Source organism: Pandoraea aquatica, assembly GCF_902459565.1.
GTDB classification, from domain to species: Bacteria; Pseudomonadota; Gammaproteobacteria; order Burkholderiales; family Burkholderiaceae; genus Pandoraea; species Pandoraea aquatica.
This window is the reverse complement of the sequence record NZ_CABPSN010000002.1, coordinates 515,069-571,449: the sequence shown is the minus strand read 5'-3', so window position 1 is coordinate 571,449 and position 56,381 is coordinate 515,069. Positions and strand designations below refer to the sequence as shown.

The window sequence follows — 56,381 nt, the reverse complement described above, 5'->3', positions numbered from 1 at the left end:
TGTTTCTGGATTTCCAGAAAATCCGGTGAAATTGGGAGATTTCACGCGATATAGCTAGGTGCGCACGCGGCTCGATGCGTCACAACGGACCGTTGAAATAAACAAAACCTCCCTTGAAAGCACCTGCCGGTGGCGGCAGGGCCTTCGATGGGAGGTTCGGATTCCGCTAGGGGGGGCAACGTCACCGGTTGCCCCTCCTACCGGCTACGCTCAGCGCACTTAGGCAGACAGTGCTTCCGGGACCGGCGTGTGATAGCCCAGTGCGGCCGAAATCTCTGCGGCACAGGCCGACAGACGCGACGAGATATCGGGCAGCAACGCGCGCGTCATGCGCGACGACGGACCCGAGGCCGACAACGAGGCGATGACTTCGCCCGATGCGTCGCGCACCGGCACCGCGACCGAGACAGCTTCCGGCGCGAGTTCGCCAAAGCTCACGGCGCAATCCTGACGGCGCACATTCAGCAGCTCGGCCGCAAGTTCGTCGCGCTCGATCAACGTGCCCGCCGTGAAGCGCTTGCGCGGACGTCCGAGCACTTGCGCACGGACATCGTCCGACGCGAAGGCCAGCAGCACGCGGCCCGACGCGCCGACGTACAGCGGGCGACGGTTACCGACTACGCCATGTACGCGCAGTTCGTGCGTCGATTCCACGCGGGCGACGCACAGCGATTCGAGACCGTCGCGCACGCGCAACTGGATGTTCTCGTTGAGCGCGCGGTTGAGCGCCTGAAGGTGACGATGGGCGACCTTCACAAGATTGACCTGTTCATGGCCAGCGACGCCGAGCACCAGTGCCTGCGCACCCAGCACGTACGTCACCGGGCTGCCCTCGCGAACCACCCAGCGATGCTGTTCGAGCGTGGCCAGCAGACGAAACGCCCGCGACTTGTTCAGGCCGGCGCGCTGCGCCAGTTCCGTCACACCCAGGCCGGGGCACTCCCCGACCAGCGACAGCAGCGAAAGCGCCGTGTCGACCGAAGCGACTGTGTAGTCCATCTCAAACTTCCTCGCTATGTTGTTCGGCATAGGCGGCAAGCGCCGCCGCAAATTGGCCAAGTTGCGATTGCAGCGTCGAAAAGCCGTCATGCTTTTCGCCACTAGATTCATTCAGATAAAGCGCCTGATTCAGTTCGATCTGCACGCTGTGACGCCGCTCGGCGGGACGTCCGAAGTGACGCACCAGATCCCCACCTCGATAGGGCACGTTGTAGGCCGTGCGAAATCCGAGACGCGTGAATTCGGCCATCACCCAGCGTGAAAACGCGGGGTCCGCGGTGGTGCCGTCTCCGTCGCTCACCAGGACATCGGGGCGCGCCATGCCCGCGTCGGGATCGAGCGCCCCGCCGCGCGAGCGCATCGAATGGCAGTCGAGATGCCAGACCACGCCTTGACGCTGCCACGCCGCATCGAGTGCATCGCGCAACGCATGGCGGTACGGCAGGTAGTAGTCGTGTATGCGTCGCTCGACTTCGGCCACCGTCAAACGGCGGTCGTAGAGCGGTACGTTAGGGGCGGCAAACCGGTGCAACAGGCCGACACCACGTTCGCTATAGTGTTGCGGACGCGCATCGTGCGGCCACAGGCTCGCCAGTAATTCGGGGTCGATGTCGTGCTCGGCGCGGTTCGGGTCGATATAGGCGCGCGGGAAAAGCGCAGCCACGAGCGTCGCGCCGTGATGCGTGGCGACAGACCAAAGCTCGTCGACATAGGCGTCGCCGCAAGCGAGGATCGCGGCGGTCGGGGCGATGGTGTCGAAGTCCGGCGGGAATACATGGCCGCTGTGAGGCGCGTCGATCACCAGAGGCAAGTGTGCCCCGTGGCGCTTAACGTCACCTTGGCCACCTTGCGGTGCTTCAACGAAAAATCGGCCCTCAGTGACCTGACGGGACATGCTGCCTCCTGGCGTGCATCCGGAACATCCGCTCGCCTAATAACCATGACGCGCGCAGTGTTTTGCCAAGCAAAACAAAGTTTCAATATTCTGGAACAACCCACCCAGCGCCACAAGGTGACGGTTGTTACAACATATTTCGAGGGAGATGAAGCTGCCGGGCGGGGGTAACGCTGACCGTTCGGCGACGATCGCCGCAAATGGCGGTGCGTATCGTAGACATTCGGACGCGTTAGTCGGCATCCGATGGAAGGTGCGGCGCGTATCGGCTATTAAACCGGGCGCGACTTGTGACGTCCCGTAATCCAGTACGGGCGTCCGGCTAACGCTTGGCGGTGGCCATCGGCTCGCTCGGTGGCCGAGCGTGCGGACGGCACGGACGAAAAAAACGGACCGTCTTTCGACGATCCGCTTTCGTAAAGCTTTTTCCGGGCAGTTGCCCGGGGGGATGCCGCTCAGATGGCGTCGGCCACACCCGCTTCATGCGCCTGTACATCGGCGTGATAGCTCGAACGCACCATCGCGCCTACAGCCGCGTGGGTGAAGCCCATCTTGTACGCTTCTTCCTCGAACATCTTGAACGTGTCGGGCGTCACGTAACGGCGCACCGGCAGGTGGTGCTCCGACGGTTGCAGGTACTGACCGATCGTGAGCATGTCGACGTTGTGCGCACGCATGTCGCGCATCACCTGAAGAATTTCTTCGTCCGTCTCGCCCAGACCGACCATCAGACCCGACTTCGTCGACACGTCCGGATGCTGCGCCTTGAACTCCTTGAGGAGCGTGAGCGAGTGCTGGTAGTCCGAACCGGGGCGCGCTTCCTTGTACAGACGCGGCACCGTTTCAAGGTTGTGGTTCATCACATCGGGCGGTGCGGCATTGAGAATGCCCAGCGCGCGATCGAGACGCGCACGGAAGTCCGGCGTCAGGATTTCGATGCGGGTCGACGGCGACAGCTCACGCACGTGGCGGATGCAATCGACGAAGTGCTGGGCACCACCATCGCGCAGGTCGTCGCGGTCCACGCTGGTGATCACGACGTACTTCAGACGCATCGCAGCGATGGTCTTCGCGAGGTTCAGCGGTTCGTCGACATCCAGCGGGTCCGGGCGGCCATGACCGACGTCGCAGAACGGGCAACGGCGCGTGCACTTGTCGCCCATGATCATGAACGTGGCCGTGCCCTTGCCGAAGCACTCGCCGATGTTCGGGCAGCTCGCCTCTTCACAGACCGTGTGCAGATTGTGCTCGCGCAGGATCTGCTTGATCTCGTAGAAACGGGAGGTGTGAGTGGCCGCCTTCACGCGAATCCAGTCCGGCTTCTTCAGGCGCTCGATCGGCACGATCTTGATCGGAATGCGCGCGGTTTTGGCTTGCGACTTCTGCTTGGCGGTGGCGTCGTAATCGCCGTCGATCGTGCGAACTTCTTTGTTCGTGCTGTCGTTCTGAGTCACGGTGGTCATGATGGGGGCTTTCCAGGCGTCCAATCAGGCGGCGGCGTCTGCGCTGGCGGCCGAATTCGTATCGGCGTGCGGCGCGGCAACTGTCGTCGCGGGGTGCTGTTCGAGGTGATGACCGAGTTGCTGCGCCAGTCGCGCGGCCACTTCGTCCCAGCGGGGAGCCACGCCTAGCGTGGCCATGTCTACGGTTTGCAAACCGGCGTAACCGCACGGATTGATCCAGTCGAACGGGCGCAGGTCCATCGCGACGTTCAGCGATACGCCGTGATAACTGCATCCGTTGCGGATTTTCAACCCGAGCGCAGCGATCTTCGCGCCGGCATGCGCCACATTGCCGTCGCCTGGGCTCACATAGATACCCGGCGCGCCGGCATGGCGCTCAACGTCGAGATTATACGCTCCAAGGGTGTCGATCACCGCCTGCTCGATCAGACGCACCATTTCGCGCACGCCGAGCTTGCGGCGGCGCAGGTCCACGAGCAGATAGATCACCACCTGACCGGGGCCGTGATACGTGATCTGGCCGCCGCGGTCGACTTTGACGAGCGGAATACCGGTGTTGGCAACGAGCAGGTGAGCGGGATCGCCGGCGAGTCCGAGCGTGTAGACGGGCGGATGCTGGACGATCCAGAGCTGGTCGGGGCCGTCCGAGCCACGCGCGTCGCTGTACGCGCGCATGGCGTCGAACGAGGTGGCGTAGTCTTCTATGCCGCGCCAGCAAACTTCGATCGGGGAGGTCATGGACGCAATTTTAGCGAAACCCCGCCGGTCTTGCTCGAAACCACGTCTGGCAAGGCCCAGCGCCCAATGTTGCCCGGCCGCAACGGTCGCCGCCGTCGGATCCCTGCGTTCAGGCCGACTTTCGGGCGGGTGCCGCGCCCAGCCCCCGGGCATACCACCCGGCTGCGAGCAGAATCATCACGCCGCCCAGCCACTGCGTCGGGTGCAGTACGATGCCGAACGCCAGAAAGTCTACCGCCACGGCCACCACGGGATAGACGAAGCCGAACACCGCCAGACTCGACGTCGACGCCTTCTGAAACGCCCCGTAGAGCAACAAATACATGAACGTCGTGTGGAACAGGCCCAGCGTGACGATAGCGCCGACCTCGCGCGGTGCCGACGGCAAATGGTGGAAGTCCGCCATCCAGACGAAAACCACCGCGCCGATCACCATATGCAGCGCCGCAATGATCTCGGGCCGAATCGTCCCGGCCAGCTTCTTGGTGAAAAGGGTCGTCGCGGCGTAAAGCGACGCGGCCGCCAGCGCACTCGCCACCCCGACCAGGTATCCCGCACCATGCACGCCGCCCGGCTCGGCCAGGATCACCAACCCGGCGAACGCCACACCAAGACAGCCCAGCGTGGCCAGCGACGGCCGCTCACGCGTGACGATCACGCCGGCAAGCACGAGCAGGAATGGTTGGACGTTATAGACGACTGTCGTAATGCCGACCGAGGTCAATCGGTAAGCCGTGAACAGGAAATACCAGTTAGAGACGAGCGTGATGGCCCCAAGCGTCACGTTCACGACTTGCCATCGCGTCATACGGAACCCGCGCCAATAACCGCGAAACGCACACCAGGCGCACAGGCTGAGCGCCCCGATCAGACAACGGAAGAACACCACATTGAGCGCGGGCTGGCCCGACATCAGCACGAAGTAACCGATCGTGCCGGAGATCACCATCGCGGCAATCATCAGCAAACGCCCAAGGCGTTCGTCGGCTTGCGGGTTCGGTGTGGCGGAGGACGGCATCGATGCGGGGGGCGAAGCTTGGCTCATCGGGGGACGACTTCTCTTGTTTCGACGCGTTATCGCGATAATTTCGCCTCGATTATTGCGCGTCTTGTTGTGAATTCGATTAACAGAACCGGGGTTCAGACTTCCATGCCCCAAACGAAACACGCGCTCGAGCGGCAACTATGGCCATCGAGCGCGTGGTTTTCACGGGCCGGAGCCCGGCATATCGATCGTATTGCCAGCGATATCAGGCAGCGCAGGTGCAGGAATTCGCTTCACGCGCCGCCCGACGTCCGGCCAGCCACTTGCGAAGCAGGCGCATCACCGGGAAGCGACGCGAGACTTCGCGTTCCAGTTCGGCCTCGGCCGTCTCGTCCGCAGACACCCAGTAACGGCGGCCCGGCTCGACAGCCAGACGCTGACCCGGCGTGAGCCAGTAATCGCGCGGATCGCCGGCTCGCGTCACCCAGACCGACGAGCCACGCGCGACGAGCGTATGCTCATGGTGCAGATCGAGCGTGATCACTTCGCCCGGGCGAAGACCGTAGAAGTACTGAACCTTTGTCAAATTGTTTTGCATTTTACGACCCCCACTCAGTGCGAGACAATGACTGAATCATAGGGACTGGCAGGCGCCGTACCAAACGACATATTTTCACGGCCTTGCGAATAAAGCTCACATGGATCTTCGGAGACTTCCCAACCTTAGCGCCTTGCGCGCCTTCGAGGCGGCTGCCCGCCTGGAGAGCTTTTCCCGTGCGGCGGAAGAACTGTTCGTCACGCACGGCGCGATCAGCCATCAGATTCGTGCGCTGGAGCAGGAGTTGGGCACCACGCTGTTCACCCGCAATGGCAAGCGCATCAGCATCACGCCAGCAGGGCGTCAGTACGCCGCGTCGATCCGGGCTGCCCTCACCGACATTGCCCAAGCCACGCGCAAGCTGCAAGCGGGCACACGCAGCGAGCGGCGTCTGGTGCTCACCACCATGCCGTCGTTCGCCAGCCGCTGGCTGACGCCGCGCATCGGCCGCTTCATCGACCGTCATCCGGAACTGGAAGTGGAGTTGCGATGCAGCGCGCAGCTCACCGATTTCGAGCGCGACGACGTCGACATCGCCCTGCGCATGGGCAAAGGCAACTGGCCGGGGCTGCACATCGAGAAGGTGCTCGACGACGTCTTTTTCCCCGCGTGCAGTCCGTCATACAACGACGGCAAGCTGCCGCAGACCGCCGACGAATTTCGCCAAAGCACGCTGCTGCGCTCGCAAGATGAGCCGTGGGCCCCGTGGTTCGCGTCCGCAGGCTTCGATATCCCGGAGCCGATGCAAGGGATGATGTACGAGGATTCCGGCATGCTCTCGCAGGCGGCCATCGTCGGTCAGGGGGTGGCGCTGGTGCGTCGTTCGCTCGCGGTCGGCGACATCATGGCGGGACGCCTCGTGCGGCTGTCCGACGTCGATACGCCTTGCGAATGGGATTACTTCTTCGTGTGTCCGCTGGCCGTGCTGGAGACGAAACGCGTACAGGCGTTCAGAGCGTGGTTTCTGGAGGAAGTGGCGGCGTTCGAGCTGGTGAAGGACACACGGCAGCGTCCGACGAAGCCGAGCCGTGCTGCGCTGGCGGCGGGGATGGCCGCGACGGCTGGGGAGATGGCGACGGATGCGCAACTGGGTCTCGACCCCGCGAAGCTGCCCGACGACGGGGCACCGACGCACGCCTGATCGATCCGGGGATCGGGAGACTGAAGACGCGCGCCCGAGGCGAACTCAGGCGCGCATCGATACTACGTCGCTTACAGCACCACCTTCACCATCGGATGCGACGTCAGCTTGCGGTAGATGTCGTCGAGGTGCGCCTGCGAATGCGCGCGCACCGTGACGGTCAGACCGAGATACTTGCCCGTGCTGGACGGACGCATTTCCATCGTCGCCGCGTCGAACTGCGCATCGAACTCGCGCAGCAACTCCGCGATGGCCTGCGCAAAACCGTCCTGCGCATGCCCCATCACCTTGATGGGGAAGTCGCACGGAAACTCGATCAGGCTCTTCTTCTCTTCCGTCATAGTGCCTCCTTGGCGCGTTGATACGCCGCATAAAGCGCGCGGAAGACAGGGCCCGGCTTGCCGTCGCCCACCGGCTTGCCGTCGAGCGTGACGACCGCCAGCACTTCCTTCGTGGCAGACGTGATCAGCAGTTCGTCGGCGTCGCGCACTTCCGCTTCGCTCACCGCACGCTCCTCGAACGCAATCCCGCATTCCTGCGCGAACGATTCGAGCGCGCCGTAGCGGATACCTTCGAGAATTCGATTATCGCGCTGCGGCGCGGCCATTGCACCGCGTTTGATCACCCACACGTTGCTCGACGACGCTTCCGTCAGCAACCCGTCGCGGAACTGAATCGTCTCCTGCACTTCGTGATCGGCCGCGTATTGCGCCATCAGCACGTTGCCCAACAGCGACGTCGACTTGATGTGGCAGTTCAACCAGCGACGGTCTTCATGCGTGACCGCGCCGACGCCCTGCTCCACCTTCTCGCGGCTCGGCAGCGTAAGCGGCGTGGCGATGCCGAACACGGTCGGCGTGATGTCCTTCGGGAACGTGTGCTGACGCGGCGCGACACCGCGCGTGACCTGCACGTAGACGCTGTGCGGATCGGCCGGGCACGTGGCCGACAGGCGCGCGAAGAGCGCTTCCCATTCGGCACGCGTGTACGGGTTCGCGATGCGGATTTCCGCGAGACTGCGCTCAAGGCGGTCGAGATGCTGCGCGAGACGGAACGGCTTGCCGTGATAGACCGGCACGACTTCGTAGATCCCGTCCCCGAAGAGGAAACCTCGATCGAGGACGGAAATCTTCGCGTCGGCAAGCGCAATCAGTTCGCCATTGAGCCAGACGGTGGGGTTGTTCATGATGCGGTCGGCTTCCCGGTTACTTCTTGACGAACATCAGACGCAGGGCGTCCCATGCACGGCCGATGAAGCTGGCCTGCGCCACGTCGGCCAGCGCCACGACCGGGAATTCGGCCAGCTGCTTGCCATCTGCCATGACCTTGACGGTGCCGACTTGCGCGCCGTTGGCGATCGGTGCGATCAGCGGCTCACGCAGTTCGAGCTGCGGCTTGATCTTGTCGGCCATGCCCTTCGGCACGGTGATGAAGGTGTCCTTCTTCACGCCGATCTTCAGTTCGCTGTCCTTGCCCTTCCAGACCTTGGGCGTAGCCACGACCTGATTCGCGCCGTACACGCGCAGCGTGTCGAAGTTCTGATAGCCGTAGTTCAGGGCCGAGAGGCTGTCCTGCACGCGCGCGCGCTCGGTCGGCTCACCCACGACCACCGACAACACGCGGCGGTTCACGCCGGCGGCACCCGGCAACGGGCGCGACGCCGTCGACACGAGGCAGTAACCCGCTTCCTTCGTGTGGCCCGTCTTCAGGCCATCCACCGTCGGATCGAGCGACAGCAGACGGTTGCGGTTCGGCTGGCGGATGTTGTTGTACGTGAAGCTCTTCTCCGAGTAGATCTTGTAGTACTCGGGGAAGTCCTGAATCATGTGCGTCGACAGCGTGGCGATGTCGGCCACCGTCGTGTAGTGCTGCGGGTCGGTCAGACCGTCGACGTTCGTGTAATGGGTGTTCTTCAGGCCCATGCGCTGTGCAGCACGGTTCATCAGCTCGACGAAGCCCGGCTGCGAGCCGCCGACGAGTTCGGCGAGTGCGATGGAGGCGTCGTTACCCGACTGGATGATCATGCCCGAGACCAGATCGCGCACCGAGACCGGCTTGCCGGCTTCGATGAACATGCGCGATTCGTCGCGACCCACCTTGCGAACCGACTCGCCCGGAATGACGGTCTGGTCCATCGAGATGCGCTTGTCGCGCAGGGCTTCGAAGACCAGATACGTCGTCATGATCTTCGTGAGCGAGGCCGGCTCTACGCGGGCATCCGGATCACCTGCGGCGAGCACCTGACCGCTGGTGACGTCGACAATCGTCCACGCCTTGGCCGACATCGGCGGCGGCGGAATCTGTTGAGCACGGGCGGGAAGCGTAGCAAGCGAGCCACAAGCGACAATCGCCGCGGCGGCGGCGGCACGGGACAGCGAAGCGTTGAATTTCATTGGCGATGAGAAAAACGAAGTGAGCGAAGCAAAACTCAGAGGCATCTGCGCTTGAAGGCACCGTGCAACCCACGCTTTGGCGAGCGCGGCACGGCGAAGAAGACGGCGGCACCGGAGCACCGGAGCCATGCCGTTCTGGGAAATAGACCCGACACGGCACGACAAGGTTCAGAGGCGAATTATACCCGTCGCCATTCGACGTCCCCAGCGAAGCAGGTCGCTGTCAGACGAAACGGCCCGAAATTCGGGCCAGATGTATCAATGACGCCACGCATCGACCACGATCTGTTTCAACAGCGGTAACAGACCGTGGAAAAAGTGTTCGCCGCCGGGGATTACCACGACGGGCAAGGTTTGCGGACGCGCCCAGTCCAGCACCGATTGCAGCGGCACCGTATCGTCCTTCTCGCCGTGGATGACGAGCGTGTCGGCCGGCACGGTCGCCACGTCCCAGTTGCTCGCGGCCGTGCCGACGAACACCAGACGTTGTGCCGGCGTGGCCGCGGCTTCGAGCGCTTTGGCCACGTGCGAGAGCACGAACGTGCCGAACGAGAAACCGGCGAGTGCTAGCGGCGGCGTTTCCCAGCCCGGTTGCTGACGCATCCAGGTAATGACGGCCATCAGATCGTCGCGCTCGCCGATGCCCTTGTCGTGCTCGCCTTCGCTCTTGCCCACGCCACGGAAGTTCGGACGCACTACGGCGTAACCGAGCTGGACGAAAGCACGCGCGAGCGTTTGCGCCACCTTGTTGTCGAGCGAGCCGCCGAACAGCGGATGCGGGTGGGCGACGAGGGTGATGCCGCGCAGATTTTCCGGCCCACCGGCCGGACGATCGATAGCGATTTCGATGGCGCCGACCGGGCCGTCGATGGTGAAGCGTTCAGTCTGAGCGTTCATGAGCGAAGTAGGTCTGGAGTGCGAGGCCGACGCTGCGTCGACAAGGCGGCAGTTCGGTCGATCAGTCGATCAACAGGCGCTCGACGATCTCGCCTTGCGCCAGATGCTTCTCGACGATTTCGTCGATATCGGTCTCGTCGATGTACGTGTACCAGGTCCCTTCGGGATAGATCACGACGACCGGCCCCAGCTCGCAACGGTCCAGGCATCCGGCCTTGTTCACCCGCACCTGACCGGGACCGGCCAGACCGAGTTGCTTGACCTTCTTCTTGGCGTATTCCTGCATCGACTGCGCATTGCAGTTCGCGCACGACGGACGGTCGGCACCTGCTTCGCGCTGGTTGAGACAGAAGAACACGTGATGCTTGTAGTACTGCGACTGGGTGGTGGCCATGTCGGTGCTTTTATGTGGGGGAATTGGCAACGTTACGACGTGTTGCGGGCATTCTAACCGACCTGCTTAAGGCTTGCGGACGGCCCCGGCGGGCGCACGCAGCGCCCGGCACCGACGAGATGAGGAAATGCAGATTCCGGGACACCCGGACACAGGTCAGCGAAGACGCCGTTGCACTGCCATGAACAAGGCGCAGAAGGCGGCCAGACACGCGAAGCCGAAGAACACGTTCACGCACGAAAGCACCAGCGCTTGTTGCGACGCGAGACTGCCCACCCACGCCGACGCCATGTGTGCCGCCGTCGTCGCGTCGACACTCGCACCGAACGTCTGCTGCGCCTGCGAGACGGCTGCGTTGTAGGCAGGGTTGAGCGGTGTCATCGCAGGCGTGAGTTGATGCATGAAGACGGCCTGACGGTCTTGCATCAGCACCGCCATCACGGAGACCGACATCGAACTCACCAACTGACGCACGATGTTCTTCGTCTGATAGCCATGCTGAAAGACGTACTCGTCCATGCCGCGAAACGTCAGCTCGGCAATCGGAATCATCGCGAACACACCGCCCAGGCCGCTCAGCACCATCGGCAGAATCAGCCACCGACTCGACACGCCCTGATAGCTCTGCGACAGCAAGAACGCGTAGCCGAGCAGGCACAGATAGCCGAGCAGCACGAACGGTTTGAGCTTCACGAACTTCGGGCGCGCGATCGTGTAAATCACGGCCACGACGAGACTCGTCACCGACGCCACCGCTTGCAGATACCCCGTGTGCTCGACACTCCAGTTCAGCCCCTGCTGCATGTAGATCGGGAACAGATAGGACGTCGAATACGAGAAGAAGTAGTACACCGCGTACCCGCCCAGCCCGAGCACATACACGGGATTGCGCACGAGCACGCGAAAGTCGATCAGTGGCTTGTGATGCGAATACTGATGCCACATATAGCCGATGGCGCAGATCGCACCGACCAGACAGAGTTCGAGCAGATGCAACGGGTTGGAGAAGAAATCGAAGCGCGAGCGTTGCATCATCACTTCGACGAGCAGCACACCCACCGCGAAGAACACGATGCCGCGCATTTCGAACTCGCCTTCGTCACGCAGACGTTCACGAAAGTCCGGAATGACGAGCCACGACGCCAGCGCCCCGGCGAGTGCAATCGGCACCATGATGAGAAACACCGACGACCACAGGAAATGATCGACGAGATAGCTCGCGAGCAGCGGTGCGGAGATTTGCGCACCGAAGAAGCCGTAGGTGAAGAACAACAGCGCGCGCAGTCGCAGCTCGGGGGCAAAGCACAGATTGATCAGAATACGACTCGCCGTGAACAGCGATCCGGCGCCCAGCCCGAGCACGAAGCGCGCGGCGGCAAGCTCCACCGGGTTGTGCGCCATGCCGCACAGCCATGCGCCGAACGCCATGAGCGTGAGTGCACCAGTCAGAAACCCGCGATAACCGAGTCGCGACGCGAGCCAGCGTTGCTTGAGGATGACGAGAATGCCTGCGACGGCGTAAAGCGTGGAGACGAAGGCGTACTCTTCCGGGGCTGCGCCGACGCCGCCCGCGATATGCGACGACGCGAACACGAACATGCCGTTCTCCAGCATCTCGATGCCAGTGGCCGCCGCGATCACGGCCATCAGCACGCGCTGCCGTGTCTTGTGCGCAAACACCAATCCCCAGGTACTCATCTTCGCCTCCCCAATGAAAACCGCCCGGGATCTGCCTGTAGATGCCGGGCGGTCGTGACGCACCAAGTCTCAGTACGCCTTACATGAGAGTTTAGAAGTCAGGGGCTGCCTCACCAATGGGCAGACGGCCAATACGCTATTTCCAATTTGGAAACAATGAACTGGGGAAATCGGGCGAAAACGCTTGCCTGACGGGGCTTGGCGGGCATCTCACCCTTCCGTCGGGAGCGTCGGCGCGCCCTCAAAAACGCCGGAATTCCGGGCGCGCTCCGGCGTCAGTCCCGCTTACCGACGCTACGCGCCGGACCACGATGGCTCGGATCGAACATCGCCAGCAGGTAGATCAGCACGAGATACGGCCATGTCCACGCGAGCCAGCGCGCCAGCACGTTGAAGTGCACGTACTGGCCCTGACGCCACGACTGAAGCGCCGCCTCATAGTACGGATTCGCTGGAAGAAGATTGACGAAGACGAGCAGGACGACCAGCGCCGCCAGCGCCACAGCGCCTCGCAGAAAGCGCGGCCCGCGCCCTGCTACCGTCAGCACGAGCGAGCCGATGATCAATCCGTAAATCGCGCCTGCCGTCACCCAGTCGAACGCCTGCGCGGGCGAGAACTGCCACGCCGCCGCGATGGCCTTGATCGCGAAGGCGCTGATGAACATCGCGCACAGCAGCGGCACACGCGGTGCCGTGCGGCGCATGGCCAGCGTCGCGAGCATTCCCGCGAGAATCGTGCCGCTGGCGGTCACGACCGTCTCCCACAGGGCGTGGCTCGCGACGGCATCCAGCGCCGACAGATAGTCCTGCAATTCCCCGAGCTTCGGCACCCAGTCGAGGACCAGATCGGTGATATCCGGGTCCTGCCAGAGCCAGATTTGCCGGACAAGGTCGCCGTCGCCAAAGAGAAATTGCTGCGGATACGCCTGCGCCCACGGCCACAGCGCCAGCAACACGAGCAGCAGGCTCGCATGACGCTCGAACCACGCGAAGCGCAAATGGCGGAGCCATCCGCGATCGAGCAAGGGACTGGTGAGGGGCACGGCAATCGCACCGCCAATGAGGGCGCCCAGCGCATTCGTCGCGAGATCGACATTCGACGCCACGCGCGTGGGCAGATACGTCTGCAACGCCTCCATGCCGCACGAGAGCAATGTGCCCAGCACGAACGCGGCGAGCACCGCACGCGTGCCGCGCCATGCCGGATGCAACGCCAACACAGTCAGCACACCCAGCGGGATGTAGCCCAGCACGTTGGTGACGACATCGAACGTCGTCATCCAGCGGGGCAGCGGTGCGAACAGGTAGTCGAACGGCCCGACCGGCGCCCGCTGAAACTCAAACGGATAGAGGCTGGCGTAGGCCATCAGCAGGATCAGGCACAGCAGCGCCTGACGCGTAAGCGGAGAAGCGCGTCGTTGCCAGGGTTTGACTTCGTGCTCGGGCATCGGCGAGACGACCCGCTATCGCGACGGCGCCGAAGCGCTCGCCGGCGACGAACCTGCGGAAGAAGCGGGGGAAGAAGCGGGGGAAGAAGCAGCGGGCAACGCACGCGACTGCGCGGGCGCACGCGTTGTTGCCGAAGGTGCCGGGACACGTCCGGCAAGCCACTGGATCAACTGCTTCTGCACCGCATCGCTCGCGGTGGCCAGTGCACGCGCACCACCGGCAGCATCCGCTGTGGGGGCAGGTGCCTGCGAACGCAACGTCGTCTGTGCGAGCAGCTTTGGCCCGTCGAACAACGTCGCACGGACCTGCACTACGCCATGGCTGGCCGACGTGCTGTCGAAGTACTGCGCGAACTCCTCAAGCTCGACACGCAGCGCCGGGGCCGCCGCCGGGTCGCCAGCGGCGAGCACCACACGGTCGACGGACAGCGCTGCACGCAGTCGATCGCCAAAGAGCCGTGCGGGCGACGCGAGCCAGCGGCTGTTCGCATACACACGCGCCTGATCGCCTTCGCTGGCGGGCAACCGGTAATAAATCATGTCCGAGTCGAGCCAGCTCGGCGCGTTGACCACAATCTTGAGCGGCGACAATTGCTGCGCACCGGCGGCCGCGACGTCCGAGGCGGGCGCGTTGGCACCGGCTGCACCATTCGTTCCGTTCACACCGGTCACCGCCGATGCAGGAATCGTTGGCGGACCAAGGTCGAACCGCGCGAGCGCACCCGAGGGTGCCGGTGCGGCACATCCGGCGACCAGCACCGCAGTCCCCAGCGCAGCCCCAAGACCGAACAGCCACGTGACGAAACCGCCCTTACCGTTATTCATCTCGATATCCCCTTGCATGACGGTGTCGCGCATCATTGACCTGCCCCTGCCCCATTCGGCCACGCGAAGCCGGCTTCCCCCGGCCCCGGCGGCGGCGGCGACGTGCCGAAGAGCAAGGCGCGCGGATTGCGGTTGATCGTCTCTGCGGCCTGCCCCACCGCCTGCGACGTGAAGCGCAGATCGTCCGACAGGCGATTCAGACGCGGCAGCGCCTCCTGTTGCAGCGAACCTTCAAACGTCTGCATCGTGCCCTGGAACGCCGCCATGCTCGATGCCGCCTGATCCGCCGCCCGCCCCACGCTATCCAGATTACGCACGAGCGGTCCCTGCGGATCGGTCAGTTGATTCGTCAGACGATGTGCGCCGGCGAGCGTGCCGTTCAACTCGCGCACGGTCTCCGGCAGTTGCTTCGTCACCGGTTCGAGTTGCGTCGCCACACGGTTCACGCTCTGGGCGGCGGTCTTCACGCTATTGATCGAATCGACGATCGCCTGCCGATTCTCGGGGTCGAGCAACTTGTTGACCGACGACGTCGCTTCCTCAAGCTGATGGACGAGGTTGTTGCCGCGCCGCTGAAGCTCGTCGACGAAGCTCGGGCGCAGGCGCAACTGCGCGACATGCGTCTCGGAGGACGACAGCAGCGTGCGGTCGTGCCCGTCGTCGTCGAGTTGCACGAAGGCCAGCCCCGTCACGCCCTGATAACTGAGCGTGGCGAACGTCGACTTGGTCATCGGCGTGCCTTCGTTCACGAGAATGCGAATCAGGATCTGCCCCGGCGTGCGGGGATCGAACTTGATCGACTCGACTTTGCCCACACCCAGACCGCGATAACGCACGGCCGATTCTGGATTGAGGCCGGTCACGTTGGTGCGCGAGACCAGGTCGTAGGGCACACGGACACGGTTGTCGCGATTGAACCAGTACACCGAAGCGGCGACAGTGGCGAGCAATACCAGCGTGAAGAGGCCCGCCATGAAAGCGTGCGATTTATTTTCCATCGTCGAGTAACTCCGAAATCTTGGCGCGCCGTGCCGCAGGCAAAGCCAGCAACGCGCGTCTACCGCGCTCACCGAGGAAGAAGCTGTGAATGAACGGGTGATCGACACGCACCACGTCTTCGACCGGCGCGTTCACGAGCACCTTGCGATCCGCCAGCACCGCCACACGGGTCGCGAGCATCATCACCGTGTCGAGATCGTGGGTGACCATCACGACCGTCAGTCCCAGCGATCGGTGCAGGCCGCGCACCATGTCCACGAACTCGTCCGACGCCTGCGGGTCGAGCCCGGCGGTCGGTTCGTCGAGGAACAGCAGCTCCGGCTCCAGTGCGATGGCGCGCGCAATGCCGACACGTTTGATCATGCCGCCCGACAATTCCGACGGCATGCGATTAGCCATACGTCCCGACAACCCGACCATCTCCAACTTGTACATCACCACATCGCGAATCAAATCTTCCGAGAGCGTATGCAGTTCCCGCAGCGGTTGCGCGATGTTGTCGAACACCGTCATCGCGGAGAACAGCGCACCGCGCTGAAACAACATGCCCGAGCGACGACGCAACAGATGCGCCGTGCGCCGGTCGATCATGGTGATGTCGTGTCCGAAGATGCTGATATGCCCGCTGGTCGGCCCTTCGAGACCGATGATCTGCCGTATCAAGGTAGTCTTGCCCGATCCCGATCCGCCCACCAGCGCAATGATCTCGCTTTGACGCACAGTGAGATTCAGATGCTCGTGAATCGTGTGTGTGCCGTAGCGTTTCGTGAGATCGCGAACTTCGATGACCGGCTCGGCTTCGCCAGGCAACGTCGACGACACCGGCGGGCACCCGGCCGACGCACCGAACAGCACGTCGCTCTGAACCGGCGGCGGCGAGACCGCAGCGGTGTTGGCAGGATCGCGCACGATAGGTTCGCTCATCAGCCGATCCCCACGTTACGGAAGAGGATAGCGAAGACGGCATCGGCCAGAATCACCACGGTGATCGACGTGACCACCGACTGTGTCGTGCCCTCGCCAAGGCTCTGTGTGTTGGGTTTGACGCGCATGCCGAAGTGGCACGCCACCAGTGCAATCAGCATGCCGAACACAACGCCCTTCCCCAAACCGATCCACAAGTTCGCGATGCGAACCGCGTTGGGCAGCGTCGTGAAGAAATAGTGCAGTCCGATGCCGAGTTCGTACTTCGCTGCGATGGCACCACCGAGCAGCGCCACGATATTCGTCCACATGACGAGCAACGGCATGGCGATGGCCAGCGCAATGACCTTCGGCAGCACGAGTCGCAAGCCGTGCGGGATGTCCATCACGCGCATGGCATCCAGTTCTTCGGTCACGCGCATCACACCCAGTTGCGCCGTGATCGCCGATCCTGAGCGCCCTGCGACGAGAATCGCGGAAAGCACCGGCCCCAACTCCCGGATCACCGATAGACCGAGAATGTTCACGATAAACGTACTTGCCCCATACAACTTCAGTTGCTGGGCCGACAGATAGGACAGAACGATGCCGATCAGGAACGCGACCATCGCCGTGATGCCGAGTGCCTTCGCCCCGGCACTGTATATATTCGCGGACATCTCCAGCCATGGCGCGCGCGACGGATGGCGAACGACACGCCCGAGGTCGATCACGAATCGACCGAACATCGAGATGCCGTCGCGCAGATGCTCGCCCAGCGTGAACAGCGAATAGCCCAGTTGACTGACGGGGTCGATGCGGCGCTTGGGCACCGGGCTCTGACGCGTGCGGTCGAATTCGGCAAGGTGATCGAACAGCGCGCGCTGCGTGGCGGTCAACGCGATACGTTGGGGGTACTTGCGCTGCCAGTAGCGCCAAAGGGCTTGCGCGCCCACGTGATCGAGGCGCTCCACACAAGTGAGATCCCACGCCAGTTCGCCGTGCGGCAACGCACGCACCAGCCCGATGAGCGTTTTCTTGCGTTGTGAAAGCGCCAAGGCCGTCCACAGGCCACGCAGCATGACCACCGGGCCTTGCGCCGAGGTGGTCAGCTCGAGAGTGGGTACGGCATCGAGGTTCAAAACTGAGGATCTCCTGACAACAGACGCGCCGGAATCCGGCGTGTATCCAGCAAAAGGCGCAGCAACGGGCGCGGCAAAACGCGGTCATTGTACGGTACAGGCGCGGCCATACGATGGCAACCCGGCGGCGGCTGAAAACCTGCCGGAATTGTCCGATGCGCGCCTCGGATGATGCCGAAATAGGGCCTTCGACGCAGGACAGGCCGGCGCAGCGCCAACCTCGCCGCTACAATAGCAGCCATGAATAACGCCGCACCCTCTTCGCCCAGCGCTCCGCTCGACGCCACGGCTTCCGGTTCGCCGGAAAGCCGCTCCGGCGCGAGTGCAACGTCCGCCCACGACACCGCCGCGCGTCGGCTCGACGGTGAGCGCATCCGCTCGCGTCTGGCGGCGGTTTGCCGCGACTGGCAGATCGAAGTCGTCGACACCACGGGTTCCACCAATCTCGACCTGCTCGCACGCCTTCGCGAAGACGCAACGTGCGCACCGGTCGTGCGCGCCGCCATGCATCAGACCGCCGGTCGCGGCCAGCGCGGGCGTGCATGGCAAAGCTTGCCGGGCGACAGCCTGACGTTCTCTCTGGCCTATGTAATGTCCGGCGGTCCGGCACAACTGGCCGGACTGTCGCTGGCAACGGGCGTCGCCGTCGTGGAGGGATTGTCGGATCTGCCGGTATCCGCCCCGCAGGCGCTCGGGCTCAAATGGCCCAACGACGTCCTGCTGCGCGGCGGCAAGCTCGCAGGCATTCTGATCGAGACGGTCCCGGCAGGCCCGGGACGCATCGGCGTCGTCATCGGCATTGGCGTCAATCTTCGTCATGCAGGCGACGTGGCGACACGCATCGACAGTGCGGCTGTTCAGAGTGCAACGGCGACAGTGCCCAATACCGCCACGCAAGCGGTCCCGGCCACACCGCCCGCTGCGCTCGAATCGGTCCTCGTGGATCCTGATATGTCGTCGGTCCTCATTGCCTTGGTCCAACGACTGGCGGCCATGCTCGCGCGTTTCGATGCGCAACGCTTCGACGCGTTCCGCGAAGACTGGGAAGCGATGCATGCCTACGGTGGATCATCGATTCGTGTGATCGAACACGGACGCGACGTGTTGCACGGTGTCGCACTCGGTGTCGATTCGCAAGGCTGCCTGCGTGTGGCAACGAACGAAGGTGAGCGTACGATCGCCAGCGGCGAAGTCTCGGTACGCTTGCTCGACCCGTCTACCGCAACGAAGCTTCCCGGAACGCAGGGAGACCGCTGATGTCCGCGCCCCGTAGACCGTCACCGGCATCACCACGATCCGCAAGCCTGCTGGGCACAGACGGCACGCCTGTCGCGACGAACAGTGGCGTCAACGACAATGCCGCCCCGTGGCTGCTGGTCGACGCCGGCAACAGCCGCATCAAGTGGGCGTTGGCACCGGCTGCGCGACCGGCACATTGGCGCGCCGCATCGCCGTCTTTCCTCGCCAGCGGCGCGGTCGATCACGCCGAGTGGCGCACGCTGGCCACCCAAATTCGCGCTGGCTGGTCGGCACTTGCCGCCGATGCGTCTACGACATCGGATGCCGACGGCAGGCACTTCGCTCCCAACGCTGCGCCGCTCGCCATCGGGCAGGGCGGGCAGCACGACGGATTCATCTGCCCGGCGCCCGCCGGCGTCTGGCTCACCAATGTCGCGGGCGATGCCGCCGAACAGGCCGTGCGCATGACGTTGCAGACGCTGTGGGGCATGGCGTCGGCCGACTGGCTTCAGGTGCTGCGCGCGAGCGACGCTCGCGCAGGTGTGCGTAATGGCTATCACACGCCGTCGCAGCTCGGGAGCGACCGCTGGGCCAGCCTGATCGGTGCGCACGCCGCGTGGCCGGGAGAACACCTCCTGATCGTGACGTTGGGTACCGCCACGACCGTCGAGGCGTTGCGCGGCGACGGCGACTATCTCGGCGGGTTGATCGCCCCGGGCCCCGCGCTGATGCTGCAATCGCTCGCTCAGGGCACCGCGCAGCTGCCAACGCTCGACGCCACGATGCCTTCGGGTGGTCAGGCATTCGCACGCAGCACGACCGAGGCCATTCTTCGCGGCTGCGCTGCCGCGCAGGCTGGTCTCGTCGAACGCAGCTACGCACAGCTCGAGGCACAGCTCGGCGCGCCCGTGCGCTGCGTGCTTTCCGGCGGTGCGCGTCATGCACTCGCACAAACGCTTACGCTGCCATTTACCGAGCACGATCAGCTCGTGCCGGCAGGACTCTACGAAGTCGCGTTAAACGCGGCAGAATCGTCGGCGGCAAAAGCTACCGAGACCCATACCCCGGCAGAAGCACCACTCGACGCCGGACAAGCACGAGGAGGCGTCTGAGATGTTGCGCGCGTTGTTGCTCGTCATGTTTCTCGCCGCAAACGCGGCACTTGCGGCCGTGCAACTGGGCTGGCTGAAATGGCGTGACGTGCTGCCGGAAACCGGCCGCGAACCGGCCCGCGTCAAGACACAACTCGACCCCACTCACATTCGCCTGACGGGCGCAAACATCAGTGGTGGGACACTGGTGCGTGCGTCGTCGGTGACGGCCGAAGCACCGGACAGTGCAAGCGGAAGTACCGCGCCTTCCGACGGCACCGCAGCGTCTGCGGCCGCATCGGCGGCGAGTCAAGCCGTGGCGGCCGCTGCGCCAAGCGTCGTCGCCAGCGACGCGAGCGCGTCTCAGGCGGCCGCAGCCGCCGCCTCGTCTTCCTGCCTCGATATCGGACCGTTTGCCGCAAACGACGCGCAACAAGCGCGCGGTCTGTTGCTCGCCGCGCTACCCGCCGGTCAGGGCGACATTCAGTCGGTCGCCGTCGACAAACGCTACTGGGTGCATCTCGACCCGGTGCCGAACAAGGCCGCCGCTGATAAGCAGGTGGCGCAATTGCGCTCGGCAGGCGTAACCGAATACTTCCTGCTCAACGACGAGGGTTCGAATATCGTCGTCTCGCTCGGGCTGTTCAACGACAAGGACCGGGCGACACGTCTGATGGCGACCGCACAGAAGAAAGGCCTGACGCCGCAATTGAGCGAGAGGCCGAATGCGAAGAGCCGGATCATCTATCGCATTGCCGGTATCAACGCGAACGCGGCAACGCAGGTGCGTGGCGTCGTCACGCAGCAGTGGTCAGCACAACTGGTGAAAGCATGCCCCGCACCAGCGGGAAGCCCGCCGGTCGGGGTGCATTAGCAAACATCCGCACGCATCCTGCGAATCGGCAGTAATTCACGAGGATGCGAGGAAATCTGCGGGCGTTAGTGGGTGCGGTGGCGAGCGCCGCCCGCCGTTCGCCAAGACTTCAGCTCACCCGCTTCAAGTCGACGACCGGCCGTACAACGCCGGTTTGCGTACCACGCGCGTTCTTGACCACAGGCGACACCCACGGGGCAAGACCGGTGGCTTCCGGCGCATCGACGAGGCCCAGTGCTTTGAGGACCGCCACCGCTGCGGTGTAGAGCGCACGCATGTTGCCGTCGACCACCTTGATGGCGATGCCCAGGCCAGCGGAGCGAACACCGATGGTCTGCACACCGTCCGCGCCGATTTTTGCCACCCAGTCACCGGGCGCCATGCGCATGAAGGCGAGGTCGTTGCGCGCGGTGCCCGACACCATCTCCGGCTGCTGCGTCATCGCGTCGAACAGCGTCGAGAGCGCCGCATCGTCACTCGCCGCGAGACGCGCGTAGGCCGCCGCGAGCTTGTCGAGCGGCAGCGCGTAGTTCGGCGCGGAGCAACCATCGATGCCCAGCGGCAGCGCATCGCCTGCAACACCGACAACGTCGCCCACACGGGCGCGAATGCGCTGCTGCAACGGGTGCGAGGGATCGAGATAGGTATCGAGGGGCAAACCGTGTTGTGCGCAATACGCGAGGAAGCCCGCGTGTTTGCCCGAGCAGTTGTGGTGCAGCGGCGTCGGCTTCAGATCGGCCGGTGCACGCTTGCCGGTGGCGGAATAGAACGTCGGCACGTGGCATCCGCACTGCAAATGATGTTCGTCGCACCCCGCTTTGCTCAACAGGCTTTTCACGCCCTCGACGTGAAACGACTCGCCGGAATGGCTCGCACACAGCAGCGCCAGCTCGGGTTGCGTCAAACCAAAGTGAGCCACGCCATCGCCTTCCACGAAGGGCAGCGCCTGAAACGGCTTTAGCGTGGAGCGCGAGAACGTGAGGAACGACGGATCGCCTGCGGCATAGCGCAAGCGCCCTTGCGCGTCGACGACAGCGACCGAACCGTAATGGATGCATTCGACGGTGTCGACACCGTTGGCACCACGCGTGACTTCAACGAGCGGAGCGAGACTCATGATTGCGCTCGCACTTTCTTGAGCAGCGACGTCGTCGAGCGCTGATGTTCGAACGGAATCGCCAACGCCTTGCCGCCCCAGCCGCGCACCAGCGTAGACTCGGGCAACTTGTCCATGTCGTAATCGCCGCCCTTCACCAGAATGTCGGGCTGCACCGCTGCGATCAGCGCTTCGGGGGTCGTCTCACCAAACGTCACCACGTAATCGACGCTTTGCAACGCCGCGAGCAGGGCCGCCCGGTCGTTCTCATTGTTAATGGGCCGGTCGTCGCCCTTGCCGAGGGTGCGCACCGAGGCGTCGGTATTCACGCCGACGATCAGGCATCCGCCGAGCGCGCGTGCTTGCGCCAGATAGGTCACATGACCGCGATGCAGAATGTCGAAGACGCCATTGGTGAACACCAGCGGGCGCGGCAGCGTCGGTGCGAGCGCCGCAAGCGCTTCGCGCGAGAGGATCTTGGCCTCGAAATCGGCCGGAGGAATGACTTGGGGAGTGGACATGACGCTCGATCGAAGTGGACGCGCTATTCGCGAAGATGGCCGCTATTGTCCCACGAGCGGCTTTGCGAGGGTCGACGATGCCGAACGTTCGGCGACACGGGTCCGCACGCAGATGCGCCGCGCAAAAGCAAAAAGGGGCCGAAGCCCCTTTCTTGCTGATACAGCGAAGTTCGCCTGCGAAACAGCTTACGCAGACGCCGCGACCGGTGCCGGTGCGGTCACGGCCGCGAGGCGGACCGTGATTTCCTTGCGGTAGCGGTTCAGGTCCTGCGCCGTCGCGAACGTGCGCTCGAACAGCAGCGACATGTTGTGCAGAATGCGCTCGACCACCTTCTTTTCCCAGCTGTCGTCGAACTTGATTTGCTCGTCGAGCCAGTGTTCGAGCCATTCCGGCTCAGGCAGACGCGACTGCACCGTATCGTTCGGGAACAGTTCCTTGTTCACGTGCAGATTGGTCGGGTGCAGCGGCTTTTCCGTGCGACGCGCCGCAGCCATCAACACGCCGATCTTCGCGAACGCAGCACGTGCGTTATCGCCGAAGGTCGTCATGGCCTTCTTCATGTAGCGCAGGTAAGCGCCGCCATGACGCGCTTCGTCGCGCGAAATGACTTCGTAGATGTGCTTGATGACCGGCTCGGTGTGCCATTCGGCAGCACGGCGATACCAGTGGTTCAGACGGATTTCACCGCAGAAGTGCAGCATCAGCGTCTCGAGCGGCGGTGCCGGATCGAACGGGAAACGCACAGCGTGCAGTTCGGCTTCGGTCGGCACGAGTTCCGGGCGGAAGCGGCGCAGGTACTCCATGAGCACCAGCGAGTGCTTCTGCTCTTCGAAGAACCACACGCTCATGAATGCGGAGAAATCGCTGTCGTCACGGTTGTCGCGCAGGAACATCTCGGTCGCGGGCAGCGCCGCCCATTCCGTGATGGCATTCATCTTGATGGTGCGCGCCTGATCGTCGGTGAGTTGGCTAGCGTCGAATTTGTCCCACGGAATGTCCTTCTCCATGTTCCAACGCACTGCCTCCAGCGACTTGTACAGTTCGGGATACAGCATTTCGGTCATTTCAATTACCCCCAAGGTCGCGAGACCTTACACCAGGACTCAAGATAGTATTGTGAAAGTTTACGCCGAATTTCGACAGACAAAACGGTGAGCGGGTCTCGGTCGGCCCCCGCCGTCCGGTTCCACGTCTTGAACCCTGCCGTCGCGAAAGGACGGCGATTTCACGCCTGTTATCTGGCCGCATCCTGGCAAAATGGCTTAGAGCGACCCTACTAAAATATGGGCAAACTCTTGAATCATAACATAATTCTCCTTAATTACCGTGACGTTTGACACTCACGTGACGGTAATGCGTCGTAATTTTGACGCCTGTCAAATTGTCACGCAAACCTCCTAAGCTGAGGGAGCGAGAGACTTCCCAACACGCACCTCCTGATAGACGGTTGCATGCAGTCAATGCTTACCCTGCCCCGGTCGTCCGGCGGGCGATTTCAGGTGACGCGTCAGGGTATGTCCTTGTGCCACGGGCCTGCGCAGGCGGCGTCCCATGGTCTACGCTGGAAGCAATCGTTCCGAATTTGCGACGACACCACCTCAGCATCATGTCAGGCTGGCCCGGCAATCGCCGTTCGCCCCGCCTCACTTTGAGGATAGTTCTCAGTCGCAATTACGCAACACGTACGACGGGCAGACGCACCGGCTGAACGAGCCGGGCGCCGCCAATGGGCCTACCGACTCGACTGAATCCTTGATCCCTTCACCGATAGGGAGCCGAGCATGGCACTTCAGACACTTCGGGCAAACCGGGTACGCACCGTTCGTCGTCCCGACTTTGCCGCCTGGTTGCGCACCGCCTGCTTTTTGATGGCCGTGGCGGCAGCGCCCAGCGCCCTGGCGTTCGACGCCGGGCAACTCGCCTCGCGGGAAATCCCGTCCGCGCATCTCGTCGGTCAGGGCTCGTTCTCGCGAATGGGCTTCCACCTTTACGACGCCGCCCTCTTCTCTGGCTCGAATCAACTCAGCGCCAACTGGAGTACGCATCCGCTCGTGCTCGACGTGCGCTACGCGCGAAGTTTCAAGTCCCACACGCTCGTACAGCGCAGCCTCATCGAAATGAGCAAGCTGCAAGTCGGGACCGACGCCGAGCGCCAGCACTGGGCCGAAGAACTCGCGCGCATCTTGCCGGACGTCTCCGCGGGACAACACCTCACGGGTGTCTTCCGGCCGGGTGACGGCACGCGCTTCTTCTCGGACGGCAAGCTCATCGGCCAGATCGCAGGCGACGCCTTCGGACGCGCCTTCTTCGCCATCTGGCTGGACCCGCGCACCAGCGCGCCCGACCTTCGCGCGGAACTGATCAGCGACGCCCGCTGAGCCCGCGCCCGGACACGCGTGCTTATCGTGCATATCGTGCCTATGGACATCGATCACGCCGCCGCACTCACGCGCCTGACCCACTACTTCGAGACGTTGACTCGCCAGAGCGTCGGGAATCTGGGGGAGTTCTACACCCCCAACGTCTACGTCAAGACACCGCTGCACGAAGTGCGCAGCGCCGCCGAGGTTGCCTCGCTCCTCACGCATCTGTTCGAGCGCCTCGACGTGCCTCGCTTCGAAGTGACGGCGCAGTTGCTTCAGCACAATCAGGCGTTACTCGTCTGGAACCTCCACTTTCACGCCAAACGCTGGCTCGACGACGAACAGGTCATCCATGGCGCGTCGCATCTTCGGCTCGCACTCGACGGTCGCGTCGCCTACCAGCGCGACTATTGGGATGCGACTGAAGACGTCTATCTGAAGCTCCCCTTTGTGGGACGACTGATACGTTGGCTGCGCGAACGCATGTTTCTTTGAGCCGCCATCGCCCGGCAAAGAGCAGTTTTCTTCAATACACCGCGCAAGCCCCCACCTACAGTCGGAACCTCACACGCGCCGTCATCTGGCGGACGTGATTTGTGCACTCGTTTGCCATGAGGATTCCGATGACCGTCTTCTATTCGATGGCCGCGTTCGCGCTGGCGGCCTCCATCACGCCCGGCCCCGTCAACGTCGTGGCGCTCGGCTCGGGCGCGCGCTACGGGCTGATGCCGAGCCTGCGTCACGTGACGGGTGCGACCGTCGGCTTCGTTGCGCTGCTCGTCGCCGTGGGTTTCGGCGTGTACGAACTACTGCAGCGCTTGCCGGTGCTCCTGCACGCGATCCAATGGTTCGGCGTGGCTTTCCTGCTGTACATGGCGTACAAACTCGCCGTCGACAACGGCGAACTCGGCGACCCCGACACACAACGCGGCCCGACCCTGTCGCACGGCGCTGTCATGCAGTGGCTCAACCCGAAGGCGTGGCTTGCGGCACTCGCGGGCATGGGCGCTTACACGGGCGGCGACCCTACACGCATCTGGCAATTCGCCGCGATCTACTTCGTCGTGTGCTGGTTGTCGGTCGGATGCTGGGCGGCGGCGGGCGCGATGCTGCGGCATCACATGCGAGATCCGAAGCGAGTGCGACGTCTCAATCGCGTGATGGCCGTGCTGCTGGCGGGAAGTGCGGCGTATCTGGTCGCGGCGGGATGATGCCGTGGGATGACGCTCAGGCCACACGCGGCTCGCGATAGTGCCCGGGTGTCGCGGCGAGGAACTGCTTGAAGGTCCGCTGGAAATGCGCCTGATCGGCAAAACCGGCATCAAGCGCGACTTCAGCGATGGCGTGGCCGCGCCGCAGACGCGCCCGCGCATACTGAATGCGCTGGTTCATCAGAAACGCGTGCGGCGTGAGGCCGAACTGCGCACGGAATGCCCGCGTGAGATACGACGCCGACAAGCCCGCCGCCTCGCTTATCTGCGCGAGCGTCAGCGCTTCGCAGCAATGCGCGCGAATGAAGTCGGCGGCGGCGTGCAGCTTGTGCGAGTCGTCGCGCATCGGCTTCGGCGCGGGATTCAACCGCTCGTGCACATCGATGAAGAACTGCTGCACGACGCTCTCGCGCTCCAGTCGATCGCGCGACGCATCGGTGCAAACGTCGTAAAGCCGGTTCAGTCCGTCATACAGCACGACGTCGGTCGACGACATCGGATCGAAAAGATGCAGATCCTGCCCGTGCGCGAACCCCAGCTCGCGTTGCAGATCGCGCAACCACGCCGTGTCCACGAACAGCATGCGATAGGCCCAGGCTTCGTCGCCAATGGGATTACAGGCGTGCACCGCGTCGGGATTCATCACGACGACGCTGCCGCGCCCCACCGTCTCGCGTGCGTGCCCGTTCAGATAGGTACTGCGACCGCCCGTCACCGCGCCGATGGAGAACGTCTCGTGACTATGCAACGCGTAGCACACGCGGCGTCCGTCGAGCACTTCGCGCGCTTCGAGAAACGGCAACGCCGGGTCGCGCCAGAACGTCGACGGGTATGGACACTTGACAGCGGGACATGCGTCAGTAGAACGGGACGATTTCGACATAACCGCGACTCAGTGAAGACGCCAATGATAGCCGTACTGCGCCCCGGACCTCATGCCGCAGGCTTCCCGGTATCCGCCACGGTGTCGGGATCGATCGACAGCGGCGAATTGGCCGGTGGCTCGGCACCGCCGACCGCACCCGCCTCGACGTCGTCGAGCGGGCTCGTGCCATCGGCTTCGGCCACGAGCCACGCGGCAATCGCGTCGCGCTGCGCGTACGCATCCGCTTCGCCAAGCGCAATCAACTCCTGCGTGTAGGACGACTCGAACAGCAAGTAACTCGCAAACGCCGCACCGCGCTCGGCATCCGCACCGATCGCGCCCAGCATCGTGCGAACCGCCCGCGGCAGTTGTTTCAGATGCCGCGCCGCAATCGGCTCCAGACGCTGACTCGGCGAAATCAGCAGCGTCTCGATGGGACGCCATCCGCTCGATTCGCGCTGCGCCTCCGGCACGTAGCGCAGCACGTTGTTGATGTGTTGCAGACGCTCCAGATCCGCCGACAATCCGTCGATGAACACGCTCGCCAGCGCCTGCCCGCCGATCTGCGCAAGGCTCGGATAACCGCCGATACGCTCGCCACTGCTATCGAGTCCGTACTGTCCGTGCGACGCCCCGATGATCAGCACGCGCGAGGCCCCCAGGTGAATCGGCGGACTGAGCGGCGCAATCTGACGCATCGACCCGTCGCCGAAGTACTCGGGCTGGCCGTCGAGATCGAGTTCGATGGCCGGAAAGAGGAACGGGATCGCGCTCGACGCGAGCAGGTGCTCGACCGTCAGCGGCACGGCGCGTGCGAGCCGTAACGAGCGCTTCCACGCCTGAATCGGCTCGGCGCTTTGATAAAAGGTGACGTGTTTGCCCGAGGAGTACGACAGCGCAGTGACCGACAGGGCTTCGAGCGCTCCGGAGGCGAAGACGTCCGGCAAACGGTCGAGACGAATGGCCTGGCGCAGCATGTCGGCCAGCGGCGACCAGTCGAACAGCGAGCGCGGCGAGCGGCGCAGCGCCCAGCCGAGGGAGATGGCGGCGAGCCAACGCGCCCCCGTGCCCGCCATGCCCAGCGAATCCGCGCGAAACACCTGACCTGCGTGGAACTGACGCCAGACGGCGTCGAGTTTCATGACGCCGTGCTGGAAATCGTCTGCATGCGAAGCGAGTGCTGCGGCGTTGATTGCGCCCGCCGACGTCCCGCAGACAATCGGAAACGGGATCGCCCGCCGCGACGGCAGGACCTCGCGTTGTATCGCAGCAATCGCCGCGAGCACGCCGACCTGATACGCGGCGCGTGCGCCTCCGCCCATCAGGACGAGACCGGTACGTTCGCCTGAGATCATGGGGGGCCTCCTCTGCCTTCGCTGTCGTTATTCTTCCCCCGCCGTCAGCCGTCCGAGCCTGCGACCGAAGTCGCGCGCCCTACCACTTCCAGGCGGATTGTTTCCCGGTGCTGCCCGATGCACGGCCCTTGGCCGAAACCTGCGCCGGGGTGTCGCCCTCGGCCTTTGCCGACAACGTGCGCCCCGTAGATTTCGCGGATGTTTTGGCGGATGTCTTGGCCGACGTCTTCGCCGCAGCGGATTTAGCAGGCGTCTTCTTGCTGGCCGGCGCGCGTTTGGTTGCCGTCTTGGCCGCCGTCTTCGTTCCCGGCGCGGCGCGCTTGGTCGCCGTGCCTGACGTGCCCGACGCCTTCGCTGCGTCCTTCGCCGCGCCCGACGCCTTCGTGCCCGCCGAGCCCGCCGTAGCCTTCGTCGCCTTGGCTGCCGCGTCGGACATTTGCGCCGCCGCAGCTTCGGTCATCTGTGCAGCCGAAACGCCTGCCGCCTGCGCAGCAGCGGCGATCTGATCGAACTGCGCACGCATGGCGTTGAACCACATCGACGGGTCCAGCGCGCCGTAGGCGCTGCTCGCCTGCCCAAACGGCGACGCCGACGCACCGGCGTCATTTTCTGAACTGGACTCAGGTGCAGCCTCCGGCTCGACTTGCGGCTCAGGTTCTGGCGCACTCGCCTGCGGTTCCGGTTCGACGTCCTGCGCCGGCTCGGCAGCCGCAAACGGCGAGCGCCAGAGGTTGGCGGCGGCCGCCTGTCCGAACGGGGATGCGCCGGTGTCGGCGGCGCCGCTGTCCGTCGTGCCCGTCGCACTAAAGCTGCCCGTGCCGAACGCGCGCAGCGTCGCATACGTGGCGCGCTGCACTTCGAAGGCCTGAATCGTCGAGCGCAGCACGTTCAGATTGAGCGTGAGCCACTGTTCCACCGCACGCATCTCGGCGATGCGATTTTCGATTTCGTTGGGATCGAGCAACGGCGCGGCGCTTTGCATCAACTGCGTCAGCGGCGAGGTGAATGTCGCGGGCGGACTGAACGCCTCCCACATCTTCTTGAGAATGTCGAAGCCGTTAGGCATGGCACTCGTCGAATCGCTCATTACAGTCTCCAGTCGGGCACGAACGGCAGGTGAAGCACACAGGGCGTATGGCTATCGATCATACGCCGAGCTTGCGCCAGCGGTGTGTCAAAACGGCGCGTCGCCGCCGAAGTCCGGCGCGCGGCGATCCCGCAGCGACGCCAGCCCTTCGCGCACGTCCGGTCCGGAGAATCCCATGAATTCGAGCGCCAGCGACGCGTCGAACGCCGGTCCCGCACTGCGCAGCCAGTTGTTGAGGGCGTATTTCGTCCAGCGAATCGCCGTGCTGGAGCCGCGCGCGAGCTTGTCGGCCACTTCGAACGCCTTCGGCAACAGGTCCGCCTCGTCCACGGTGAGCGACACGAGTCCGATACGCTCGGCCTCCTCGCCGGTCACCGGTTCGCACAGCAGCAGGTAGTACTTCGCCTTCGCCATACCGCACAGCAGCGGCCAGACGATGGCGGCATGGTCGCCCGCCGCCACGCCCAGACGTGTATGTCCGTCGATGATGCGCGCCGTCTTCGCGGCAATCGAGATATCGGCGAGCAAGCCCGCGACCAGCCCCGCACCGACCGCCGGGCCATGCATCGCGGAGACAATGGGCTTGCTGCAATTGATCACGTTGTAGACGAGGTCGCGCGCCTCACGCCACACCCGCGCCCGCACGGCGAAGTCGTCCGCCATGTCTTCGACAAGCGACAGATCGCCGCCGCCGGAAAAGCCCTTGCCTTCGCCACGGATCACAACAGCACGCGTTTCGGGATCACGGTCGATGTCGCGCCACACGTCGGCCAGTTCCTGATGCATGCGATGGTCGGCCGTCGACAGACCGCTCTTGTTCGCCCCGGCCCCCATGATGAGTTCGAGCACGCCGTTCGGATGCCGCTTGAATTGCAGCGACTGGTAGTGTTGATACGGGTCTTGCGACATGGATTACCGCTCCAAAAAAATATCCCCGCATAGGCGGGGATGGGAAACAGCGGCACCGGACATGCCAGCGCCGCCGACGGTCAACAGGTTGATGCGGGACTCATGCGTGGCCCCGCATTCGGATGTCTTTGCAATTACGGGGCGATCACCCACTTGCCGTTGTCGATCTTGACCATCACGCGAGCGCGCTGGTCGAGGCCGAGGTGATCGGTCGGGCTCATGTTCGTGATGCCGTTCGAGACGTGGACGTCCTTGGTCGTTTCCAGCGCATCGCGCAGCGCCTTGCGGAATTCCGGCGTGCCCGGCTTGGCCGTCTTCAGCGCAATCGGAATCGCACGCTCAAGCAGAATGCCAGCGTCCCAGGCATACGAGCCGAAGGCCGCCACCTTGCCCGCGCCGTACTTGGCGTCGAACTTCTTGATGTAGTCGAGCGCGACCGCCTTGGCCGGATGGTCGTTCGGCAGCTGCGCCGCCACGAGCACCGGGCTGGCCGGCAGGTACGTGTTGTTGCAGTCCTTGCCGCACACGCGCAGGAAGTCGTTATTGCCCACGCCGTGGTTGTGATACACGAGGCCCTTGTAGCCACGCTCGGCGAGTGCCTTCGGCGGGAGCGCTGCCGGGGTACCGGCGGCACCCACGACGACGGCGTCGGGGTTGGTCGCCATGATCTTCAGGATCTGGCCGGTGACGCTCGGATCCGTGCGAGCGAAGCGCTCGCTCGCGACCATCTTGATCTTGTGCAGGCCGGCGAACTTGGCGACTTCTTCATAGAAGGCTTCGCCCAGTGCATCGCCCTGACCGATGAAGGCCATCGTCTTCACGCCATGACGGCTCGCATGCTCGGCAATCGCCGAGGCCATCTGCGCGTCGGTCTGCGGCGTCTTGAACATCCAGTAGCGCTTGGCATCGACCGGCTCGATGATGCGAGCGGACGAAGCGAGCGAGATCGTCGGCGTGGTGCCCGAGGCGATGACGTCGAGCATCGCCAGGGTGTTCGGCGTGATCGACGAGCCGATGATGGCGTCGACGTGATTTTCGGAGATGAGCTTCTTGGTGTTCTGAACGGCGGTCGTGGTGTCGGACGCGTCGTCCAGCACGATCCAGTCGACCTTCTGTCCGCCGATTTCCTTCGGCAGCATGGCGACGGTGTCGCGCGCAGGCAGGCCGAGTGAGGCCGCCGGGCCGGTGAGCGAGATGTTCACACCAATCTTGACCTGAGCGGCAGCGCCGCCGGCCAACGCCAGCAACATCGCACCCAGCAGGGCAGTGCGCACGGGGTTTCGCATGGAATTCTCCTGGTCTGGCCCGCGCTTGATTTTTAGAACACGGATGCCCCGGGACGGGCACCTCGCGCCGCGCCGGCGAAAGTAACGGCCGGTGCGCGAACCTGCCAGGCGTGCGCACCGACTCAAGGAGACAAAGAATAGCGGAGGCGGAATTCCCCGCCATATCCGGGTTCACCCTATGGACGTATCGTCCGACACCCCGTGAAGTCACGCCGGATATGGCTCGCAGCCATCTTCACTTTTCCCGTCCACGCGGTTGGCTGTACCCGCCGACTGTACCGTTCGGACTACGATTACTCGTCCAGCGGTGCCACAGACTGATCGATGGCGCCGAAGATCGTCTTGCCCTGCGCGTCGAACATCTCGATGCGCACACGGTCGCCGTAGCGCATGAATGCGGTCTCGGGTGCCCCCTTCTCGATGGTCTCCAGCATGCGCTTCTCGGCAATGCACGCGCTCCCACGGCTGCGATCCTTGTTCGAGATCGTGCCCGAACCGACGATGGTCCCGGCGCGCGCGTTACGCGTCTTGCATACGTGCGCAACCAGCTGACCGAAGTCGAACACCATGTCTTCGCCACACTCCGGTGCGCCGAACTTCTTGTCGTTCCACTTCACCGTCAGCGGACGATGCACACGACCGTCGCGCCAGGCATCACCCAGTTCGTCGGGCGTGATGGCGACCGGCGAGAACGCGCTGGCCGGCTTGCTCTGGAAGAAGCCGAAGCCCTTGGCAAGTTCGGCCGGGATCAGGTTGCGCAGGCTCACGTCGTTGACCAGCATGAGCAGACGCACGCCTTCGAGCGCGCGCGCCGGGCTCGCGCCCATCGGCACGTCCGACGTCACCACGGCGATCTCGGCTTCGAAGTCGATGCCGAAGTCTTCCGAGGCGCAGACGATGTCGTCCGTCGGCCCGATGAAGTCGTCGCTGCCGCCCTGATACATCAGAGGGTCGGTCCAGAATTCCGGCGGCATTTCAGCGCCCCGCGCCTTACGCACGAGTTCGACGTGGTTCACATACGCCGAGCCGTCGGCCCATTGATACGCGCGCGGCAACGGCGCCATGCACTCGGCCGGGTCGAACGCGAAGGTGTTGCGCGCACGGCCGTGGTTGAGTTCGGTGTACAGCGAATGCAGTTGCGGGGCGTAGAACGTCCAGTCGTCGAGCACGCGTTGCAGCGTTGGGGCGATGGCGTCGGCAATGCAGGCGGTCGACAGGTCACGCGCGACGACGATCAGTTGACCGTCGCGCGTGCCATCCTTACGGGTAGCGAGTTTCATGTGATGGCGTCTGCAGGCAGTTTCAGCAGTTTTAGCGGATTCGGACTAAGCGGATTCCAATTTGAGGCCTGGCGATTTTGGCCCGATAGAATGGCGCTTGACGCCGACGATTCTACCTGAGGGCATCGACCGGGCACGGGTCGAGCAGCGCCCCGGCAAGCGGCCATGACAACTATTCAAGAGACACATGACAGCGCCTGAACATCACAACCAGAGTGACAGCGAGATCGAGCGCGAAAGCGAGAAGGACAGCGGCAACGCAGCCCCCGACGAGGAGAAGACCCGCTCGGGCATCCAGTCCATCGAAGTGGGCTTCCGTCTGATCGAAGTCCTCACCGAAGCGTCGAATGCCATGATGCTGCGCGACCTCGCGCACGCGGCCGGCATGAACCCCGCCAAAGCGCACCGTTATCTCGTGAGCTTCCAACGGCTCGGACTCATCGTGCAGGACCCGGTCAGCGGACGTTACGACCTCGGCCCCTTCACGCTGCGCATGGGCCTCGCGCACCTCGCGCGCATCGACGCCTTCAAGGCCGCGCGCTTCGCCATGTCGGAACTGCGCGACGCCATCGATCAGACCGTGGGATTGGCCGTCTGGGGCAATCAGGGACCGACCGTGGTGCACTGGCTCGAATCGACGTTTCCGATGCGTGTGCCGCTGCGTCTGGGCGACGTGATGCCCATGCTCGAATCGGCTGCCGGTCGGCTCTTCGCCGCCTATCTGCCCGAGCGTCAGACCGCCCCGCTGATCGACGCCGCCCTCGCCGACTTGCAGCATGCGTCGCGCCATCATCTGCCCGCGACGCGCGCGGAGTACGAAGCGGTGCTCGACGATGTGCGCGCGCATCGGGCGGCACGCGTCGAAGGCACGGTCCTGCCGTCCGTCAACGCGTTCTGCATGCCGGTGTTCGACGCGACAGGGCAACTCGTGATGGGTCTCATGGCACTCGGCCCCGAGAGTCGCTTCGACGCGCGCTGGGGCGGTCCCATCGACACGGCCTTGCGCACGCTCGCCCAGAACCTTTCCGCCGACCTCGGGCACGCGCAGGCCCCCGGGGGGAAACGCTGAAAGTTGGGGGATGAACGACAGAAAACAGGGACTGTCGAACTCAGTTCATTGCAATATGAGATCCTGAGCTTCTGACGTTCCGATCGATTTCATCTCGTGTCTTTGCCGCCCGCTGGTACGCCTCCTCAAGCGACGCCCGACATGCCTGCCGCCCCCGATACGTCGGAGGCCTCGGGCATGACTGACGTCGTCGAGCACACGCCTGCCGGGCCGTCAGGCACCGGACGACCGCGCAGACGCTGGGGGCTGTGGGCCGCCGTGCTCATGGCAGTGTTCGTCGTACACATCCTCATCGCGTTTTGGGTCGCCGTCCATCGCACGAAGCTCGACGACACGCCGATCCCCAGCATTCCGATCACCCTGATCCCGCTCAAACCGGTCGCGCCCCCTGAACCGCCTGAACCGCCGCCGCCCAAACCCAAGCCGGTCGTAAAACCACGTCCGCCCGCCCCTGCGCCGCCCGACACGCTCGCCGCGCCGGTCGCCACGGATACGCCAGGCCCAGTGGCCGCGTCGGAGACGGTGGCAGGCGAAGGCAACACGCCCGGCGCGAAGGCGTCGGACGCCGCGGCCGCACCCGGTGTGCCGCTCACGGCCGCCGCGGCGAACGGCGACAAGTTCGATCCACCGCCCTCCGTCACGCTGACCTACGACGCGCTCATGAACGGCGTGCGCAACCAGACGGGACAGCTCCACTGGGTCAACGAGAACGGGCATTACACGCTGCGCGTGGCTGTGCCCATCATCTTCTTCGGCACCTTCGAGTTCATCAGCGAAGGCGGTTACGACGCGAACGGCATCGCGCCGTCCCGTTATGTGGAAAAACGCGGGCGTCGCGCGGAGTACATCACCGATTTCCATCGTGACGCCACGCCCACGCTGCACTTCTCCCGCTCGGGCCAGTCGGTGCCGCTTGCGCCCGGCGCTCAGGACCGGTTCAGCGTGATGATGCAACTGGCGAGCTACGCGCGGGGCAATCCCGAGCGCTACACTCAGGTCGGCGTGACGCACGAGTTCACCGTGGTCGACACGGATAGCAGCGAGGTGTGGCCGGTGCAGTACGTGGGTAGCGAGACGATGGCCACGCGCAACGGTTACGTCGAGACGCGCCACTTCACACGTCTGCCACGTAAGGCGGGGGACGAGCGGCGCGTGGATATCTGGCTCGCGCCATCGCTCGACTGGCTGCCGGTGCGCGTGAAGCAGACGGAGCCGTCCGGCAACGAGTTCGAGCTGATCTTCACGGAGAAGTCGGCCCCGTGAGGAAGCACTGAGTCCAAACCGGCGACACGCCTCGAACGCGTTCGACGCGCTGTATGCCGCCGTACTAAACCCCTCACGACACAGGGTTTTCCGTCTCGAAAACCGACGCAAAATTCCTTAGAATTTTGAGTGATGCAGGCGCTATGCGGGTGGGCGGCGAAGTGTTGCCCAACTACGACGAAACGGTCTGCAAAGTCCCGATGTTCCTGACATAATCAGAAGCATCCCAGTGCATCGACGCCCATCGACATCACCTCGCAACGCATCGACGAACCCAGGGGGCCGCCCATGAAAGTCAGTGCCAACGGAGCATCGATTCATTACGCGGTAGATGGCCACGGTCCGTGGCTCACGCTGGCGCACCCATTGGGTGCAGATCTCACCGTCTGGGACGATCTGGTCCCCGAACTGACGGCCCACTTCCGGGTACTCCGATACGACAGCCGTGGTCACGGCCGCAGCGATATCACGCACGGCCCGTACTCCATCGAGCAACTGGCTGCCGACGCGACCGCCCTGCTCAACTCGCTGGAGATCCCGTCGACGCATTTCGTCGGCATCTCGATGGGGGGCGCGGTGGCGCAGCAAGTGGCGCTGGACGCCCCCGAGCGCATCGCAAGCCTGACGCTGATCGATACCACGGCCGGTTACGACGATGCCGATGCCAGGACGTTTCTGGAGCGCGCAGCGACGGCTCGCGCGCACGGTATGAAGGATCTCGCGGCGGGTACGCTCGAACGCTGGCTTGGAGCGCACTTTCGCAAACATCACCCGGCACAGGCCGAGCGCATCCGCGCCCTCGTCGCGCATGCCGCCCCGGAGGGGTTTGCGGCGTCCTGCGAGGCACTCGCGGCGTTCGACGTCCGGGCGCGCCTGTCCGAGATCGACGTGCCGACGCTGGTGCTGGTCGGGGAAAACGACCCGTCGACGCCGCCCGCCGTGGCCCGCCGGATCGCCAACGGCATTGCAGGCGCGCAGTTGGCGATCGTGCCGGACGCGGCCCATCTGTCGATCGTCGAACAGAAACAGTTCGTAACGAATGCCCTTGCAACGTTTTTGCTCGGGGCCGCATCTAACGTTTGAACCCTGCAAAAAGAACGACTTGCAGGGGTGCTTGCAGGACTTGTAGCGTGACCTTTACAAAAGGAGGGCCAAAACCATTGAATTCGTCAGCCGGTGTGCCGATAAGCGAATCATGGGGCGTTGCCTCTTGAAATCGCGCCGCGTCGCCCCTATGTGGGTTACTCAGGACCATGCAGGAACACCAGGAGAGTTGCCATGCTCATGATTTACAACAGCCCGAACTACTGTGTCGTTGAGTTTGCCGCGGATAACGGCAATCACTCGCTGTCCGCCGGCGGTTATGAAATCGTGGACAAATCCGCCGGCCGCGAGATTTTCCTCGACGGCTCGCTTGCCCGGCAATTCCGTGAAGAAGTGCAGAAGTTGATCGCCAGCGAACCTTCCGAGGACGAAGTCGACGAATTCCTCGGCCAGTTCGACACCTTCATGACGAACCCGGTTGTGCTCCACTGATACCGACTCCATTCGGTAGTACCCACGAAAAACCCTCGCCATGGCGAGGGTTTTTTCATGGTGCGAGAACCCGGCACACCCCTGACGCGATGTCAGGGTTTGCCTTCCGCCCCCGTCCTCCCGCCTTCCCGGCCGGTCGATGGTCGGCGCTTCGTCCCGACTTCCTGCTCAGCACTGCTGCCACGGCAACCCGTCGAACCGCCAGCCGTTCACGGCATTGCGGTGATGCGAGGCGTCCAGATCGCCCTCGAAGCCGTGCAAGACGCCGTAGACGTTCAGGAAGCCCGCCGCTTCCAGCGCCTCGCCGGCTGCCGTGCTGCGGTTGCCGCTGCGGCAGATCAGCAGCACCGGGCGCTCACCGCCCGCCCCGGCCAGCTTGCGCACGCTCTGCACGAAGTGCGGGTTGACTTCCCAGTCCGGTCCGTCGTTCCAGGCCACGTGGATCGCCCCCACCGGGTGCCCCACGAACAGATGCTCGATTTCACTGCGGCAATCGACGAACAGCGCGTTGGCGTTGGCTTGCAGGAACTTGTGAGCGGCGCTCGGGAGCAGGAATTCCATGTCGTTGGGCAAACACTGGCAAGAAGTTGGCGGAAAAGTCGCAATAGGTCGCGGGCAAGCCGGGCAGCCCCGCCCATCAGGCGGCGGCGCGCAGCGGTGAGCGCGAAAACCATTACAATTATAGGTTTTCCGGCCACTCCAGGGCGACGTCCGTCATGACCACCGCAACCCCACCCGCCTCGATCGCACGATCAGCACTGCAATACACGCGCGGTCAGGCGCTGCCCGCGCTGCTCGAGAAACGCATCCTGATTCTGGACGGCGCCATGGGGACGATGATTCAGCAGTACAAGCTGAACGAAGCGCAGTACCGTGGCGAGCGTTTTGCCGACTTCGCGCACGACGTGAAGGGCAACAACGAGCTGCTCTCGCTCACGCGCCCGGACGTCATCAGCGAAATCCACGGCAAGTATCTGGCCGCCGGTGCCGACATCCTCGAGACGAACACCTTCGGGGCGACGACGATCGCGCAGGGCGACTACCACATGGAAGACCTGGCCGACGAGATGAACCGCGAGTCGGCACGTCTCGCCCGCGAAGCCTGCGCGGCGTACAGCACGCCGGACAAGCCTCGCTTCGCCGCCGGTGCCATCGGCCCGACGCCCAAGACCGCGAGCATCAGCCCGGACGTGAACGACCCCGGCGCGCGCAACGTCGACTTCGACCAGCTGCGCGACGCGTACTACGCACAGGCGAAGTCGCTGATGGAAGGCGGCGTGGATCTGTTCCTCGTCGAAACCATCTTCGACACGCTCAATGCCAAGGCCGCGCTCTTCGCCATCGACGAACTGTTCGAGGACACCGGCGAGATTCTGCCGATCATGATCTCCGGCACCGTGACGGACGCCTCCGGGCGCATTCTGTCCGGCCAGACGGTCGAGGCCTTCTGGAACTCGCTGCGTCACGCCCGCCCGCTCACGTTCGGCCTGAACTGCGCGCTCGGCGCGACGCTCATGCGTCCGTACATCGCCGAGCTGGCCAAGCTGTGCAACACCTACGTGTCGGTCTACCCGAACGCCGGGCTGCCCAACCCGATGAGCGACACGGGCTTCGACGAGACGCCCGACGTCACGTCCGGCCTGCTGCGGGAGTTCGCGCAGGCGGGTCTGGTGAATCTGGCGGGTGGCTGCTGCGGCACGACGCCGGAGCACATCGCCGAGATCGCGCGCGCACTGTCGGACGTCAAGCCGCGCCGCTGGCCCTCGCAGTACCGCGCTGAAGCCAGCAGCGCCATCGACGCCGACGCGAACATCTAATACAGAACGGATTGCCCCATGAGCCAAACGTCTCTCAATGCGCCGGTCCCGCCGATGCGCCTGTCCGGCCTTGAGCCTTTCAACATCGGCGAGGGCACGCTTTTCGTGAACGTCGGTGAGCGCACCAACGTCACCGGTTCGAAAGCGTTCGCGCGCATGATTCTGAACGGCCAGTTCGACGAAGCGCTCGCGGTCGCCCGCCAGCAGGTCGAGAACGGCGCGCAGGTCATCGACATCAACATGGACGAGGCCATGCTCGATTCCAAGGCCGCGATGGTTCGCTTCATGAACCTGATCGCGTCCGAGCCGGATATCGCGCGCGTGCCGATCATGATCGACTCGTCGAAGTGGGAAGTGATCGAAGCGGGTCTGAAGTGCGTGCAGGGCAAGGCCATCGTCAACTCGATCTCGCTAAAGGAAGGCCACGAAGCGTTCGTGCACCACGCGAAGCGCATTCGCCGCTACGGTGCTGCCGCCGTCGTGATGGCGTTCGACGAGCAGGGTCAGGCCGACACCTACGCCCGCAAGACAGAAATCTGCCAGCGCAGCTATCGCGTGCTGGTCGACGAAGTGGGCTTCCCGCCCGAAGACATCATCTTCGACCCGAACATCTTCGCGGTCGCGACCGGCATCGAAGAACACAACAACTACGCGGTCGACTTCATCAACGCCACACGCTGGATCAAGGAGCACCTGCCCGGTGCGAAGATCAGCGGCGGCGTGTCGAACGTCTCGTTCTCGTTCCGCGGCAACGACCTCGTGCGTGAAGCAATTCACACCGTGTTCCTGTACCACGCGATTCAGGCGGGCATGGACATGGGTATCGTGAACGCCGGTCAGCTCGGCGTGTACGAGAACCTCGATCCCGAGCTGCGCGAGCGCGTGGAAGACGTGGTGCTCAACCGTCGCGACGACAGCACCGAGCGTCTGCTGGAAATCGCCGATCGCTTCAAGGGCGGCGCGGCCAAACGCGAAGAGAATCTGGAGTGGCGCAATCAGCCGGTCGAGGCACGCCTCGCCCACGCGCTGGTGCACGGCATTACGACCTTCATCGTCGAAGACACCGAGGAAGTGCGTCAGAAGATCGCCGACGCGGGCGGTCGTCCGATTCAGGTCATCGAAGGCCCGCTCATGGACGGCATGAACGTCGTGGGCGATCTGTTCGGCGCAGGCAAGATGTTCCTGCCGCAGGTCGTGAAGAGCGCGCGCGTGATGAAGCAGGCCGTGGCGCATCTGGTGCCGTTCATCGAAGAAGAAAAGGCCCGCATGGCCGCCGCCGGCGAAGACGTCCGCTCCAAAGGCAAGATCGTGATCGCCACGGTCAAGGGCGACGTGCACGATATCGGCAAGAACATCGTCACCGTGGTGCTTCAGTGCAATAACTTCGAAGTCGTCAACATGGGGGTGATGGTGCCGTGCGCCGAAATCCTCGCGAAGGCGAAGGAGGAAGGCGCGGACATCATCGGCCTGTCGGGCCTGATCACGCCGAGCCTCGAAGAAATGGCTTACGTCGCCGCAGAAATGCAGCGCGACGATTACTTCCGTCTGCGCAACATTCCGCTGCTCATCGGCGGTGCCACGACCTCGCGCGTGCACACGGCCGTGAAGATCGCTCCGAACTACGAAGGCCCGGTGATCTACGTGCCGGACGCATCGCGCTCTGTGTCCGTGGCGTCGAACCTGCTCTCCGACGAAGCCGCTGAGCGCTATCTCGCCGACGTGAAGACGGATTACGAACGCGTGCGCCAGCAGCATGCGAACCGCAAGGCCACGCCGATGGTGTCGCTCGCGACCGCGCGCGAGAACAAGTACAAGATCGACTGGTCGAGCTACGTGCCGCCGAAGCCGAAGTTCATCGGCCGCCGCGTGTTCAAGAACTACGATCTGGCCGAGCTGGCCGAATTCATCGACTGGGGTCCGTTCTTCCAGACGTGGGATCTCGCCGGTCCGTACCCCGCGATTCTCAAGGACGAAATCGTCGGCGAGTCGGCAACACGCGTGTTCGCCGATGGTAAAGAGATGCTCGATCGCCTGATCAAGGGCCGCTGGCTGACCGCCAACGGTGTGATCGCGATGCTGCCCGCAAACGTCGTGAACGACGACGACATCGAGATCTACACGGACGAGTCACGCTCGGAAGTGGCGTTCACGTGGCACAACCTGCGTCAGCAGACGGAACGTCCGGTGGTCGACGGCGTGCGTCGTCCGAACCGCTCGCTCGCCGACTTCGTCGCCCCGAAGGACAGCGGCGTAGCCGACTACATCGGTGTGTTTGCCGTGACGGCGGGCCTCGGTGTGGACGCCAAGGAAGCCGGTTTCCTCGCCACGCACGACGACTACAGCGCGATCATGCTCAAGGCGCTGGCCGACCGTCTGGCCGAAGCGTTCGCCGAATGCATGCACGCGCGTGTGCGCCGCGACTTCTGGGGCTACGTGAGCGACGAACAGCTCGACAACGATGCGCTCATCAAGGAACAGTACGTCGGCATTCGCCCTGCACCGGGCTATCCGGCCTGCCCCGAGCACTCGGTCAAGGGTCCGATGTTCCACTATCTGCAAGCGCATGAAATCGGCATGAGCGTGACGGAATCGCTCGCCATGCTGCCTGCGGCCAGCGTCTCGGGCTTCTATCTGTCGCATCCGGACAGCACGTACTTCAGCGTCGGCAAGATCAGCCCCGATCAGGTCGAGGACTTCATGGAGCGTACCGGTGTGGACGAAGCGACGGCGCGACGCCTGCTGGCACCGCAACTGTCGTAACAACGTTGTCATAAAGACCGGCCATCGTCGAACGAGACGTCCGATGGCCGGTCCTGCCGCCGCCCGTCCTGCCGTCCCCGTCCCACCAGCCGTACCTACCCATGTTTCGCCATGCGATATCCGAACGCCGTTCCGGCGGGATGACTTCCGTCCGTCAGAACCCGATGCCATAATGCGGCGGCGCAACATGCCCGCCTGGCCCGTTGCATCCGCCCATGTCAGCCGCCTCAAGTCGAGACGTTCCATGCAAGCACTGCACAGCATCCAGAATTTTCAGCTCCTCCCGCTGCTCAACACGCTCATCTCGCTGTTCGTCGCGTTCGTGCTCGGCACGATCATCGGCGTGGAACGGCAAGTGCGCCAACGCACGGCGGGTTTGCGTACCAACGTGCTCGTGGCCGTCGGTGCGGCGGCCTTCGTCGATCTGTCGATGCGGCTCATGCCGGGCGACACGCGTGTGATTGCGTACGTGGTGTCGGGCGTCGGCTTCCTCGGCGCGGGCGCGATCATGAAGGACGGCGCATCGGTGCGCGGCCTGAACACCGCCGCCACGCTGTGGGGCTCGGCCGCCGTGGGGGCCGCAGCCGGGGCGAGTCTGATCGTCGAAGCGGTCGTCGTGGCGTTCTTCGTGTTGGCCGCCAATACGTTGCTGCGCCCCGTCGTGAACCGCATCAACCGCGCGCCGATCAACGAGGCGACGTCGGAAGCCTCGTATGCGTTGTCCGTCATCTGCGCCCGCACTACGCAGCGTGAAGTGCTCGACAAGGTGGAGGCGTGGCTCGAAGCGTCGAACTATCCGGTGCGCGCGCTCGACATCCATCCGTTCGGCGAAGCGGAAGTCGAAATCGAAGCGCTGCTGCTGCCGACGGCCGTCAAAGCGGGCGAACTCGATGCGCTCACCGACCATCTCGAAACGCTGCCGGGCGTGAATCAGGTGTTCTGGTCAAGCCGTTCGGATGACTAACTAACAAGTGAATTCGATGGGCCGTTTCCCGTGCATATGCGTGGGAAATCGCCTAGGAAAAAGCCGAATTACATTCAATTACAAACCCTTACAGCACCGCACGTCGCAGCTTCTTAGACTGGAATCTCACTAACGCAAGTGATGCCTGCACGAAAGACGTTCCTACCCAGTGCAGCGCAAAGCAAAGGAGTCCATCTGATGAAGAAGCTGATTATTTCGGTTGCTGCCCTGACCCTCGCCGGTGCTTCGGCACTGAGTTTCGCTCAAGGCTCTGCGGGCGGTGGCGCAGCCGGCCCTGGCGGCGGCACGACGACGGACCCGTCGGCAACGATGCCTAGCCAGGCCAACCCGAACGCACGTCAGTCGGCCCCGACGCCGGGCGCACAAACGATGACGCCGTCGGACCCGCATCCGAATTCGAAGGCGCAGCATCCGCGTCACAGCACCAAGAAGACGCCGAATAATGGCAACACCGGCAACGGTGCGACGAATGCCCCGGATAACGCACCGGGCAAGGCTCAGTAAGCGGGAGAAGGTCCGCAATCACGTCGAGCGCTGATGTCGTCGTTCAAACGTCGCATCGCCCGGACCGGCACCCGCGCCGCCACTGCTCAGGCCCTCGCGGCCTGATTCAAACCCCTCGCCCGGGGGCGGCCCGGTCCGACAGTTTCGACAACGCATAAAAAAAGCAGGCCCGCGATTCGCGGCCTGCTTTTTTCGTGTTCGGCGCAGGCATCCTACCTGCACCCCGAACACCCGGTGACGCCAGACGATTATCTGGCGCTCACTTCCCACATCACTGCACCACCTTCCGCGTTCGCTTCCTTGAGCATGTTCAGCAGCGGGTAGGCGCGTTGCGAGAGACGCAGACGGTTGTCCTCGTCTCGATCCTCCGACTTCTTGCCCTCGCTTTCTTTGTCGGCTGCGGCTTTATCTTCCGCTATCGCAGCTTCCAGCTTGGCGATGGCATCGCCTGTTTCGTCCGATCCGATTGCGCCGCGTTCGCCGAGCTTCTTGCCGACGATACCCAGCAGCAACTGCGCGAGATTCTCGAGCATGTTGATCGTGGGCGATGCGTGCGCCTTAAACGTTACCAGCATGGTTGGCTCCCTATTCGAGTTATCACCACCGCCGTCCCGTACCTCCACGGCCTGTCGTCTGCCTGATGGCCGCGTGGCGTTTGCGTGGCACCTGAGTGTGACCTGAGTGAGCCTGTTACGCAATGAGGGGTACCGGCGGGCACCGTGACTTCATCATACACCTGTTAAAATCCGGTGCTGACGATTCAATTGCCTGTCCGGACGCGTCCGGACGCACCCGAAACACCCGCCAATGCTACCCGCACAAAAGAATGCTCTCGTCGCGCTGATCGGCGACGTCGTCGCCGGTTTGATGCCCGCGGACGGCACCGCGCCTGCCGCGCCCGTCATCCTGCTCGAACGCCCCAAAGTGGCCGCCCACGGCGATCTGGCCTGTAACGTGGCCATGCAGCTCGCCAAGCCGTTGCGCGCCAACCCGCGCGAACTGGCCCAGAAGATTGCCGACGCGATCCTCGCCGACGCCCGCGCCAAGGGCCTCGTCGACGCCGTCGAAATCGCCGGCCCCGGCTTCATCAACTTGCGTCTGGCCAATGCCACCAAGCAATCGGTCGCGCGCGCGATCCTGACCGAAGGCGCTGCCTTCGGCCGTCGCGCCGCCAGCAACGAAGCCGCCCCGGTGCTCGTCGAGTTCGTCTCGGCCAACCCGACCGGCCCGCTGCACGTGGGTCACGGCCGTCAGGCCGCGCTCGGCGACACGATCTCAGCGCTGCTCGGTACGCAAGGCCGTCCGGTGCATCGCGAGTTCTACTACAACGACGCCGGCGTGCAGATCCAGACGCTCGCCACTTCGGTGCAGGCACGCGCCCGTGGCTTCAAGCCGGGTGACGCCGAATGGCCGGAGTCGGCCTACAACGGCGACTACATCGGCGACATCGCGCAGGATTTCCTCGCCGGCAAGACGGTGCAGGCTTCCGACGGCGCGCCCGTCACGGGCAGCGGCAGTGTCGAAGACATCGACTCGATCCGCGCCTTCGCCGTGGCCTATCTGCGCCGCGAGCAGGACATCGATCTGCAAACGTTCGGCGTCATCTTCGATCAGTACTACCTCGAATCGTCCCTGTACGCCGACGGCAGCGTCGAGCGCACCGTGCAGGCACTCATCGACGCCGGCGTCACGTACGAACAGGAAGGCGCGCTGTGGCTGCGCACGACCGACTACGGCGACGACAAGGACCGCGTGATGCGCAAGACCGACGGCACGTACACGTATTTCGTGCCGGACGTCGCGTATCACACGCGCAAGTGGGACCGTGGCTTCCATCAGGTCATCAACGTGCAGGGCTCGGACCACCACGGCACCATCGCGCGCGTACGCGCCGGTCTGCAAGCGCTGGGCATCGGCATTCCGAAGGGCTACCCCGACTACGTGCTGCACAAGATGGTCACCGTCATGCGCAATGGCGAAGAGGTGAAGATCTCCAAGCGCGCAGGCAGCTACGTGACGGTGCGCGATCTGATCGAATGGTCGGGCGGCATTACGGCGGAAACGCCGGTGACGGACCCCGCCGAGCGTGAAGACGCCCTGCGCCGTGGCCGCGACGCCGTGCGATTTTTCCTAATTTCGCGCAAAGCCGACACGGAATTCGTGTTCGACGTGGATCTCGCGCTCAAGCAGAACGACGAAAACCCGGTGTATTACGTGCAGTACGCCCACGCGCGCATCTGCTCGATCCTCACGCAGTGGGCCGGTGACGAAGCCTCGCTCGCGAACACCGACCTCGCGCCGCTCGACAGCGAACGCGCGCTCGCGCTGCTGCAACTGCTGGCCGAGTACCCGGACATGCTCACGCGTGCCGCCGAGGAACTTGCGCCGCACGCCGTGGCCTTCTATCTGCGGGATCTGGCCGGCGCGTTCCACTCCTTCTACAACTCGGATCGCGTGCTGGTCGACGACGAGACCGTGAAGCATGCGCGTCTGGCGCTGCTCGCGGCGACGCGTCAGGTGCTGCGCAACGGGCTTGCCGTGCTGGGCGTGTCGGCCCCGGCCAAGATGTAAGTTATCCAACCACTCCGAACGGCAAACGCATCGGAACTCTGTAAGGACGGAATCGACTCGATGGCAAACACACGTCGACCCCCCCGCCAGCGGGGCGGTACTTTTCTGGGCATCGTGCTCGGCCTGATCGTTGGGCTGGCCGTTGCCGTCGTCGTCGCGCTCTACATTACGAAGACGCCAACCCCGTTCGTCGAAAAGACGCCGCCGCGTCCTGCCGACAACTCGCCGGCCGCGCAGGCACCGGACCCGAACAAGTCGCTCCAGCCGCGCACGCCGCTGCCGGGTGCCGCGTCGGGGACCACCGCGCCGGAAACGCCTTCGGCAGCCGAAACGTCACCGCTCGTGCCGGGTAACCCGGCCACGCCGGTGACGCCGCCGGCCGCCTCCGCACCGACGGCCCCGGCCACGCCCGCGCAGAAGCCCTCGCCGGCCGACATCCTCAACGGCAAGTCGACGGTGCCGGTCGCGCCGCCGACCACGCCGCCCGCGAGCGCCACGGATAACGCCAGCACGGGTTACTACCTGCAAGTCGGCGCGTTCAAGTCGCAGACGGACGCCGAGCAACTGCGCGCCAAGCTGGCCCTCTCGGGCTTCGAAGCGAAGGTCACGCAGCGCGACGCCAACGGTCTCACGCTCTACCGCGTGCGCCTCGGCCCGTACGGCAAGCTCGACGAAATGAATCACGTGCGTCAACGCCTGCAGGATGGCGGGTACGACACGGCAGTGATACGCTTCACGAAGCAATGAACGCGAAAGGCGTTGCCCCACAAAGGCAACGCCTTTTGTTTCACTGACGAGACGTTGAACCCGGCGAAACATCGCCGGTCATACGCACTAGCTAATTTGGCTGAATCCGGGATATGGTTTTGCTGGCGCGCCGCTCACCGATGATGGATAACCCGGCGCGTTAGTCTCACTCCTATACAAAGATCATGAAAAAACTTCTTGGTGCCGTTCTGATTTCTTTCGGTTTCCTCTCGGGTGTCGCCTCGGCGTCGCCTGAAGCACCGGTCTCGGGGACCGACTATCTGACGATTCCGCAGCAGCCGCTGTCGGCAGGTCCGGGCAAGATCGAAGTGACCGAGTTCTTCTGGTATGGCTGCCCGCATTGCAATGCGCTGGAGCCGTCGCTGGAAAAGTGGGTGAAGGCCCAGGGCAAGGACGTCGTGTTCAAGCGCGTGCCGGTTGCCTTCCAGAGCCGCTTCGAGCCGCATACGCGTATGTATCTCGCGCTCGCCGCCATGGGTAAGGATGCCGAACTCACGCCGAAGGTCTTTAATGCGATCCACGTCCAGCACAACTACCTGCTGACCAAAGAAACGCAAGCAGACTTTCTTGCAACGCTGGGCGTCGACAAGCAAAAGTACCTCGACACTTACAGCAGCTTTGGCGTCGACAACGGTGTGAAGACGGCCAACAAGACCTGGCAGGACTACAAGATCGACGGCGTGCCGACGATCGCCATCCAGGGCAAGTACCTCGTCTCCCCGGCCACGTCGGGCGACGCGCTGCAAAAGCAGGGCAAGCCGGCGACGACCGAGCAGCAGACGTTCGATGCGGCGCTCAAGACGGCCGACTCGATCATCAACCAGATCCGCGCGAAGAAGATGTAAGCCTCGCGGCTCCTAAAGCCCGGCCCCGGCCGGGCTTTTGCGTTCTATGGCAACAATGGCAGCACATACGACATCACCGAAGGTTTTCATCACCGGCGCGTCCAGCGGGCTGGGACAGGCGCTCGCGCGTCACTACGCGGCACAGGGCGCGATTCTCGGGCTCGTCGGACGCCGTGGCGACAAGCTGACCGATCTCGCGGCCACGTTGCCGCATCCGCATGCCGTTCACTGTTACGCGCTCGACGTGCGCGACGCCCTCGCGTTGCGCGCTGCGGCGGGCGACTTCATGGCGCGTCACGGCGTGCCGGACATCGTGATCGCCAATGCGGGCATCAGTCACGGCGTGAACACGGAGGACCCTGCGGATCTGCCGCACTTCGCGTCCGTCATGGACACCAACTGGATGGCGATGATCGCGACCTTCAGCCCGTTTGTGGGGCCGATGCGTGAGCGCAAGCGCGGCACCCTCGTGGGCATCGGCAGCGTGGCCGGTGTGCGCGGTCTGCCGGGGCATGGTGCGTACAGCGCCTCCAAGGCAGCGGCGATGACGTATCTCGAAAGCCTGCGGGTCGAATTGCGCGCAGACAAGGTGGCCGTCGTGACGATTGCGCCGGGCTACATCCGCACGCCGATGACCGACGGTAATCCGTTCCCGATGCCGTTTCTGATGGACTCGGACAAGTTCGCACGCAAGGCGGCAGCGGCCATTGCACGTGGCAAGCGCTTCGCGGTGCTGCCGTGGCAGATGGGCGTTGCAGCCTTTGGCATGCGATGCCTGCCACGCTGGCTGTACGACATGCTGTTCGCCCGCGCCCCGCGCAAGCCGACGCTGGCGCAGCGTCAGGCGCGCGACGCCGCGAAAGACCGGGTAAGCTGACTCGGACATCCCCCAAAATGCCGGACGAAGCGGGGAGATGCACGTCCCCGCGCGTTAGAGTGCCCCGCATTCCTAATGCGCGGTGCCCTCATGATTGCCATCCTCACGCGAGCGTCGTTACGCGCTTGTCTGCGCTTCGACGTCTTTCTTAACGTTATCCGGTGCGTCGCTCGACGCGCCGTCTCCCGCCCTACGTCGCCTCTCGTCGGACTCGCCATCGCAACGTCGATGACCGGGTGCGCCGCGATGGCCCCCGGCAACTGGCAGGTGTTCGGACCGCCGCCCTCTTATGTGCGGCCTGCGCCGGTCATCGTCGGTCCGGCACCGGCCATCGTTCAACCTGCACCTGTCGTCGTCACGCCCGCCCCTGTCATCGTGGCACCGCCCCCTGCCGTGATTCAACCTGCCCCTGTCCTCGTGACGCCCGCCCCAGCCTTGGTCCGACCGGCCCCCGTCATCGTGCAGCCCGCACCGGTCATCGTTGGCCCGCGTCAGCCGGTTGTCATCGTTCCCGCGCAACCCCGTTCGTCGCGGGACGCCGCGCACTTCCTGCGCGAGCGCTGCTATCTCGAGAAGGGTGGCTGCTATACGAGCGAGTATCGGGAAGGCTACGAATTCGATCCGTCCACCGGCACCTGGGGCTGGGTGGGGCGGCGCGACTATCGATGGAAAGGCAGCCGGGGGAATCGGTGACTATGCGCTGACCTCCCCGCCGACCGCTGCCCCGCGATATCGCATTCCCTGCGTGAAACACGCCGTCTCACGCAAGATTCGGTCGTAATTTTGACCCGTTGTGGTGCATTCCAAACCTGCGTTAGAGTGTTCGTGTAACTTGAACAGAGGTATACACGACGTTAAACCGGATTCGCCGCCATAGAGCGGACGCGTGTGCAAACGGCGATAGCAGCGATACGCCGATCCATACCGATCCGACTGCGGCACTCCCAACCAAGCAGGAGAGGCACATGCAGACAACCCCCGCCGGCACGCCGGTCATCGACCCGGCGCTGCGACGCAAAGCGGTGATCGGTTCTACCCTGGGCAACGCGTTCGAGTGGTTCGACTTCACGGTTTACGGTCTCTTCGCGGTGGTCATCGCGAAACTCTTCTTCCCTGCGGATAACGATACGACGTCGCTGCTCGCGAGCGTGGCCTCGCTTGGCGTGGCGTTCTTCTTCCGTCCCATCGGCGGGCTGGCCTTCGGTCTGTACGCCGACCGCGCGGGCCGCAAGTCGGCGCTGTCGGTCATGGTCCTGCTCATGGCGCTCGGCACCGGGCTGATCGGCATTGCACCGACCTACGCGACCATCGGCTTCGCGGCACCGCTGCTGATCTTGCTGGCTCGCGTGATTCAGGGCTTCTCGGCAGGTGGCGAATTCGGTGGTTCGACCGCCATGCTCATCGAGTTCTCGCCGCCGAATCTGCGCGGTTTCTACGGCAGCTTCCAGATGTGCTCGCAGGCGCTGGCCGTTGCGCTCGCCGGGCTGTGCGCTTATGTACTCACGACGGGTCTGTCGAAAGAAGCGCTCGAATCGTGGGGCTGGCGTCTGCCGTTCCTGTTCGGGATTCTGATCGGGCCGGTGGGCTTCTACATTCGACGCCGCATGACGGAGTCGCCGGAGTTTCTGGCTTACGCCGCAGCACGTGAACCGACGCGTCGCACGCCGCTCGCCGACGTCTTCTCGAAGCACTACCGTGCGCTGATCGCGGGCTTCGGCCTGACGGTCGCAGCCACGACGTCGTTCTACGTCACGCTGATCTACACGCCGATTTACGCCGTCAAGCAACTCGGTCTGACGCAAGGTTCCGCCAGCCTGTCGACGTTCATCGCCGCAATGCTGATCGCCGCCCTCTGCCCGCTCACGGGATGGATTTCGGATCGTGTCGGCCGCAAGCCGCTGATTCTGTTGTTCGTGCTGCTCTATGGCCTGACGTCGTTCTGGATGTTCACGCGTCTGCATGGCTCGCCGTCGATGGGCAATCTGCTGCTCGCGCAGATTCTGCCGGCGGTGTGCATGGGCTTCGTGTGGGGTGCGTTCCCGACGGCCGTCACGGAAGTGTTCCCGGTCGGCGTGCGCTCGACGGGCGTCTCGATTCTGTACAACGTTTCGGTGATGCTCTTCGGTGGCCTCGCGCCGTTCTGGATCACGTACCTGATCAAGGTCACGCAGAACCCGCTGGCCCCGGCGTATTACATTCTGATGACCGTCGCGATCAGCCTCGTGACGTACGGTCTGCTCGGTCGCGAGGGACGCAACGTGCAAGCATCGGCGCAGCACGCCTGAGTGCGATGGCGACACGCTCGCCATACGATGCAAAACGCCCCGGGGACTTCCGTCTCCGGGGCGTTTTTTCTTCAGCGCGACACGCTTACGTCAGCCGCCGAAGCGCTGAAGCCTCCACGTGATCCTCACGCAGGCGAGAAGCGCCAGACACCCTTGTCATCGCGCTCACGCTTAAGCTCACCCGAGCGCCACAGCATATGCAAGTGCGCCAGCGCTTCGCCCATGGCGAAGGTGGTCTGATGCGCGTCGAGCTTGCGATGGAACATGATGGGCACAATGTCGCCCGCGCTTTGCGGCGACTTCGCACAGGCATCACGCACTTCCTGCAAGCGCGCCGCGTGGTGGTCGCGAAGCTGACGAATGCGCGTGTGCAAGCCCGTAAACGGACGGCCGTGCGACGGCAGCACGAGGCAGTCGGCAGGCAGATCCAGATAGACGCCCAGCGAGTCGAGGAACAGTTGCAGCGAGTTGGCTTCCGGCTCGATATCGAAGACGCTGACGTTGGTCGAGATGCGCGGCAGCACCATGTCACCTGAGATCAGCACGTTGTGCTGCTCTGAGTACAGCGCCATGTGCTCGGGCGAGTGACCGTAACCCGCGATCAGACGCCAGTCGCTGCCACCGATGCGCACCGTCTCGCCGTCCTTGAGACGGAAGTAGCGCGACGGCACTTCGGGCACGAGGTCGCTGAAGTACGACTTGCGATTGCGAATCTGGTCGATCATGGCCTCGTCGGCGAGACCATGTGCGATGAAGTGCGCGACGGCGAACTCACCGCCTGCGTTGGCGGCATTGTTGTTATCGCCCTCGGACATGAGACGTCCCCACGCATAGTCGCCGAGCGACATGGCGAGCCGCGCCTCCCAGCGCTGCTTGTCGCCGCCCTTGCAGATCCAGTGCGCGAGGCCGAGGTGATCCGGGTGGCAGTGCGTGACGACAACCCGCAGCACCGGCTCGCCGCCGAGCGCGCTGTCGAACACCTGCTCCCAGTACGCCTTGATCTGCGGATGCGTGATCCCGCAATCGACGACCGTCCAGCCCTTCACCCCGTCCACTTCATCGCGCAGCAGCCACAGGTTGATGTGATCGAGCACGAACGGCAGCGGCATGCGCACCCAGAAGACGCCCGGCACGACTTCGTGCACGGTGCCGCCGTCAGGCAGGAAATCGCCAAGGGGATAGTTCAGTTGCTGTTCAAGGGCATTCACGGGGCCACGCTCCAGATGGGCTTGTTCTCTTGTTGTCAGGTTGACGCCATCACCGATTGCATACGATGCAAGTTGACGCTAACGTAAACGGCAATTCTATCTGCAATGGTAAGCACCCGCTTAAACTTGCTAATCCGATCCCCTGCCGATCCGATGCTCACATACACGATCACCGACCTCGCCCGCGAGTTCGACATCACGCCCCGCGCGATCCGCTTCTACGAGGATCAGGGTCTGCTCACGCCCGCCCGTGAAGGCCCCGGCGGACGTCACCGCGTCTACACCGGACAGGACCGCACGCGCCTGAAGCTCACCCTGCGCGGCAAACGTCTCGGCCTCACGCTCTCCGAGATCAAGACGATTCTCGATCTCTACGAGTCGCCCAAGGACACCGTGCCGCAGTTGAAGGTGTTTCTCGACACGCTCTCTCAACATCGTCAGGTGCTGGAGCAGCAACTCGAAGACCTCCACGCCACACTCGACGAAGTCTCTCAGCACGAAGCGCAATGCCTCGCTTTGCTTGAGGCTGCTGGTGAAAGTGCGCCGCCCTCCGCTCGTCGGGTTAAGACGGCTGCGGCCTCGCACTGAGCGACTTCTTTACACCCCACCCCGCTTCATCCTCCCCCGGCCCTGTCCCACCCCCAGGGCCGCGGGAATCGGCACTACCCTGACTCCGTTCCACCTGAAAGTCACTCCGTCAGGGCAGCACCGATCCCCGCCCATCCATTTCCCCCAACACCACTCCCTTCGCCCCTCTTTCTCGATTCAGGAAAGTCCTTACTTTACGTTTACGTAAACGTTAAGTAGTATCTCTGAACTTGGTTTTTCGGCCCCCTGGCCCCGCCGATCATGCACAACGTCCCCTCGTCTCATGCTGTCCATGCCGCGCCCGTCGACCCCGCCGTCGACGCGAAAATTCGCGCCAGCTTCGACAAACAAGGCGTCATGACCCACTGGGGCGCACAACTCACGCACATCGCCGACGGGTTCTGCGAGATTTCGTTGCCATTCTCCGACAAGGTGAATCAGCAGCTCGGCTATTTCCATGGCGGTGTCATCGGCGCCATCGCCGATTCGGCCGGCGGTTACGCAGGCTACACGCGCATCTCGCCCGATCAGGAATTGGTCACCGCCGAATACAAACTGAACATTCTCGCGCCCGGCAAGGGCGATACACTGGTCGGACGCGGTCAGGTCGTCAAATCCGGACGCACACTCATCGTCGCCACCGCCGAACTGTTCGCCATCGATAACGGGAAATGGACGCTCTGCGCCCTCATGCAGCAAACGCTCTTCGTGCTGGCCGCGAGTCCGTCTCGCTGACGTCCGTCTGACGTCTCACTGGCAGCCGCATTACCGCTTCACCCTGCTTACCCAGCACCATCAAGCACCTTCAAGCACCATCGAACATACGCGCGGGCCAACCGCCACGCGCCACCTCTGGAGACTGTGTCATGACGACGTTGCCCGGCCTCAATTTCATGCTCGGCGAAGACCTGGACATGCTGCGCGAATCGGTCGCGAACTTCGCATCGAAGGAGATCGCCCCGCGCGCCGCCGAAGTGGATCGCACTGACCAGTTCCCGATGGACCTCTGGCGCAAGATGGGCGACCTCGGCGTGCTCGGCATGACGGTCTCCGAAGAGTACGGCGGCGCGAACATGGGCTATCTGGCGCACATGATCGCGATGGAAGAAATCTCGCGCGCGTCCGCCTCGATCGGCCTGTCGTACGGCGCACACTCGAATCTGTGCGTGAACCAGATTCACCGCAACGGCACGGCCGCGCAGAAGGCGAAGTACCTGCCGAAGCTGGTGTCGGGCGAACACGTCGGTGCCCTCGCGATGAGCGAGCCGAACGCCGGCTCGGACGTCGTCAGCATGAAGCTGCGCGCCGAGAAGCGCGGCGACCGCTATGTGCTCAACGGCACGAAGATGTGGATCACGAACGGCCCCGACTGCGACACGCTGGTGGTCTACGGCAAGACGGACATCGAAGCCGGCGCACGCGGCATGACGGCATTCATCGTCGAGAAAGGCATGAAGGGCTTCTCGGTCGCGCAAAAGCTCGACAAGCTCGGCATGCGCGGCTCGCACACGGGCGAACTGGTGTTCGAGAACGTGGAAGTGCCGGAAGAGAACGTGCTGGGTCAGGTCGGCGGCGGCGTGAAGGTGCTCATGAGCGGTCTGGACTACGAACGCGCCGTGCTCGCCGGTGGTCCGATCGGCATCATGCAGGCCGCCATGGACGTGGTTGTACCGTACATCCACGACCGCAAGCAGTTCGGTCAGTCCATCGGTGAATTCCAGCTGATTCAGGGCAAGGTCGCGGACATGTACACGATCCTTCAGGCAAGCCGCGCGTATCTGTACGCCGTGGGCCGTCAGTTGGAATCGCTGGGCAGCGATCACGTGCGTCAGGTGCGCAAGGATTGCGCCGGCGTGATTCTCTACACGGCGGAAAAGGCGACCTGGATGGCGGGCGAAGCGATCCAGATTCTCGGCGGCAACGGCTATATCAACGAGTATCCGGTCGGCCGTCTGTGGCGCGACGCCAAGCTGTACGAAATCGGCGCGGGCACGTCGGAGATCCGCCGCATGCTGATCGGCCGCGAATTGTTCTCCGAGACGATGTAACCGCGAGGAAAGCCCACGAAACGAACGGTTAAACAGACGGACATTCAGGCACAGGCAGCGGCGCTACAATCTTCGCAAGCACCGCCCTGCGCCTGTCCCGACCGGTATGAATCACTTCCCGAAACTCCTGTCGTCGCAGTTTGCTTTCGACGTCGCCCGCACCATGCTGGACGGCTTCGATAAGCATTACCGCATCTTCCGCGAGGTGTGTGTCGCGGCGCAGGCATGTTTCGAAGCCGGTGACTTCATGGGCATCCAGAAGCTCCAGCGCGACCGCATCGCCTATTACGACGAACGCGTGCGCGAGTGCATCGTGACGCTGGAAGACGAGTTCGACGCGCAGTCGCTCGACGACGATGTCTGGCAGCAAGTGAAGCTGCATTACATCGGCTTACTCACCGAGCATCGTCAGCCTGAACTCGCCGAGACGTTCTTCAATTCGGTGTGCTGCAAGATCCTGCACCGCTCGTACTTCAATAACCGTTTCATCTTCGTGCGCCCGGCCGTGGCGACGGAGTACATCGAGAACGACGCGCCCGCTGCGAAGCCGACGTACCGCGTCTACTATCCCGCGCAGGACGGCATGGCCGCCACGCTCGCGCGCATCGTCACGAATTTCCAGCTAAAACGCCCGTTCGCCGATTTGTCGCGTGACGTGGGCTATGTGATGCGCGCCATCGAAGAGGCGTTCGGCACGTTCGCCGAATTCCAGGCGGCACCGAATTTCCAGATTCACGTGCTGGCGTCGCTGTTCTTCCGCAACAAGGCAGCCTATATCGTGGGACGCATCGTGAACGGCGACACCACGACGCCTTTCGCCGTCCCGATCGTGCATGACGGCCACGGCAAGCTGGCGCTCGACGCCGCTCTGCTGCGCGGCGAGCAACTGCGTGTGATGTTTAGTTTCTCGCACGCGTATTTCATGGTCGACATGGAGGTGCCGTCGGCCTACGTGCAGTTTTTGCGCACGATCATGCCGGGAAAGCCGAAGGCCGAGATCTATACGTCGGTCGGTTTGCAGAAACACGGCAAGAATCTGTTCTATCGCGATTTTCTGCATCACCTGAAGCATTCGAGCGACAAGTTCGTGAGCGCACCGGGGATTCCCGGACTGGTGATGCTGGTGTTTACGCTGCCCTCGTATCCGTACGTCTTCAAGCTGATCCGCGAGCGCTTCGCGCCGCCCAAGGAGACGACACGCGAGCAGGTGAAAGCGAAGTATCTGATGGTCAAGCAGCACGATCGCGTGGGCCGGATGGCCGACACGCTGGAGTTCTCCAGCGTCGCCTTTCCGCTCTCGCGCTTCGACGACGCCCTGCTCGCCCAGCTCCGTACCGAAGTGCCGTCGCTGCTCGAATTCGACGGCGACGCGCTGGTGATCCGCCACTGCTATATCGAGCGCCGCATGACGCCGCTCAATCTGTGGCTGCAATCCGCCTCGGATGCCCAGGTGGATCACGCCATGCGCGAATACGGCAATGCGATCAAGGAGCTGATGGCGGCGAACGTGTTTCCGGGCGACATGCTGTACAAGAATTTCGGCGTGACGCGTCACGGCCGGGTGGTTTTCTACGATTACGACGAACTGGAATATCTGACGGATTGCCACATCCGTCGAGTGCCGGAACCGCGTAACGAAGAAGAGGCGATGTCGGGGGAAGTCTGGTACCGTGTAGGCCCGCACGACGTGTTTCCGCAGACGTTTGAGACGTTCCTGACGGGAGATCCACGCGTGCGGCACTATCTGAGCCAGCATCATCCGGATTTCTTCGACCCCGACCTGTGGCAAGGCTTTCAGGATCGGGTGCGAGCCGGACAGATGCACGACTTCTATCCGTACGATGTCTCGCTGCGTTTCGTCAATCGCTACGGTGCCGCCCGCGGCACTGAGGATTCGGGTGCTTCGGACGCTCCGCCTCGCGCGGCAGCGGCCTGAGTGCACGACGCCTCGCCATTGACGCTGCCCAGCTCACGACACGCCCGCCGGATGACACGATCATGACCGAAGACAAAGACCAACCTCTCATCCATCTGCTCGATAACAACCGCGCCTGGGTTGCCAGCGTGAACGCCGAAGATCCCGCGTTTTTCGAGAGATTGGCCAAGCAACAGGCCCCGGAATATCTCTGGATCGGCTGCTCGGATTCGCGCGTGCCCGCGAACCAGATCACCGGACTGGCGCCGGGCGAAGTGTTCGTCCACCGCAACATCGCGAACGTGGTGGTGCACAGCGATCTGAACTGCCTGTCGGTGTTGCAGTTCGCCATCGAAGTGCTGAAAGTGCGTCACATCATGGTCGTCGGCCACTACGGCTGCGGCGGTGTGGGTGCTGCGCTCGACGGCGCGAAGATGGGCCTCGTAGACAACTGGCTGCGCCACGTGCGCGACGTCTACGAGCGCCACGTCGACCAGATCGACGCGCTGCCCTCGCGCGACGCCCGTCACGATCGCCTGTGCGAGTTGAACGCCATCGAACAGGTCGTGAATATTTGTCACACCACCGTCCTGCGCGACGCATGGGCCCGCAACCAGCCGGTCACGGTGCATGGCTGGGTGTACGG

The 56,381-nt window shown here is 63.8% G+C and carries 55 protein-coding genes (1 of these 55 cut by a window edge); 26 read left to right on the top strand and 29 right to left on the bottom strand.

Going from position 1 to position 56,381, the window contains the following annotated elements; translation table 11 throughout:
• Nucleotides 1–219: 219 nt before the first annotated feature.
• From PAQ31011_RS08110 to PAQ31011_RS08085, 6 genes are all read right to left on the bottom strand, one after another.
• Nucleotides 220–999: an IclR family transcriptional regulator gene (locus tag PAQ31011_RS08110; RefSeq protein WP_046290609.1), complete on the bottom strand. Its 780-nt coding sequence runs from the start codon at nt 997–999 to the stop codon at nt 220–222.
• A 1-nt stretch (nt 1,000) separates the two neighbouring features.
• On the bottom strand, nt 1,001–1,894 hold the full coding sequence (locus tag PAQ31011_RS08105; RefSeq protein WP_150575331.1) for an N-formylglutamate amidohydrolase: 894 nt from the start codon (nt 1,892–1,894) through the stop codon (nt 1,001–1,003).
• Nucleotides 1,895–2,349: 455 nt separating this feature from the next.
• Nucleotides 2,350–3,357 carry a lipoyl synthase gene (gene lipA / locus PAQ31011_RS08100; protein WP_039402093.1) on the bottom strand — a complete coding sequence of 336 codons (1,008 nt, stop codon included), beginning with the start codon at nt 3,355–3,357 and terminating at the stop codon, nt 2,350–2,352.
• A 24-nt stretch (nt 3,358–3,381) separates the two neighbouring features.
• Nucleotides 3,382–4,095, bottom strand: coding sequence for a lipoyl(octanoyl) transferase LipB (gene lipB / locus PAQ31011_RS08095; RefSeq protein WP_150575330.1), 714 nt, complete (start codon nt 4,093–4,095; stop codon nt 3,382–3,384).
• 109 nt (nt 4,096–4,204) lie between these two features.
• On the bottom strand, nt 4,205–5,140 hold the full coding sequence (locus PAQ31011_RS08090; protein WP_150575329.1) for a DMT family transporter: 936 nt from the start codon (nt 5,138–5,140) through the stop codon (nt 4,205–4,207).
• A 205-nt stretch (nt 5,141–5,345) separates the two neighbouring features.
• On the bottom strand, nt 5,346–5,678 hold the full coding sequence (locus PAQ31011_RS08085) for a DUF2917 domain-containing protein (RefSeq protein ID WP_150575328.1): 333 nt from the start codon (nt 5,676–5,678) through the stop codon (nt 5,346–5,348).
• Nucleotides 5,679–5,778: 100 nt separating this feature from the next.
• Between PAQ31011_RS08085 and PAQ31011_RS08080 the strand changes: the two genes are divergently transcribed.
• Nucleotides 5,779–6,819 carry a transcriptional regulator GcvA gene (locus PAQ31011_RS08080; RefSeq protein WP_150575327.1) on the top strand — a complete coding sequence of 347 codons (1,041 nt, stop codon included), beginning with the start codon at nt 5,779–5,781 and terminating at the stop codon, nt 6,817–6,819.
• Between the two features lie 71 nt (nt 6,820–6,890).
• Here PAQ31011_RS08080 and PAQ31011_RS08075 read toward each other — a convergent pair whose 3' ends face one another.
• The 11 genes from PAQ31011_RS08075 to PAQ31011_RS08025 form a co-directional block, all read right to left on the bottom strand.
• On the bottom strand, nt 6,891–7,160 hold the full coding sequence (locus PAQ31011_RS08075; protein ID WP_150575326.1) for an HP0495 family protein: 270 nt from the start codon (nt 7,158–7,160) through the stop codon (nt 6,891–6,893).
• A complete protein-coding gene (locus PAQ31011_RS08070; protein ID WP_150575325.1) occupies nt 7,157–8,005 on the bottom strand; it encodes a D-amino acid aminotransferase in 849 nt (282 codons plus the stop codon). The genes PAQ31011_RS08075 and PAQ31011_RS08070 overlap by 4 nt, the downstream gene beginning before the upstream one ends.
• A gap of 19 nt (nt 8,006–8,024) precedes the next feature.
• A complete protein-coding gene (locus PAQ31011_RS08065) occupies nt 8,025–9,341 on the bottom strand; it encodes a D-alanyl-D-alanine carboxypeptidase family protein (protein ID WP_425495093.1) in 1,317 nt (438 codons plus the stop codon).
• A 129-nt stretch (nt 9,342–9,470) separates the two neighbouring features.
• Complete coding sequence (locus PAQ31011_RS08060) at nt 9,471–10,109, bottom strand: alpha/beta hydrolase (protein ID WP_150575323.1); 639 nt, start codon at nt 10,107–10,109, stop codon at nt 9,471–9,473.
• 61 nt (nt 10,110–10,170) lie between these two features.
• A complete protein-coding gene (locus tag PAQ31011_RS08055) occupies nt 10,171–10,503 on the bottom strand; it encodes a (2Fe-2S) ferredoxin domain-containing protein (protein WP_039395291.1) in 333 nt (110 codons plus the stop codon).
• Between the two features lie 156 nt (nt 10,504–10,659).
• Nucleotides 10,660–12,201, bottom strand: a complete 1,542-nt coding sequence (locus PAQ31011_RS08050) for an MFS transporter (RefSeq protein ID WP_150575322.1) — start codon at nt 12,199–12,201, stop codon at nt 10,660–10,662.
• A 275-nt stretch (nt 12,202–12,476) separates the two neighbouring features.
• On the bottom strand, nt 12,477–13,649 hold the full coding sequence (locus tag PAQ31011_RS08045) for a VanZ family protein (protein ID WP_150575321.1): 1,173 nt from the start codon (nt 13,647–13,649) through the stop codon (nt 12,477–12,479).
• A gap of 15 nt (nt 13,650–13,664) precedes the next feature.
• The gene (locus PAQ31011_RS08040; protein ID WP_246179441.1) at nt 13,665–14,510 is read right to left on the bottom strand and encodes an ABC-type transport auxiliary lipoprotein family protein; all 846 of its coding nucleotides are present in this window, start codon (nt 14,508–14,510) and stop codon (nt 13,665–13,667) included.
• Nucleotides 14,507–15,472: an MlaD family protein gene (locus PAQ31011_RS08035; protein ID WP_150575320.1), complete on the bottom strand. Its 966-nt coding sequence runs from the start codon at nt 15,470–15,472 to the stop codon at nt 14,507–14,509. Before PAQ31011_RS08035 ends, PAQ31011_RS08040 begins: the two co-directional genes overlap by 4 nt.
• Nucleotides 15,462–16,397, bottom strand: a complete 936-nt coding sequence (locus PAQ31011_RS08030) for an ABC transporter ATP-binding protein (RefSeq protein ID WP_246179440.1) — start codon at nt 16,395–16,397, stop codon at nt 15,462–15,464. Before PAQ31011_RS08030 ends, PAQ31011_RS08035 begins: the two co-directional genes overlap by 11 nt.
• Entirely contained in the window at nt 16,397–17,518 is a 1,122-nt protein-coding gene (locus PAQ31011_RS08025; RefSeq protein WP_425495092.1) for an MlaE family ABC transporter permease, read from the bottom strand. The genes PAQ31011_RS08030 and PAQ31011_RS08025 overlap by 1 nt, the downstream gene beginning before the upstream one ends.
• A 240-nt stretch (nt 17,519–17,758) precedes the next feature.
• Between PAQ31011_RS08025 and PAQ31011_RS08020 the strand changes: the two genes are divergently transcribed.
• From PAQ31011_RS08020 to PAQ31011_RS08010, 3 genes are read left to right on the top strand one after another with little or no spacing between them, the layout of a single operon-like run.
• Nucleotides 17,759–18,775 (top strand): biotin--[acetyl-CoA-carboxylase] ligase, encoded by a 1,017-nt coding sequence (locus PAQ31011_RS08020; protein ID WP_150575319.1) that lies wholly within the window; start codon nt 17,759–17,761, stop codon nt 18,773–18,775.
• A complete protein-coding gene (locus tag PAQ31011_RS08015; protein WP_150575318.1) occupies nt 18,775–19,869 on the top strand; it encodes a type III pantothenate kinase in 1,095 nt (364 codons plus the stop codon). The genes PAQ31011_RS08020 and PAQ31011_RS08015 overlap by 1 nt, the downstream gene beginning before the upstream one ends.
• Nucleotide 19,870: 1 nt before the next feature.
• Nucleotides 19,871–20,722, top strand: a complete 852-nt coding sequence (locus tag PAQ31011_RS08010; RefSeq protein WP_150575317.1) for an SPOR domain-containing protein — start codon at nt 19,871–19,873, stop codon at nt 20,720–20,722.
• 109 nt (nt 20,723–20,831) lie between these two features.
• On the opposite strand, the gene PAQ31011_RS08005 is transcribed toward PAQ31011_RS08010, so the two are convergent.
• From PAQ31011_RS08005 to PAQ31011_RS07995, 3 genes are all read right to left on the bottom strand, one after another.
• Nucleotides 20,832–21,839: an asparaginase gene (locus PAQ31011_RS08005; protein ID WP_150575316.1), complete on the bottom strand. Its 1,008-nt coding sequence runs from the start codon at nt 21,837–21,839 to the stop codon at nt 20,832–20,834.
• Nucleotides 21,836–22,339, bottom strand: coding sequence for a D-glycero-beta-D-manno-heptose 1-phosphate adenylyltransferase (gene rfaE2, locus PAQ31011_RS08000; protein WP_150575315.1), 504 nt, complete (start codon nt 22,337–22,339; stop codon nt 21,836–21,838). Before rfaE2 ends, PAQ31011_RS08005 begins: the two co-directional genes overlap by 4 nt.
• A gap of 186 nt (nt 22,340–22,525) precedes the next feature.
• Nucleotides 22,526–23,395: a ferritin family protein gene (locus PAQ31011_RS07995; RefSeq protein ID WP_174984604.1), complete on the bottom strand. Its 870-nt coding sequence runs from the start codon at nt 23,393–23,395 to the stop codon at nt 22,526–22,528.
• Nucleotides 23,396–24,121: 726 nt separating this feature from the next.
• On the opposite strand from PAQ31011_RS07995, the gene PAQ31011_RS07990 reads away from it, so the two are divergent.
• The 3 genes from PAQ31011_RS07990 (at nt 24,122) to PAQ31011_RS07980 (ending at nt 25,914) form a co-directional block, all read left to right on the top strand.
• Nucleotides 24,122–24,718 carry a chalcone isomerase family protein gene (locus tag PAQ31011_RS07990; RefSeq protein WP_150575314.1) on the top strand — a complete coding sequence of 199 codons (597 nt, stop codon included), beginning with the start codon at nt 24,122–24,124 and terminating at the stop codon, nt 24,716–24,718.
• Nucleotides 24,719–24,745: 27 nt separating this feature from the next.
• On the top strand, nt 24,746–25,198 hold the full coding sequence (locus PAQ31011_RS07985; RefSeq protein WP_150575313.1) for a nuclear transport factor 2 family protein: 453 nt from the start codon (nt 24,746–24,748) through the stop codon (nt 25,196–25,198).
• A 128-nt stretch (nt 25,199–25,326) separates the two neighbouring features.
• The gene (locus PAQ31011_RS07980; RefSeq protein WP_150575312.1) at nt 25,327–25,914 is read left to right on the top strand and encodes a LysE family translocator; all 588 of its coding nucleotides are present in this window, start codon (nt 25,327–25,329) and stop codon (nt 25,912–25,914) included.
• A gap of 16 nt (nt 25,915–25,930) precedes the next feature.
• Here PAQ31011_RS07980 and PAQ31011_RS07975 read toward each other — a convergent pair whose 3' ends face one another.
• From PAQ31011_RS07975 to PAQ31011_RS07950, 6 genes are all read right to left on the bottom strand, one after another.
• Nucleotides 25,931–26,797: an AraC family transcriptional regulator gene (locus PAQ31011_RS07975; RefSeq protein WP_150575311.1), complete on the bottom strand. Its 867-nt coding sequence runs from the start codon at nt 26,795–26,797 to the stop codon at nt 25,931–25,933.
• Between the two features lie 50 nt (nt 26,798–26,847).
• Entirely contained in the window at nt 26,848–28,134 is a 1,287-nt protein-coding gene (locus tag PAQ31011_RS07970) for a patatin-like phospholipase family protein (protein ID WP_150575310.1), read from the bottom strand.
• A gap of 79 nt (nt 28,135–28,213) precedes the next feature.
• On the bottom strand, nt 28,214–29,221 hold the full coding sequence (locus PAQ31011_RS07965; protein ID WP_150575309.1) for a PhaM family polyhydroxyalkanoate granule multifunctional regulatory protein: 1,008 nt from the start codon (nt 29,219–29,221) through the stop codon (nt 28,214–28,216).
• Between the two features lie 87 nt (nt 29,222–29,308).
• Nucleotides 29,309–30,130, bottom strand: a complete 822-nt coding sequence (locus PAQ31011_RS07960) for an enoyl-CoA hydratase/isomerase family protein (RefSeq protein ID WP_150575308.1) — start codon at nt 30,128–30,130, stop codon at nt 29,309–29,311.
• A gap of 134 nt (nt 30,131–30,264) precedes the next feature.
• On the bottom strand, nt 30,265–31,416 hold the full coding sequence (locus PAQ31011_RS07955; RefSeq protein WP_150575307.1) for an ABC transporter substrate-binding protein: 1,152 nt from the start codon (nt 31,414–31,416) through the stop codon (nt 30,265–30,267).
• Nucleotides 31,417–31,709: 293 nt separating this feature from the next.
• Nucleotides 31,710–32,696, bottom strand: a complete 987-nt coding sequence (locus tag PAQ31011_RS07950) for a fumarylacetoacetate hydrolase family protein (RefSeq protein ID WP_150575306.1) — start codon at nt 32,694–32,696, stop codon at nt 31,710–31,712.
• A gap of 187 nt (nt 32,697–32,883) precedes the next feature.
• Here PAQ31011_RS07950 and PAQ31011_RS07945 point away from each other — a divergent pair, with 187 nt between their 5' ends.
• The 4 genes from PAQ31011_RS07945 to PAQ31011_RS07930 all read left to right on the top strand — a co-directional run bounded on the left by PAQ31011_RS07945 (nt 32,884) and on the right by PAQ31011_RS07930 (nt 36,564).
• Nucleotides 32,884–33,765, top strand: coding sequence for an IclR family transcriptional regulator (locus PAQ31011_RS07945; protein WP_150575305.1), 882 nt, complete (start codon nt 32,884–32,886; stop codon nt 33,763–33,765).
• Nucleotides 33,766–33,942: 177 nt separating this feature from the next.
• On the top strand, nt 33,943–35,028 hold the full coding sequence (locus tag PAQ31011_RS07940; RefSeq protein WP_150575304.1) for a DUF3108 domain-containing protein: 1,086 nt from the start codon (nt 33,943–33,945) through the stop codon (nt 35,026–35,028).
• Between the two features lie 288 nt (nt 35,029–35,316).
• Nucleotides 35,317–36,111: a 3-oxoadipate enol-lactonase gene (gene pcaD, locus PAQ31011_RS07935; protein WP_150575303.1), complete on the top strand. Its 795-nt coding sequence runs from the start codon at nt 35,317–35,319 to the stop codon at nt 36,109–36,111.
• A 195-nt stretch (nt 36,112–36,306) separates the two neighbouring features.
• A complete protein-coding gene (locus tag PAQ31011_RS07930) occupies nt 36,307–36,564 on the top strand; it encodes a BTH_I0359 family protein (RefSeq protein ID WP_039395232.1) in 258 nt (85 codons plus the stop codon).
• Nucleotides 36,565–36,732: 168 nt separating this feature from the next.
• Here PAQ31011_RS07930 and PAQ31011_RS07925 read toward each other — a convergent pair whose 3' ends face one another.
• A complete protein-coding gene (locus tag PAQ31011_RS07925) occupies nt 36,733–37,125 on the bottom strand; it encodes a rhodanese-like domain-containing protein (protein WP_150575302.1) in 393 nt (130 codons plus the stop codon).
• A 155-nt stretch (nt 37,126–37,280) separates the two neighbouring features.
• On the opposite strand from PAQ31011_RS07925, the gene PAQ31011_RS07920 reads away from it, so the two are divergent.
• The 4 genes from PAQ31011_RS07920 (at nt 37,281) to PAQ31011_RS07905 (ending at nt 42,630) form a co-directional block, all read left to right on the top strand.
• On the top strand, nt 37,281–38,381 hold the full coding sequence (locus PAQ31011_RS07920) for a homocysteine S-methyltransferase family protein (RefSeq protein WP_150575301.1): 1,101 nt from the start codon (nt 37,281–37,283) through the stop codon (nt 38,379–38,381).
• Between the two features lie 54 nt (nt 38,382–38,435).
• Nucleotides 38,436–41,141 (top strand): methionine synthase, encoded by a 2,706-nt coding sequence (gene metH, locus PAQ31011_RS07915; protein WP_150575808.1) that lies wholly within the window; start codon nt 38,436–38,438, stop codon nt 41,139–41,141.
• A gap of 253 nt (nt 41,142–41,394) precedes the next feature.
• Complete coding sequence (locus PAQ31011_RS07910; RefSeq protein WP_150575807.1) at nt 41,395–42,105, top strand: MgtC/SapB family protein; 711 nt, start codon at nt 41,395–41,397, stop codon at nt 42,103–42,105.
• A gap of 198 nt (nt 42,106–42,303) precedes the next feature.
• Nucleotides 42,304–42,630, top strand: coding sequence for a hypothetical protein (locus tag PAQ31011_RS07905; protein WP_150575300.1), 327 nt, complete (start codon nt 42,304–42,306; stop codon nt 42,628–42,630).
• Nucleotides 42,631–42,878: 248 nt separating this feature from the next.
• On the opposite strand, the gene PAQ31011_RS07900 is transcribed toward PAQ31011_RS07905, so the two are convergent.
• Complete coding sequence (locus PAQ31011_RS07900) at nt 42,879–43,205, bottom strand: DUF1840 domain-containing protein (RefSeq protein WP_150575299.1); 327 nt, start codon at nt 43,203–43,205, stop codon at nt 42,879–42,881.
• Nucleotides 43,206–43,437: 232 nt separating this feature from the next.
• On the opposite strand from PAQ31011_RS07900, the gene argS reads away from it, so the two are divergent.
• From argS to PAQ31011_RS07870, 6 genes are all read left to right on the top strand, one after another.
• A complete protein-coding gene (argS, locus tag PAQ31011_RS07895; RefSeq protein ID WP_150575298.1) occupies nt 43,438–45,201 on the top strand; it encodes an arginine--tRNA ligase in 1,764 nt (587 codons plus the stop codon).
• A gap of 60 nt (nt 45,202–45,261) precedes the next feature.
• Entirely contained in the window at nt 45,262–45,948 is a 687-nt protein-coding gene (locus PAQ31011_RS07890) for an SPOR domain-containing protein (protein WP_150575297.1), read from the top strand.
• 185 nt (nt 45,949–46,133) lie between these two features.
• Nucleotides 46,134–46,814 (top strand): thiol:disulfide interchange protein DsbA/DsbL, encoded by a 681-nt coding sequence (locus tag PAQ31011_RS07885; protein WP_150575296.1) that lies wholly within the window; start codon nt 46,134–46,136, stop codon nt 46,812–46,814.
• A gap of 55 nt (nt 46,815–46,869) precedes the next feature.
• A complete protein-coding gene (locus tag PAQ31011_RS07880) occupies nt 46,870–47,691 on the top strand; it encodes an SDR family oxidoreductase (RefSeq protein WP_150575295.1) in 822 nt (273 codons plus the stop codon).
• A 90-nt stretch (nt 47,692–47,781) separates the two neighbouring features.
• Nucleotides 47,782–48,384, top strand: a complete 603-nt coding sequence (locus PAQ31011_RS07875; protein ID WP_246179438.1) for a hypothetical protein — start codon at nt 47,782–47,784, stop codon at nt 48,382–48,384.
• Between the two features lie 272 nt (nt 48,385–48,656).
• Nucleotides 48,657–49,976 carry an MFS transporter gene (locus tag PAQ31011_RS07870; protein WP_150575294.1) on the top strand — a complete coding sequence of 440 codons (1,320 nt, stop codon included), beginning with the start codon at nt 48,657–48,659 and terminating at the stop codon, nt 49,974–49,976.
• A gap of 125 nt (nt 49,977–50,101) precedes the next feature.
• On the opposite strand, the gene PAQ31011_RS07865 is transcribed toward PAQ31011_RS07870, so the two are convergent.
• Complete coding sequence (locus PAQ31011_RS07865) at nt 50,102–51,184, bottom strand: MBL fold metallo-hydrolase (protein WP_150575293.1); 1,083 nt, start codon at nt 51,182–51,184, stop codon at nt 50,102–50,104.
• 153 nt (nt 51,185–51,337) lie between these two features.
• Here PAQ31011_RS07865 and PAQ31011_RS07860 point away from each other — a divergent pair, with 153 nt between their 5' ends.
• From PAQ31011_RS07860 to can, 5 genes are all read left to right on the top strand, one after another.
• Nucleotides 51,338–51,772 (top strand): MerR family transcriptional regulator, encoded by a 435-nt coding sequence (locus PAQ31011_RS07860; RefSeq protein ID WP_150575292.1) that lies wholly within the window; start codon nt 51,338–51,340, stop codon nt 51,770–51,772.
• 261 nt (nt 51,773–52,033) lie between these two features.
• A complete protein-coding gene (locus tag PAQ31011_RS07855) occupies nt 52,034–52,507 on the top strand; it encodes a PaaI family thioesterase (protein WP_046290566.1) in 474 nt (157 codons plus the stop codon).
• A gap of 131 nt (nt 52,508–52,638) precedes the next feature.
• Nucleotides 52,639–53,820 (top strand): isovaleryl-CoA dehydrogenase, encoded by a 1,182-nt coding sequence (locus PAQ31011_RS07850; protein WP_039395188.1) that lies wholly within the window; start codon nt 52,639–52,641, stop codon nt 53,818–53,820.
• A 106-nt stretch (nt 53,821–53,926) separates the two neighbouring features.
• Nucleotides 53,927–55,756 (top strand): bifunctional isocitrate dehydrogenase kinase/phosphatase, encoded by a 1,830-nt coding sequence (gene aceK / locus PAQ31011_RS07845; RefSeq protein WP_150575291.1) that lies wholly within the window; start codon nt 53,927–53,929, stop codon nt 55,754–55,756.
• Nucleotides 55,757–55,818: 62 nt separating this feature from the next.
• Nucleotides 55,819–56,381: the 5' portion of a carbonate dehydratase gene (gene can, locus PAQ31011_RS07840; protein ID WP_150575290.1), read on the top strand. It continues 118 nt past the right edge of the window; only the first 563 of its 681 coding nucleotides appear in the window; it begins with the start codon at nt 55,819–55,821; its stop codon lies beyond the right edge, outside the window.

Excerpts from the sequence above, each read along its gene's own strand:
- PAQ31011_RS08110 (WP_046290609.1), bottom strand. The coding sequence starts at position 999 with ATGGACTACACAGTCGCTTCGGTCGACACGGCGCTTTCGCTGCTGTCG.
- PAQ31011_RS08105 (WP_150575331.1), bottom strand. The coding sequence starts at position 1,894 with ATGTCCCGTCAGGTCACTGAGGGCCGATTTTTCGTTGAAGCACCGCAA.
- lipA (WP_039402093.1), bottom strand. The coding sequence starts at position 3,357 with ATGACCACCGTGACTCAGAACGACAGCACGAACAAAGAAGTTCGCACG.
- lipB (WP_150575330.1), bottom strand. The coding sequence starts at position 4,095 with ATGACCTCCCCGATCGAAGTTTGCTGGCGCGGCATAGAAGACTACGCC.
- PAQ31011_RS08090 (WP_150575329.1), bottom strand. The coding sequence starts at position 5,140 with ATGAGCCAAGCTTCGCCCCCCGCATCGATGCCGTCCTCCGCCACACCG.
- PAQ31011_RS08085 (WP_150575328.1), bottom strand. The coding sequence starts at position 5,678 with ATGCAAAACAATTTGACAAAGGTTCAGTACTTCTACGGTCTTCGCCCG.
- PAQ31011_RS08080 (WP_150575327.1), top strand. The coding sequence starts at position 5,779 with ATGGATCTTCGGAGACTTCCCAACCTTAGCGCCTTGCGCGCCTTCGAG.
- PAQ31011_RS08075 (WP_150575326.1), bottom strand. The coding sequence starts at position 7,160 with ATGACGGAAGAGAAGAAGAGCCTGATCGAGTTTCCGTGCGACTTCCCC.
- PAQ31011_RS08070 (WP_150575325.1), bottom strand. The coding sequence starts at position 8,005 with ATGAACAACCCCACCGTCTGGCTCAATGGCGAACTGATTGCGCTTGCC.
- PAQ31011_RS08065 (WP_425495093.1), bottom strand. The coding sequence starts at position 9,341 with ATGGCTCCGGTGCTCCGGTGCCGCCGTCTTCTTCGCCGTGCCGCGCTC.
- PAQ31011_RS08060 (WP_150575323.1), bottom strand. The coding sequence starts at position 10,109 with ATGAACGCTCAGACTGAACGCTTCACCATCGACGGCCCGGTCGGCGCC.
- PAQ31011_RS08055 (WP_039395291.1), bottom strand. The coding sequence starts at position 10,503 with ATGGCCACCACCCAGTCGCAGTACTACAAGCATCACGTGTTCTTCTGT.
- PAQ31011_RS08050 (WP_150575322.1), bottom strand. The coding sequence starts at position 12,201 with ATGAGTACCTGGGGATTGGTGTTTGCGCACAAGACACGGCAGCGCGTG.
- PAQ31011_RS08045 (WP_150575321.1), bottom strand. The coding sequence starts at position 13,649 with ATGCCCGAGCACGAAGTCAAACCCTGGCAACGACGCGCTTCTCCGCTT.
- PAQ31011_RS08040 (WP_246179441.1), bottom strand. The coding sequence starts at position 14,510 with ATGATGCGCGACACCGTCATGCAAGGGGATATCGAGATGAATAACGGT.
- PAQ31011_RS08035 (WP_150575320.1), bottom strand. The coding sequence starts at position 15,472 with ATGGAAAATAAATCGCACGCTTTCATGGCGGGCCTCTTCACGCTGGTA.
- PAQ31011_RS08030 (WP_246179440.1), bottom strand. The coding sequence starts at position 16,397 with ATGAGCGAACCTATCGTGCGCGATCCTGCCAACACCGCTGCGGTCTCG.
- PAQ31011_RS08020 (WP_150575319.1), top strand. The coding sequence starts at position 17,759 with ATGAATAACGCCGCACCCTCTTCGCCCAGCGCTCCGCTCGACGCCACG.
- PAQ31011_RS08015 (WP_150575318.1), top strand. The coding sequence starts at position 18,775 with ATGTCCGCGCCCCGTAGACCGTCACCGGCATCACCACGATCCGCAAGC.
- PAQ31011_RS08010 (WP_150575317.1), top strand. The coding sequence starts at position 19,871 with ATGTTGCGCGCGTTGTTGCTCGTCATGTTTCTCGCCGCAAACGCGGCA.
- PAQ31011_RS08005 (WP_150575316.1), bottom strand. The coding sequence starts at position 21,839 with ATGAGTCTCGCTCCGCTCGTTGAAGTCACGCGTGGTGCCAACGGTGTC.
- rfaE2 (WP_150575315.1), bottom strand. The coding sequence starts at position 22,339 with ATGTCCACTCCCCAAGTCATTCCTCCGGCCGATTTCGAGGCCAAGATC.
- PAQ31011_RS07995 (WP_174984604.1), bottom strand. The coding sequence starts at position 23,395 with ATGCTGTATCCCGAACTGTACAAGTCGCTGGAGGCAGTGCGTTGGAAC.
- PAQ31011_RS07990 (WP_150575314.1), top strand. The coding sequence starts at position 24,122 with ATGGCACTTCAGACACTTCGGGCAAACCGGGTACGCACCGTTCGTCGT.
- PAQ31011_RS07980 (WP_150575312.1), top strand. The coding sequence starts at position 25,327 with ATGACCGTCTTCTATTCGATGGCCGCGTTCGCGCTGGCGGCCTCCATC.
- PAQ31011_RS07975 (WP_150575311.1), bottom strand. The coding sequence starts at position 26,797 with ATGTCGAAATCGTCCCGTTCTACTGACGCATGTCCCGCTGTCAAGTGT.
- PAQ31011_RS07970 (WP_150575310.1), bottom strand. The coding sequence starts at position 28,134 with ATGATCTCAGGCGAACGTACCGGTCTCGTCCTGATGGGCGGAGGCGCA.
- PAQ31011_RS07965 (WP_150575309.1), bottom strand. The coding sequence starts at position 29,221 with ATGAGCGATTCGACGAGTGCCATGCCTAACGGCTTCGACATTCTCAAG.
- PAQ31011_RS07960 (WP_150575308.1), bottom strand. The coding sequence starts at position 30,130 with ATGTCGCAAGACCCGTATCAACACTACCAGTCGCTGCAATTCAAGCGG.
- PAQ31011_RS07955 (WP_150575307.1), bottom strand. The coding sequence starts at position 31,416 with ATGCGAAACCCCGTGCGCACTGCCCTGCTGGGTGCGATGTTGCTGGCG.
- PAQ31011_RS07950 (WP_150575306.1), bottom strand. The coding sequence starts at position 32,696 with ATGAAACTCGCTACCCGTAAGGATGGCACGCGCGACGGTCAACTGATC.
- PAQ31011_RS07945 (WP_150575305.1), top strand. The coding sequence starts at position 32,884 with ATGACAGCGCCTGAACATCACAACCAGAGTGACAGCGAGATCGAGCGC.
- PAQ31011_RS07940 (WP_150575304.1), top strand. The coding sequence starts at position 33,943 with ATGACTGACGTCGTCGAGCACACGCCTGCCGGGCCGTCAGGCACCGGA.
- pcaD (WP_150575303.1), top strand. The coding sequence starts at position 35,317 with ATGAAAGTCAGTGCCAACGGAGCATCGATTCATTACGCGGTAGATGGC.
- PAQ31011_RS07930 (WP_039395232.1), top strand. The coding sequence starts at position 36,307 with ATGCTCATGATTTACAACAGCCCGAACTACTGTGTCGTTGAGTTTGCC.
- PAQ31011_RS07925 (WP_150575302.1), bottom strand. The coding sequence starts at position 37,125 with ATGGAATTCCTGCTCCCGAGCGCCGCTCACAAGTTCCTGCAAGCCAAC.
- PAQ31011_RS07920 (WP_150575301.1), top strand. The coding sequence starts at position 37,281 with ATGACCACCGCAACCCCACCCGCCTCGATCGCACGATCAGCACTGCAA.
- metH (WP_150575808.1), top strand. The coding sequence starts at position 38,436 with ATGCGCCTGTCCGGCCTTGAGCCTTTCAACATCGGCGAGGGCACGCTT.
- PAQ31011_RS07905 (WP_150575300.1), top strand. The coding sequence starts at position 42,304 with ATGAAGAAGCTGATTATTTCGGTTGCTGCCCTGACCCTCGCCGGTGCT.
- PAQ31011_RS07900 (WP_150575299.1), bottom strand. The coding sequence starts at position 43,205 with ATGCTGGTAACGTTTAAGGCGCACGCATCGCCCACGATCAACATGCTC.
- argS (WP_150575298.1), top strand. The coding sequence starts at position 43,438 with ATGCTACCCGCACAAAAGAATGCTCTCGTCGCGCTGATCGGCGACGTC.
- PAQ31011_RS07890 (WP_150575297.1), top strand. The coding sequence starts at position 45,262 with ATGGCAAACACACGTCGACCCCCCCGCCAGCGGGGCGGTACTTTTCTG.
- PAQ31011_RS07885 (WP_150575296.1), top strand. The coding sequence starts at position 46,134 with ATGAAAAAACTTCTTGGTGCCGTTCTGATTTCTTTCGGTTTCCTCTCG.
- PAQ31011_RS07880 (WP_150575295.1), top strand. The coding sequence starts at position 46,870 with ATGGCAGCACATACGACATCACCGAAGGTTTTCATCACCGGCGCGTCC.
- PAQ31011_RS07875 (WP_246179438.1), top strand. The coding sequence starts at position 47,782 with ATGATTGCCATCCTCACGCGAGCGTCGTTACGCGCTTGTCTGCGCTTC.
- PAQ31011_RS07870 (WP_150575294.1), top strand. The coding sequence starts at position 48,657 with ATGCAGACAACCCCCGCCGGCACGCCGGTCATCGACCCGGCGCTGCGA.
- PAQ31011_RS07860 (WP_150575292.1), top strand. The coding sequence starts at position 51,338 with ATGCTCACATACACGATCACCGACCTCGCCCGCGAGTTCGACATCACG.
- PAQ31011_RS07855 (WP_046290566.1), top strand. The coding sequence starts at position 52,034 with ATGCACAACGTCCCCTCGTCTCATGCTGTCCATGCCGCGCCCGTCGAC.
- PAQ31011_RS07850 (WP_039395188.1), top strand. The coding sequence starts at position 52,639 with ATGACGACGTTGCCCGGCCTCAATTTCATGCTCGGCGAAGACCTGGAC.
- aceK (WP_150575291.1), top strand. The coding sequence starts at position 53,927 with ATGAATCACTTCCCGAAACTCCTGTCGTCGCAGTTTGCTTTCGACGTC.